The 45,441-nt window shown below is 28.7% G+C and carries 66 protein-coding genes; 19 read left to right on the forward strand and 47 right to left on the reverse strand.

The window, feature by feature from the left end; all coding sequences use genetic code 11:
* Positions 1-126 precede the first annotated feature (126 nt).
* The 6 genes from H3N56_RS01970 to H3N56_RS01990 all read left to right on the forward strand — a co-directional run bounded on the left by H3N56_RS01970 (position 127) and on the right by H3N56_RS01990 (position 2,374).
* Positions 127-423, forward strand: a complete 297-nt coding sequence (locus tag H3N56_RS01970; protein WP_370521044.1) for an LON peptidase substrate-binding domain-containing protein — start codon at positions 127-129, stop codon at positions 421-423.
* Between the two features lie 59 nt (positions 424-482).
* The gene (locus H3N56_RS01975; RefSeq protein WP_185879681.1) at positions 483-668 is read left to right on the forward strand and encodes an LON peptidase substrate-binding domain-containing protein; all 186 of its coding nucleotides are present in this window, start codon (positions 483-485) and stop codon (positions 666-668) included.
* Positions 655-780: a hypothetical protein gene (locus H3N56_RS13300; RefSeq protein ID WP_255492134.1), complete on the forward strand. Its 126-nt coding sequence runs from the start codon at positions 655-657 to the stop codon at positions 778-780. Before H3N56_RS01975 ends, H3N56_RS13300 begins: the two co-directional genes overlap by 14 nt.
* 69 nt (positions 781-849) lie before the next feature.
* A complete protein-coding gene (locus H3N56_RS01980; RefSeq protein ID WP_185879682.1) occupies positions 850-1,614 on the forward strand; it encodes an AAA family ATPase in 765 nt (254 codons plus the stop codon).
* 5 nt (positions 1,615-1,619) lie between these two features.
* Positions 1,620-1,868, forward strand: coding sequence for a hypothetical protein (locus tag H3N56_RS01985; RefSeq protein WP_185879683.1), 249 nt, complete (start codon positions 1,620-1,622; stop codon positions 1,866-1,868).
* Positions 1,869-1,879: 11 nt separating this feature from the next.
* Positions 1,880-2,374 (forward strand): S16 family serine protease, encoded by a 495-nt coding sequence (locus H3N56_RS01990; protein WP_370521045.1) that lies wholly within the window; start codon positions 1,880-1,882, stop codon positions 2,372-2,374.
* 65 nt (positions 2,375-2,439) lie between these two features.
* Here the strand turns inward: H3N56_RS01990 and H3N56_RS13225 are convergent, their stop codons facing one another.
* The 4 genes from H3N56_RS13225 to H3N56_RS02000 form a co-directional block, all read right to left on the reverse strand.
* A complete protein-coding gene (locus H3N56_RS13225) occupies positions 2,440-3,024 on the reverse strand; it encodes a magnesium transporter CorA family protein (RefSeq protein ID WP_370521046.1) in 585 nt (194 codons plus the stop codon).
* Positions 2,925-3,296 carry a CorA family divalent cation transporter gene (locus H3N56_RS13510; protein WP_370521047.1) on the reverse strand — a complete coding sequence of 124 codons (372 nt, stop codon included), beginning with the start codon at positions 3,294-3,296 and terminating at the stop codon, positions 2,925-2,927. The genes H3N56_RS13225 and H3N56_RS13510 overlap by 100 nt, the downstream gene beginning before the upstream one ends.
* A gap of 101 nt (positions 3,297-3,397) precedes the next feature.
* On the reverse strand, positions 3,398-3,580 hold the full coding sequence (locus H3N56_RS13305) for a hypothetical protein (RefSeq protein ID WP_255492135.1): 183 nt from the start codon (positions 3,578-3,580) through the stop codon (positions 3,398-3,400).
* A complete protein-coding gene (locus H3N56_RS02000) occupies positions 3,577-4,488 on the reverse strand; it encodes a DNA polymerase III subunit beta (protein ID WP_255492136.1) in 912 nt (303 codons plus the stop codon). The genes H3N56_RS13305 and H3N56_RS02000 overlap by 4 nt, the downstream gene beginning before the upstream one ends.
* A 125-nt stretch (positions 4,489-4,613) precedes the next feature.
* On the opposite strand from H3N56_RS02000, the gene H3N56_RS02005 reads away from it, so the two are divergent.
* Positions 4,614-5,555, forward strand: a complete 942-nt coding sequence (locus H3N56_RS02005) for a calcium/sodium antiporter (protein ID WP_185879684.1) — start codon at positions 4,614-4,616, stop codon at positions 5,553-5,555.
* A gap of 54 nt (positions 5,556-5,609) precedes the next feature.
* Here H3N56_RS02005 and H3N56_RS02010 read toward each other — a convergent pair whose 3' ends face one another.
* A complete protein-coding gene (locus H3N56_RS02010; protein WP_185879685.1) occupies positions 5,610-6,638 on the reverse strand; it encodes an extracellular solute-binding protein in 1,029 nt (342 codons plus the stop codon).
* A 63-nt stretch (positions 6,639-6,701) separates the two neighbouring features.
* The gene (locus tag H3N56_RS02015; RefSeq protein ID WP_185879686.1) at positions 6,702-7,889 is read right to left on the reverse strand and encodes an AarF/UbiB family protein; all 1,188 of its coding nucleotides are present in this window, start codon (positions 7,887-7,889) and stop codon (positions 6,702-6,704) included.
* A gap of 111 nt (positions 7,890-8,000) precedes the next feature.
* Between H3N56_RS02015 and H3N56_RS02020 the strand changes: the two genes are divergently transcribed.
* From H3N56_RS02020 to H3N56_RS02050, 7 genes are all read left to right on the forward strand, one after another.
* Positions 8,001-8,777: an RNA methyltransferase gene (locus H3N56_RS02020; protein WP_185879641.1), complete on the forward strand. Its 777-nt coding sequence runs from the start codon at positions 8,001-8,003 to the stop codon at positions 8,775-8,777.
* Positions 8,777-9,571 (forward strand): HAD family hydrolase, encoded by a 795-nt coding sequence (locus H3N56_RS02025; protein ID WP_185879642.1) that lies wholly within the window; start codon positions 8,777-8,779, stop codon positions 9,569-9,571. The genes H3N56_RS02020 and H3N56_RS02025 overlap by 1 nt, the downstream gene beginning before the upstream one ends.
* A gap of 58 nt (positions 9,572-9,629) precedes the next feature.
* The gene (locus H3N56_RS02030; protein ID WP_185879643.1) at positions 9,630-10,370 is read left to right on the forward strand and encodes an NADPH-dependent oxidoreductase; all 741 of its coding nucleotides are present in this window, start codon (positions 9,630-9,632) and stop codon (positions 10,368-10,370) included.
* A gap of 55 nt (positions 10,371-10,425) precedes the next feature.
* Complete coding sequence (locus H3N56_RS02035; RefSeq protein ID WP_185879644.1) at positions 10,426-11,592, forward strand: DEAD/DEAH box helicase; 1,167 nt, start codon at positions 10,426-10,428, stop codon at positions 11,590-11,592.
* Between the two features lie 303 nt (positions 11,593-11,895).
* Positions 11,896-12,111, forward strand: a complete 216-nt coding sequence (locus H3N56_RS02040; protein ID WP_185879645.1) for a hypothetical protein — start codon at positions 11,896-11,898, stop codon at positions 12,109-12,111.
* A gap of 57 nt (positions 12,112-12,168) precedes the next feature.
* Complete coding sequence (locus H3N56_RS02045) at positions 12,169-13,233, forward strand: hypothetical protein (protein ID WP_185879646.1); 1,065 nt, start codon at positions 12,169-12,171, stop codon at positions 13,231-13,233.
* Between the two features lie 120 nt (positions 13,234-13,353).
* The gene (locus H3N56_RS02050; protein ID WP_185879647.1) at positions 13,354-13,560 is read left to right on the forward strand and encodes a hypothetical protein; all 207 of its coding nucleotides are present in this window, start codon (positions 13,354-13,356) and stop codon (positions 13,558-13,560) included.
* Positions 13,561-13,648: 88 nt separating this feature from the next.
* Here H3N56_RS02050 and H3N56_RS02055 read toward each other — a convergent pair whose 3' ends face one another.
* From H3N56_RS02055 to H3N56_RS02065, 3 genes are all read right to left on the reverse strand, one after another.
* Positions 13,649-14,083 (reverse strand): phage holin family protein, encoded by a 435-nt coding sequence (locus tag H3N56_RS02055; RefSeq protein WP_185879648.1) that lies wholly within the window; start codon positions 14,081-14,083, stop codon positions 13,649-13,651.
* 297 nt (positions 14,084-14,380) lie between these two features.
* Complete coding sequence (locus tag H3N56_RS02060) at positions 14,381-14,881, reverse strand: hypothetical protein (RefSeq protein WP_185879649.1); 501 nt, start codon at positions 14,879-14,881, stop codon at positions 14,381-14,383.
* Positions 14,882-15,109: 228 nt separating this feature from the next.
* On the reverse strand, positions 15,110-16,063 hold the full coding sequence (locus H3N56_RS02065) for a tyrosine-type recombinase/integrase (protein ID WP_185879650.1): 954 nt from the start codon (positions 16,061-16,063) through the stop codon (positions 15,110-15,112).
* A gap of 658 nt (positions 16,064-16,721) precedes the next feature.
* Between H3N56_RS02065 and H3N56_RS02070 the strand changes: the two genes are divergently transcribed.
* From H3N56_RS02070 to H3N56_RS02080, 3 genes are all read left to right on the forward strand, one after another.
* Entirely contained in the window at positions 16,722-17,090 is a 369-nt protein-coding gene (locus tag H3N56_RS02070) for a hypothetical protein (RefSeq protein ID WP_185879654.1), read from the forward strand.
* Positions 17,047-17,397 (forward strand): hypothetical protein, encoded by a 351-nt coding sequence (locus H3N56_RS02075; protein WP_185879653.1) that lies wholly within the window; start codon positions 17,047-17,049, stop codon positions 17,395-17,397. Before H3N56_RS02070 ends, H3N56_RS02075 begins: the two co-directional genes overlap by 44 nt.
* Positions 17,398-17,584: 187 nt before the next feature.
* The gene (locus H3N56_RS02080) at positions 17,585-17,770 is read left to right on the forward strand and encodes a hypothetical protein (protein WP_185879652.1); all 186 of its coding nucleotides are present in this window, start codon (positions 17,585-17,587) and stop codon (positions 17,768-17,770) included.
* A 315-nt stretch (positions 17,771-18,085) separates the two neighbouring features.
* Here the strand turns inward: H3N56_RS02080 and H3N56_RS02085 are convergent, their stop codons facing one another.
* From H3N56_RS02085 to H3N56_RS02270, 38 genes are all read right to left on the reverse strand, one after another.
* Positions 18,086-18,766 carry a hypothetical protein gene (locus tag H3N56_RS02085; protein ID WP_185879687.1) on the reverse strand — a complete coding sequence of 227 codons (681 nt, stop codon included), beginning with the start codon at positions 18,764-18,766 and terminating at the stop codon, positions 18,086-18,088.
* Positions 18,766-19,011: a hypothetical protein gene (locus tag H3N56_RS02090; protein ID WP_185879656.1), complete on the reverse strand. Its 246-nt coding sequence runs from the start codon at positions 19,009-19,011 to the stop codon at positions 18,766-18,768. The genes H3N56_RS02085 and H3N56_RS02090 overlap by 1 nt, the downstream gene beginning before the upstream one ends.
* Positions 19,012-19,015: 4 nt before the next feature.
* Positions 19,016-19,561, reverse strand: a complete 546-nt coding sequence (locus tag H3N56_RS02095; RefSeq protein ID WP_185879657.1) for a hypothetical protein — start codon at positions 19,559-19,561, stop codon at positions 19,016-19,018.
* Positions 19,562-19,570: 9 nt separating this feature from the next.
* On the reverse strand, positions 19,571-20,338 hold the full coding sequence (locus H3N56_RS02100) for a hypothetical protein (protein ID WP_185879658.1): 768 nt from the start codon (positions 20,336-20,338) through the stop codon (positions 19,571-19,573).
* 189 nt (positions 20,339-20,527) lie between these two features.
* Positions 20,528-20,878 carry a hypothetical protein gene (locus tag H3N56_RS02105; RefSeq protein WP_185879659.1) on the reverse strand — a complete coding sequence of 117 codons (351 nt, stop codon included), beginning with the start codon at positions 20,876-20,878 and terminating at the stop codon, positions 20,528-20,530.
* 4 nt (positions 20,879-20,882) lie between these two features.
* Entirely contained in the window at positions 20,883-21,212 is a 330-nt protein-coding gene (locus tag H3N56_RS02110; RefSeq protein ID WP_185879660.1) for a hypothetical protein, read from the reverse strand.
* Position 21,213: 1 nt separating this feature from the next.
* Positions 21,214-21,756: a putative phage tail protein gene (locus tag H3N56_RS02115; protein WP_185879661.1), complete on the reverse strand. Its 543-nt coding sequence runs from the start codon at positions 21,754-21,756 to the stop codon at positions 21,214-21,216.
* A complete protein-coding gene (locus H3N56_RS02120) occupies positions 21,746-22,837 on the reverse strand; it encodes a baseplate J/gp47 family protein (protein WP_370521041.1) in 1,092 nt (363 codons plus the stop codon). Before H3N56_RS02120 ends, H3N56_RS02115 begins: the two co-directional genes overlap by 11 nt.
* A 1-nt stretch (position 22,838) precedes the next feature.
* Positions 22,839-23,276 carry a DUF2634 domain-containing protein gene (locus H3N56_RS02125; protein WP_185879662.1) on the reverse strand — a complete coding sequence of 146 codons (438 nt, stop codon included), beginning with the start codon at positions 23,274-23,276 and terminating at the stop codon, positions 22,839-22,841.
* Complete coding sequence (locus tag H3N56_RS02130; protein WP_185879663.1) at positions 23,273-23,704, reverse strand: DUF2577 family protein; 432 nt, start codon at positions 23,702-23,704, stop codon at positions 23,273-23,275. The genes H3N56_RS02125 and H3N56_RS02130 overlap by 4 nt, the downstream gene beginning before the upstream one ends.
* On the reverse strand, positions 23,704-24,657 hold the full coding sequence (locus H3N56_RS02135) for a hypothetical protein (protein WP_185879664.1): 954 nt from the start codon (positions 24,655-24,657) through the stop codon (positions 23,704-23,706). Before H3N56_RS02135 ends, H3N56_RS02130 begins: the two co-directional genes overlap by 1 nt.
* A complete protein-coding gene (locus tag H3N56_RS02140; RefSeq protein ID WP_185879665.1) occupies positions 24,650-25,102 on the reverse strand; it encodes a hypothetical protein in 453 nt (150 codons plus the stop codon). The genes H3N56_RS02135 and H3N56_RS02140 overlap by 8 nt, the downstream gene beginning before the upstream one ends.
* A 3-nt stretch (positions 25,103-25,105) precedes the next feature.
* Complete coding sequence (locus tag H3N56_RS02145) at positions 25,106-27,421, reverse strand: hypothetical protein (protein ID WP_185879666.1); 2,316 nt, start codon at positions 27,419-27,421, stop codon at positions 25,106-25,108.
* Between the two features lie 235 nt (positions 27,422-27,656).
* On the reverse strand, positions 27,657-28,172 hold the full coding sequence (locus H3N56_RS02150; protein ID WP_185879667.1) for a hypothetical protein: 516 nt from the start codon (positions 28,170-28,172) through the stop codon (positions 27,657-27,659).
* A gap of 52 nt (positions 28,173-28,224) precedes the next feature.
* Entirely contained in the window at positions 28,225-28,635 is a 411-nt protein-coding gene (locus H3N56_RS02155) for a phage tail tube protein (protein ID WP_185879668.1), read from the reverse strand.
* A gap of 13 nt (positions 28,636-28,648) precedes the next feature.
* A complete protein-coding gene (locus H3N56_RS02160; protein WP_185879688.1) occupies positions 28,649-29,743 on the reverse strand; it encodes a phage tail sheath C-terminal domain-containing protein in 1,095 nt (364 codons plus the stop codon).
* Complete coding sequence (locus H3N56_RS02165; protein ID WP_185879669.1) at positions 29,730-30,179, reverse strand: DUF6838 family protein; 450 nt, start codon at positions 30,177-30,179, stop codon at positions 29,730-29,732. Before H3N56_RS02165 ends, H3N56_RS02160 begins: the two co-directional genes overlap by 14 nt.
* A gap of 7 nt (positions 30,180-30,186) precedes the next feature.
* Complete coding sequence (locus H3N56_RS02170; protein WP_185879670.1) at positions 30,187-30,594, reverse strand: HK97 gp10 family phage protein; 408 nt, start codon at positions 30,592-30,594, stop codon at positions 30,187-30,189.
* A 4-nt stretch (positions 30,595-30,598) separates the two neighbouring features.
* The gene (locus H3N56_RS02175; protein ID WP_185879671.1) at positions 30,599-30,922 is read right to left on the reverse strand and encodes a phage head closure protein; all 324 of its coding nucleotides are present in this window, start codon (positions 30,920-30,922) and stop codon (positions 30,599-30,601) included.
* Positions 30,915-31,193, reverse strand: a complete 279-nt coding sequence (locus H3N56_RS02180) for a head-tail connector protein (protein WP_185879672.1) — start codon at positions 31,191-31,193, stop codon at positions 30,915-30,917. The genes H3N56_RS02175 and H3N56_RS02180 overlap by 8 nt, the downstream gene beginning before the upstream one ends.
* A gap of 9 nt (positions 31,194-31,202) precedes the next feature.
* A complete protein-coding gene (locus H3N56_RS02185; RefSeq protein WP_185879673.1) occupies positions 31,203-32,423 on the reverse strand; it encodes a phage major capsid protein in 1,221 nt (406 codons plus the stop codon).
* Between the two features lie 9 nt (positions 32,424-32,432).
* A complete protein-coding gene (locus H3N56_RS02190) occupies positions 32,433-33,170 on the reverse strand; it encodes a head maturation protease, ClpP-related (protein WP_185879674.1) in 738 nt (245 codons plus the stop codon).
* Positions 33,171-34,421: a phage portal protein gene (locus tag H3N56_RS02195; protein ID WP_185879689.1), complete on the reverse strand. Its 1,251-nt coding sequence runs from the start codon at positions 34,419-34,421 to the stop codon at positions 33,171-33,173. It lies immediately after the preceding gene.
* A complete protein-coding gene (locus tag H3N56_RS02200; RefSeq protein ID WP_185879675.1) occupies positions 34,421-36,130 on the reverse strand; it encodes a terminase large subunit in 1,710 nt (569 codons plus the stop codon). Before H3N56_RS02200 ends, H3N56_RS02195 begins: the two co-directional genes overlap by 1 nt.
* A complete protein-coding gene (locus H3N56_RS02205) occupies positions 36,130-36,591 on the reverse strand; it encodes a P27 family phage terminase small subunit (RefSeq protein ID WP_185879676.1) in 462 nt (153 codons plus the stop codon). The genes H3N56_RS02200 and H3N56_RS02205 overlap by 1 nt, the downstream gene beginning before the upstream one ends.
* Positions 36,592-36,676: 85 nt before the next feature.
* Entirely contained in the window at positions 36,677-37,108 is a 432-nt protein-coding gene (locus H3N56_RS02210; protein WP_185879677.1) for a hypothetical protein, read from the reverse strand.
* The gene (locus tag H3N56_RS02215) at positions 37,101-37,679 is read right to left on the reverse strand and encodes a hypothetical protein (RefSeq protein WP_185879690.1); all 579 of its coding nucleotides are present in this window, start codon (positions 37,677-37,679) and stop codon (positions 37,101-37,103) included. The genes H3N56_RS02210 and H3N56_RS02215 overlap by 8 nt, the downstream gene beginning before the upstream one ends.
* 181 nt (positions 37,680-37,860) lie before the next feature.
* On the reverse strand, positions 37,861-38,943 hold the full coding sequence (locus H3N56_RS02220) for a hypothetical protein (RefSeq protein ID WP_185879679.1): 1,083 nt from the start codon (positions 38,941-38,943) through the stop codon (positions 37,861-37,863).
* A 21-nt stretch (positions 38,944-38,964) separates the two neighbouring features.
* Positions 38,965-39,201 carry a hypothetical protein gene (locus tag H3N56_RS02225; RefSeq protein ID WP_185879691.1) on the reverse strand — a complete coding sequence of 79 codons (237 nt, stop codon included), beginning with the start codon at positions 39,199-39,201 and terminating at the stop codon, positions 38,965-38,967.
* Positions 39,202-39,211: 10 nt separating this feature from the next.
* A complete protein-coding gene (locus tag H3N56_RS02230; RefSeq protein WP_185879692.1) occupies positions 39,212-40,471 on the reverse strand; it encodes a site-specific DNA-methyltransferase in 1,260 nt (419 codons plus the stop codon).
* A gap of 8 nt (positions 40,472-40,479) precedes the next feature.
* On the reverse strand, positions 40,480-41,025 hold the full coding sequence (locus H3N56_RS02235) for an N-acetylmuramoyl-L-alanine amidase (protein ID WP_185879693.1): 546 nt from the start codon (positions 41,023-41,025) through the stop codon (positions 40,480-40,482).
* Positions 41,026-41,163: 138 nt separating this feature from the next.
* On the reverse strand, positions 41,164-41,550 hold the full coding sequence (locus H3N56_RS02240) for a hypothetical protein (RefSeq protein WP_185879694.1): 387 nt from the start codon (positions 41,548-41,550) through the stop codon (positions 41,164-41,166).
* A gap of 62 nt (positions 41,551-41,612) precedes the next feature.
* Complete coding sequence (locus tag H3N56_RS02245) at positions 41,613-41,789, reverse strand: hypothetical protein (RefSeq protein WP_185879695.1); 177 nt, start codon at positions 41,787-41,789, stop codon at positions 41,613-41,615.
* Positions 41,790-41,838: 49 nt separating this feature from the next.
* Positions 41,839-41,985, reverse strand: coding sequence for a hypothetical protein (locus tag H3N56_RS02250; RefSeq protein ID WP_185879696.1), 147 nt, complete (start codon positions 41,983-41,985; stop codon positions 41,839-41,841).
* A gap of 207 nt (positions 41,986-42,192) precedes the next feature.
* On the reverse strand, positions 42,193-42,330 hold the full coding sequence (locus H3N56_RS02255) for a hypothetical protein (protein ID WP_185879697.1): 138 nt from the start codon (positions 42,328-42,330) through the stop codon (positions 42,193-42,195).
* Between the two features lie 3 nt (positions 42,331-42,333).
* Positions 42,334-43,272: a helix-turn-helix domain-containing protein gene (locus H3N56_RS02260; RefSeq protein ID WP_185879698.1), complete on the reverse strand. Its 939-nt coding sequence runs from the start codon at positions 43,270-43,272 to the stop codon at positions 42,334-42,336.
* Positions 43,273-43,410: 138 nt separating this feature from the next.
* Positions 43,411-43,626, reverse strand: a complete 216-nt coding sequence (locus H3N56_RS02265) for a hypothetical protein (RefSeq protein ID WP_185879699.1) — start codon at positions 43,624-43,626, stop codon at positions 43,411-43,413.
* A gap of 142 nt (positions 43,627-43,768) precedes the next feature.
* The gene (locus H3N56_RS02270; protein ID WP_185879700.1) at positions 43,769-44,446 is read right to left on the reverse strand and encodes a S24 family peptidase; all 678 of its coding nucleotides are present in this window, start codon (positions 44,444-44,446) and stop codon (positions 43,769-43,771) included.
* A 203-nt stretch (positions 44,447-44,649) separates the two neighbouring features.
* On the opposite strand from H3N56_RS02270, the gene H3N56_RS02275 reads away from it, so the two are divergent.
* Complete coding sequence (locus H3N56_RS02275) at positions 44,650-44,802, forward strand: hypothetical protein (RefSeq protein ID WP_185879701.1); 153 nt, start codon at positions 44,650-44,652, stop codon at positions 44,800-44,802.
* A gap of 115 nt (positions 44,803-44,917) precedes the next feature.
* Positions 44,918-45,319, forward strand: coding sequence for a hypothetical protein (locus tag H3N56_RS02280; RefSeq protein WP_185879702.1), 402 nt, complete (start codon positions 44,918-44,920; stop codon positions 45,317-45,319).
* Positions 45,320-45,441 lie beyond the last annotated feature (122 nt).

The following is a 45,441-nucleotide window of genomic DNA, read 5'->3' on the forward strand; positions in this document are numbered from 1 at the left end:
AACTGATTTAGTGAATATAAAGGATTTACTTCCAGAAAAATTGCCAATACTTCCACTTGTTACAAGACCAATTTTTCCAAATATAATGATTCCATAACTTTTTCAGGAGATGAATTTTTACATTCAATAAAAGAGGCTGAAGAGAAATATGGTGGATTTATGGGATTAGTTTTTGCTAAGGAAGTTGACGAGGATGATTATTTTAAATCGAATCTTTATACAGTAGGAACCGTTGTTAAAATTCATAAAACAACCCTTCTTTCTCCAAATAGTATGCAAGTTATTGTACAAGGAGTAGGAAGATTTAAGAAAAAAGAAGTTGTTTCATCAGATATTGGAATCTTATGGAGCGTAACGTATAATAAGGAACTAGAAGGGTCACCAACAGATGAAGTTAAAGCATATATGTTAAGCTATAAATGACATCTCTTAAAGAGATTTTTAAAGTTAATCCAATTTTGCAAGAGGAGTTAAAACTTTTAATGTCTCAAGTTTCTTATGATAGACCAGGGATTCTTATAGACTTAATATCTTCTATGCTAAAAACAGAAGGAAAAGAACTCCAAACACTTCTTGAAGAATTTGATTTAGAACATCGGTTCGAGAAGATTATTAACTATGTTAAAAAAAGAGTTAGAAATCTCACAATTACAAATGAAAATATCTAAACAGATAGATGAAAAAATAAACAAACAACAAAAAGAATATTTTTTAAGAGAACAGCTAAAGGTAATTAAACAAGAACTAGGAATGGAAAAGGATGAAAAATCTGCAGATTAGATAAGATTAGAGAAAGATTAAAACATATAAAATTATCTCCTGAAGCAAAAGAATGTAGTTACGGAACAAATGGAAAAACTAAATCTTTTAGATAAAAGCTCACCAGAATATCATATAACTAGATCTTATATAGAGTCTATTGTGGAATTACCATGGGGAGTTTATTCAAAAGATAGATTGGATATAAAAAAATCTAAAACAATTTTAGATAAAGACCATTATGGTTTAGAAGATGTAAAAACTAATATATTAGAGTTTATAAGTACAGTTATGAAAACTGGAAATGTAAGTGGATCAATACTTTGTTTAGTTGGACCTCCGGGAGTTGGAAAAACTTCTATTGGAAAATCTATTGCAGAGGCATTAAATAGAAAATTTTATAGATTCTCAGTTGGTGGTATGGTTGATGAAGCTGAGATAAAAGGGCATAGAAGAACTTATGTTGGTGCTATGCCAGGAAAAATAATTCAAGCATTAAAATTATTAAAGACAACAAATCCTGTAATAATGATAGATGAAATTGATAAAATAGGAAACAGCTTCAGAGGCGACCCTGCATCGGCACTCCTTGAGGTACTAGATCCAGAGCAAAATAAAGAATTTTTAGATCATTATTTAGATATTAGATATGACTTATCAAAAATATTATTTGTAACAACAGCTAACCAATTAGATACAATACCAAGGCCACTACTTGATAGAATGGAAATAATACAATTGCCAGGATATATTTTAGAAGAGAAGCTTCAAATTGCAACAAAATATTTGATTCCTCATCAGTTAAAAGAACATGGTCTTGATAATAAGGAATTAGTATTAGTAAGACTGCATTAGAGGATATGATAGACAAGTATGCAAGAGAGGCCGGAGTTAGAAACCTAGAAAAGGCAATTAAAAAAATAATGAGAAAAGTAACACTTAAAATAGCTGAGGGAAATACTGAAAAAATCAAAATAACAGATAAAAATTTAGAAGAATATTTAGGAGCTCCAGTATTTTGTTACAGAAGAACTGTATCAAAAAGAAATTCCAGGAGTAACCTTAGGTCTGGCTTGGACTTCTATGGGGAGGAGCTACACTATACATAGAAGCTACAAGTATAAGTAATAAAGAGAGTGGATTAAAGCTTACAGGACAACTTGGAGATGTAATGAAGGAATCAGCAGAAATAGCATACTCATATGTAAGATCTCATCTTTCAACAGATAAAAATTGTCCAGAGGAGAGAAAGGACTATTTTGATAAAAATAAAATTCACCTTCATGTTCCAGAAGGTGCAACTCCTAAAGACGGTCCGTCGGCTGGAATTACGATGGCACTAGCACTTTACTCTTTAGCGATAGATAAACCTGTTAGAAAAGAGCTTGCAATGACAGGAGAGTTAACTCTTACAGGGAAAGTTTTACCAATTGGAGGAGTTAGAGAAAAAACAATTGCTGCTAGAAGAGTTGGAATAAAAGAACTAATTTTTCCAAAAGATAATAAGAAAGATTTTGATAAATTACCAGATTATATAAGAGAAGGAATAAAAGCACATTTTGTAAATTACTTTGAAGATGTAATTGATATAGCTATAAAAAAAATAAGTTATTAAAAAAAGCAAGAAGGTCTATATATGATTAGACTTTCTTGCTTTTTGTATTTTAAAACATCTCTTTTCTAAATAAAATCCAAGCAAGTAACATACCAAATAGAATTGCCATCAAAAGTACAATGAAAAATCCATAAGGAGTATTTGCAAATGGAATTCCGGAAACGTTTCATTCCCCATAGTCCAGAAACAATAGTTGGAATAGCAAACACTATTGTTATGGATGTAAGCTTTTTCATAACAACGTTTAGGTTATTAGAAATAACTGAAGAAAAAGCATCTCTTGTTCCACTCAAAATACTTGAGTAGATATTTGCCATTTCAATTGCTTGTTTTGTTTCGATTATAACATCTTCAAGTAGCTCTAAATCATCTGGGTATCTTTTAACAATCTCTGTTCTCATCATTCTTTCTAAAACTGCTTCATTTGATTTTAGAGAAGTTGTAAAGTAAACCAAACTTTTTTCTAATTCGAGCAATAGCATGAGCTCTTCATTTCTCATAGAGTCTTTAAGTTGTTTTTCTATATTATCACTTATTCTTCCAATTTGTTTTAGATAGTATAAAAAATATGTAGAGTTTCTAAATAGTAATTGTAGAATAAATCTAGTTTTTTTATAAGTAAGAAACTTTTGATTTTTCCATTTATAAATTCTTCAATAAGAGGAAACTTAGTAGTGGATACAGTAATGATATTATCATTTAGTAGTATTATACCTAAAGGCATAGTTGTAAATGAACATCTATTTTGTTCGCTGTGCACTGGAACGTCGATAATAACCAGAATTAAGCTCTCGTCGATTTCAAGACGCGCTTTCTCCTCTTCATCAAGAGCAGCTCTAATATGCTCTTCAGGGATGTCAAAAGCGGTAGTTATAACCTTTATCTCCTCTTCAGTTGGGTGAGAGAAGGTGAATCCATGTATTTTTTTCTTTTAATTTTTCAATTTCAAGATTTTCTCCGATGACAAAAGTCTTTTTTTCAAGCAAATCATTATGACTTTTATATATTTTATCATAATGCCTCCTAGTCTCTTAATGCAAGAGGCATTAGGATATATTTATAAGAATTATTTTCATATTCTGAAATTTCAAACATAGCTGACGATGAACTACATTTAATAATTGTATTTTTAGAAATATTATCTATAAATTCATATAGATATTTTATATTAAGAGAGCATTTTAAATCGTCACCATTTTTAATCATGTTAACTTTTGGTTTATTTTGGCTTTACCAGAATGAGCACTCATAACTAAATTCTTTCCAGCAAAGTTTAAAAGAGCTCCATTTTTAGTTTCAACACTTGTTCTAGCAACAGTTAAAACTTTTTTTAATGCGCTTTTAAGTTCAATAGTATTAAATTCCATTTCTTTTGAAAAAGAGGAATTTGATAAAATTCCACTAAAACTAGGGAATGGTAAATTAATTGCTTTACTAGAGAAATAGCTATTACTCCATTTGAAAATAATTAAATTGTCATTGTATCCAATTGTTATATCTTCATTTGAATCTTTTAATAATTTACAAATAATATTAACGCTTTCTAAAGGTAAAGAAAATTCTTTTTCAATACTAGACTCAGCTTCAGAACTTAAAAAAATAAGTCTATAAGAATCTGTAGAAGCTATTTGGATTTCATTATTTTTAAATATAATTCTAAGGCAATTAATTGCCATGTTTTCATTAGAAGTTGCTGCAGCAAATTTTGTTTTATCTAAAAGTTTTACAAATTTTGAGCTATTGATTTTAGAAATTTCTGTGAATTTAATTTCTTCAACTTCAGGATACTGTTCAGAATCTAAAACTAAGAATTCTGCTCCATGAATCATTAAAGTTTCTTTGTTAAGAGAAAATTTTATAAACTCATCATCTAAGAGCTTGATATATTCTAAAGCTAAGAAAGGTTTTAAAATTACAACACCATTCTCTTCTATATCACCTTCGGATGTTTTTATAAAGTTTATTTCTAAATTAGTTCCTGTAAAAATTATTCTATTATCTAAAGCCTCTATTTTTAAACCTGATATTATGGGCTTAATGGGATTTTCTTTTAATATATTATTAAAATCCGAAAGAATTTCAACTAATTTATTTCTATTTATAGAAAAAATCATAGTTACCTCCAAAAAAGTCTTTTAAAAAAATTATACACTATTATGTAAACTCTTACAAGAAAATATATTTTGTGCTATATTATAAAGATATAAAAATAATTAAATAATTAGGAGGATTGTGTATAATGGCTTTTGTAATGATGATAATTGGGGTAATTGCCTTAGTTTATGGAGCGAATTTTTTAGTAGATGGAGCTTCAGTAATAGCTAAAAGATTCAATATTCCAAACTTAGTGATAGGACTTACGATAGTTGCATTTGGAACATCTGCACCTGAGCTTGTTGTAAATGTAATTGCCTCTGTACAAGGGCATTCAGCTATAACGTTAGGAAATGTAATAGGAAGTAATCTTATTAATACTCTAGTAATCTTAGGAATAACAGCATTAATATATCCTTTAACAGTAAGTAAAACAACGACATATGTAGAAATTCCAATGTCTTTATTGGCTGCATTTATTGTTTTTCTTATGGCAAATGATATGTACTTTGATGGAATTACTTCAGTAATAGGAAAAGTAGATGGATCTATACTGCTATTATTCTTTTTAATCTTTTTAGCTTATAATTTTTACTTGATGGTATCTTCAAAAGAAGAGGAAGAGTTAGAAATAAAAAATTATACTCCCTTAGTAGCAAGTTTAGCTTTTGTAGGGGGATTAGTTCTATTAATTTTAGGTGGAAAATTTATAGTTGATTCTGCGGTTGAAATAGCTTCTGGCTTTGGAGTGTCAGAAAGAATAATATCTCTTACTGTCGTAGCACTGGGAACATCTCTTCCGGAACTTGCAACATCGGTTGTAGCAGCTATGAAAAAGAACTCTGATTTAGCAATAGGAAATGTCGTAGGATCAAATATATTTAATATATTCTTTATTTTAGGAATATCTACAAGTATAGCTCCTATAACTATGATGCCTGGATCTAATTTAGAGATAGGTATAAATGTTTTTGCTAGTTTACTATTGTTATTATTTGTTGCTAGAAAGAAAAACCTTCAAAGATGGCAGGGAGCTATTATGATTGGGGTTTATGGAATATATCTTATTAAATTATTAAATTCTTAATAAAAAAAGCTGATTGGAACAATTTACATTCCAACCAGCTTTTTTATTATTTTATTAATCAACCATTATTTCTTGCCAATATTTATTTTGAATATCTAAAGTTTTCTTGATATCTCTTAAAATTTCAGATCCTTTTAAATCCTCCATTTTGTAAATTGGTTCAACTTCAATAAGTTCTCTAGCAGGAACATTTATTGATGGAAGTTCTAAATGCTCAGAAACAAGTTTATAATTTTCGGGTCTATGAATAAATTCTAAGAACTTATAAGCTGCTTCCTTATTAGGAGCATCTTTTAGTATTACAAATGAATCAACATATGCAGTATCACCCTTCTCAGGAATAATAAAGTCTGTATGTGCTCTTTGTTCTTCATCAAGTTCTTGATAAATATTTTCAGCATAACCGTGAACTACCCAAAAATCTCCATTTGCAAATCCTTTACCAAAAGATTCAGAATCAAATTTAGCAATATTTTTCTTCCATTTTTTAACAAGATCAGAAGCTTGAGCAATAGCAGTTTCATCTTCTATAGTTTGAGAATATCCTAAAGTTCCTAAAGCAGATGTTAGAACCTCTCTCATATCGTCTAATAAAGTCATTCTACCAGCTAAGTCTGTTCTCTCATAGATTGTATAGTCTCTTGGATAGTCTTTAACATATTTTGTATTTACAGCAATTCCAGTTGATCCCATAATATAAGGAACAGCGTAAGAATTATCTTTGTCAAAATATTGAATCTTTTCAAGAACCATTGGATCTATATTATCAAACGTAGGAAGTTTACTTTTATCCAATTTTTCTAACATATTTTCATTCATTAAAATCTCAACATAATCTGTAGAAGGAGTAACTATATCGTAACCCTTTCCTCCAGCTTTTAATTTAGCAAACATCTCTTCATTAGAAGAATAAATATCTTCGATAACCTTAATTCCTGTTTCTTTTTCAAAATTATCAAAAATTTCACTTGGAACGTAATCAGCCCATCCATAAAGATAAAGAACTTTGTTATTTTCAGTCTTATTGTCTCCACATGAAACAAGCAAAAATAGTAGTGAAATAAAAATACCAAATTTTTTCATTTAAAAAATCCTCCTAATAAAAAAAATACAATAGATAAATTCTAGTATATTTTTTAAATTAAGTCAAGCATCTGTAGATTTAATGGATTTTATAAAGTTATTTAAGATAGAAAAAAATTCTATTTTATAACCACTATTAAAAACAATTAGTTGTATAAACATGAGTTCTTTAAAAAAATCATAGATATATTTTTCAAAAACAAGAGAGTTATCTAGTGCTATTTTTAATAAATTACACATTAATTTAACAATGGAAACTGTCTTATGATTTTTAAAATTTTCATTTAAAAAAATAGTAGCATCTTCTTTAAAAATAATAAACTTTTCTTCTGAAAGGGTAGTTTCAGATAACTTTGTTAAAAAGATTATAGATTTTTCAGAATCTCCATCTAAAATAGCCTCTAAAAATTCTAATAAAATTTTTCTTTTAATATCTGTAATTTCAATCATTCTATAGCAATTTCTAAAATAAAAATTATCGTCATCTTCAACTACTATATCTTTATCAGAAAGATTACTTGTAAATATTCCAATCTCCAATGCATATATAAGCCTTGTCCTTATTATATTCAAAGCTGCATCCTTTTTTAGAAGGTTTTTTCTGAGTGCTATACTCAAAGGTCTTCCATTTTCTATAAATTCTGAAACCCACACATCAGGTTCAGAAAGATATGGGAAAGATTTTGAAAACTTTAAATGCTCAAGTTCAGGATATTTAGTTAAAAATAGTTCTTTCTTTTCTTTTAATTTTAACAGATTTTCATTCTCGAGTTTTAAATCATATTCTATAGACATAGAATTATTACAAAAGTCTGTAAAACTTTTAAGATTTTTCGAAATATCAATTCCAGGAACATAATTAGAAACAGATTCTAATCTTTCTAAAGAGCTAATATTTTTTAAAATTTCTTCTTTATTTTTTCTAAGGACTTTAATAGATACATAAACTCTAGACTTTAAAACCCCTTTAAAAAAGTTCGAAGTTTCTGAAACTTCAAATGGTTCATCGTCAAAATATTCTAAATTGAAAAGTAAAGGAATTTTTCTATTTAAACTTTTGATTAAATCATTTTTTTCTCCCCTGCTTCTATTGTTATATAGAGAAAGTAATTGATAAATAACATCAACATCCATAATATCAATTCTAGAACTATAGTACTCAAGAGCTTGAACTCCAAAAAAGTCCAATTCTTTAATAAACTTATTATCAGGAATTTCATTTAAATCAAGTGTATGAAGTAATTTTAGCATTTTAAAAGTAAACGTATAAACCACCTCCTTTTTTTAAGTTTACCATGATTTTATAGAAATTACTTTAAAATTAATGTATAATATTCTTTAGATAAAAATTTAGGAGGACACATGGAATTTATAGTTAGTAAAGATAATGAAACCTTTAAAAAAATTAAAAAATTGAAAACAAAAAAATATAGAGATTTAGAAAAAATGTTTATAGCAGAAGGAATAAAATTTTTAGATTTTAATAAAATTCCAGAAATTATAGTAATATCAGAAAAAATTAAAGATGAAGAAAATATACAAAATAGATTAAACAAATTCGATTGTAAAAAAATAGTAATCAACGAAAAATTATTTTCACAGTTAACATCTCAAGAAAACTCGCAAGGGATTATTATCGTATACAAATCCGAAGAACCTTCAATAGATAAAATGTCCGATAATATTATAGTATTAAATAAAGTGTCTGACCCTGGAAACCTTGGAACTATCATAAGAGTTGCAGACTCTGCTGGTTTTAAAGATATATTAATCACCAAAGGAAGTGTCGACCACTATAATGAAAAAGTAGTGAGAAGCAGTATGGGATCAATTTTTAATATAAACATTTATTATATAGAAGAAACTGAATTAGTAAAATTCTTAAAAACAAAACAATATAATATAATATCTACAGCATTAGAATCAGATTCAGTTCCATATACAGATATGTGTTTATTAGAAAAAAATGCAATTATATTTGGAAATGAGGGGAATGGAATAGAAGCTAGTATATTAAAAGAAAGTGACCAGAAAATTATAATTCCAATTTATGGAACTGCTGAATCATTAAATGTTGCAATGGCTTCTGGAATAATTTTATATGAAATAAGAAATAAAATAATAAAAAGAGGTAACTAATGATTAAACTAATTGTTACAGATATGGATGGAACATTACTAAATGATGAAAAAGAAATAAATAATGAGTTCTGGGAAATTTTTGAAAAATTAAAAGATAAAAATATATTATTTGCGATTGCTAGTGGAAGACAATATTATAATTTATTAAAAAACTTTGAATCTATTAGAAATGACTTACTTTTTATAGCTGAAAATGGAACTTATGTAGTTAAAGATAATATTGAATTATTTTGTAATTCTATGAATCAAGAATCTATAGTTGAACTTGTTGAGTTAGGAAGAAAACTTCCTACTTCAAATATCGTTTTATGTGGAAAAAATAGTGCCTATATTGAATGTAATGAAGATTCGTTTATCAATGAAGTAAAAAAATACTATGAAAGATACGAAATCGTAGACGATATATTAAAAGTTAAAGATGAGGTGTTAAAAGTTACATTTTGTGATTTAACTGGAACAGAATTAAATGTTTATCCTCATTTTCAAAAGTATGAAATTATCTATAAAGTTGCTATTTCAGGAGAAATTTGGCTAGATATTACAAATTTAGATGCTGATAAAGGTGAGGCTATTCTCCAGATTCAAAATCTTTTAAACATAACATATGATGAAACTATGGTTTTTGGAGATTATTTAAATGATTTAGAAATGATGTCGACAGCAAAATATAGTTTTGCTATGGAAAATGCACATCCTAAATTAAAAGAAGTTTCAAATTTTATAGCAAAAAACAATAATGAAAATGGTGTAATTGAGACAATAAAAGATAAAATATTTAATAAGAAGGATTAAGTTCGTTTGCAAAGAATAGAAAATGGACAAAGTAAAATAAAAGGAGATGATTTAAATTATGAATGAAGTAATAAATGTTTTAGAAAATCACAGAAGCATTAGAAGTTATTTAGAAAAAGATATTCCTAAAGATATTATTTTAGAAATTTTAACATCTGCCCAAGACGCTCCAAATTCTATTAATGGACAACAAACATCTGTAATTGTAATAAGAGATAAAGATACAAAAAGAAAATTGGCTGAACTTGCAGGCGGACAACCATGGATTGAAAAAGCTCCAGTATTTTTAATTTTCGTAATGGATTTTTATAAAACAGAAGTTGCTGTAAAAAAAGCGGGAAAAGTTCAAATTATAGAAGAGAGTGCTGAAGGTCTTCTTGCAGGAGCTGTAGATGCCGGTATACTTTTGGGAACTACCGTTGCAGCCGCTGAATCACTGGGACTTGGAACAGTTTGTATAGGAGGAATTAGAAATAGTCCTGAAGAGATTATAAAACTTTTAAATCTTCCTAAAAAAACATTTCCATTAGTTGGTCTAGCTCTAGGTTACCCAGCAGATAATTCTAGAAAAAAACCTAGATTACCTTTAGATACATTTATCCATGAAGAAAAATATAATCCTGAGAAAATAGTTGAAGAAATAGATGGTTATGATAAATTAATGGATAAATATCTAATAGAGATAGGAAGGGAACAAGAAAAGAATTGGAGTGATTTTGTTTCCCAATATTACTCTAAAGTATATTTTCCAAAAGTATATCCAATATTGAAGGAGCAAGGATTTAAAATGGATAAATAATCTAAAAAATGATACAATATAGGGATGGAATACAGAAAATAAAAATGGAGATAAAATGAATTTTAAAGAATTTGAATTTAAAGAAGAAATATTAAAGCAGATAGAAGAGATTGGATATATCGAAGCAACACCTATACAAGAGGCATCTATCCCTGTTATTTTAAAAGGGGAAGATTTATTAGGACTAGCTAAAACAGGAACTGGAAAAACAGCAGCTTTTGTTCTTCCAATTTTAGAAAGAATAGCTACAACTAAGGGAAAAGGAAAAGGTGTTAGAGCTTTAATTGTAGCTCCTACAAGAGAATTAGCAGAACAAATTAATACCTCGATTTTACAATTAGGAAAATCAATAGGAATAAGATCGATAGCTATATATGGTGGAAGTTCTATCAAAAATCAGATAGATCTTTTAAATAATGGTGTTGATATAATAGTTGGATGTCCAGGAAGAATACTAGACCATATTAAACAAGAAACGGTTGGATTAACAAGATTAGAGGTTTTAGTTTTAGATGAAGCTGATCATATGTTAAATATGGGATTTATAAAAGATATAGAAAAAATAATTAAAGCAACTCCAAAGAAAAAGCAAACACTTTTATTCTCAGCAACTATGCCTAAAGAGATAAAGGGATTAGCATTTAAAGTATTGAAAAAAGGTTATAAAACAGTAGAAGTAGAATATAAAGACCCAGTTAAATTAATAGAACATGAGCTTTATTATATTGAAAGTACTGAAAAAAAGGCGAAATTAATTGAGATTATAAATACACCTGATGTAGAATCAGTAATTGTTTTTACAAATGGAAAACTTAAAGCAGAGTATTTAAGTAAAGTTCTTGTAAGTAATGGAATAAAAGCGATAAATTTCCAAGGTAATTTATCTCAAACTCAAAGGGATGCTGCATTAGCAGGATTTAGAAAAGGAGAATTCAAAGTTTTAGTGGCAACAGATATAGCTGCAAGAGGACTTGATATTCCGCAAGTAACCCATGTTATAAATTATGATTTGCCACAAACAACGGAAGCATTTGTCCATAGAAGTGGAAGAACAGGAAGAGCAAATAAAAATGGAAATGTTATATCTTTTTCATCTTCAACTGATAAGAGAATACTCTCAGAAATAATAAGAGTAAACAATGTTGTTTTTAATAAAGTTCATGGAAAAGCAATTGGTGGAATAAAAAAAGCTAAAATTCAGAAACCTAAAATTACTAAATAAAATAAAAAAAACAGCAAAAGCCCATAAATTTGGGCTTTTGCTGTTTTAAAATCTATATTATAATTTATCGTGTAATGTTCCACCGATAGAACACTTACATCCTTGTTCGTTTTAATCTCAACACTTTAAAAGTGAGAAGATTATTTTATTAAAAATTCAAAAAGTCTGAAAGGTGAAGGTTCTCCTCTTCACTTTTTTTATTTATATATTAAATACATTTTATTTAAAAAAACGCTTTACATTTTTTAAATGATGGAGTATACTTATTATATAGATGAAACACAAAAACTAGGAGGTAATAAAATGAAAAATGAAAATTTGGTAGGAAGAACTTGGGGAAGTTTTACAGAGGCAGAAAAAAATGAGCTTTTAAAAAATTCTGATACAACAGAAAAAACTGGAGATACAATAGTTGATTTTGAAAATGGATTATCAATAGTTGGATTTTTAAGAGAGGGAACGGATGAAGTAATTCTTGAAATAGCAGACGAAGCAGTGGTATACAACCCAGTAGCCTAAGAAAATGAGCTGGGCATCTCTAAAAACTGCTCATTAGCAAATGCGGAGGGTGAAGGAATGAGAAAGTTGAAGGTTGATTTTTTAGAGAAAAAACTATCAAAACTATCAAATAAAAATATTGTTGAAATATCTACTTTTGAAAATGTTATTAATGTAAATGATAACAATTTCGTCAATATGTTTCCTAGATTTTTAAAATATATAAAAGATATAGATAGTAGAACATATATTATAGAGAATTTACTTTTTCTTGATAATTGTATATATGATAAAAAAAATAATTTATATATAGCTACTTATTCTGAAGTTTTAAAAATATTAGAATTAGATCATGATACTTTAAATAAAGTATCGCAAGAAATAATAATAGTGATTGGTCAAAATATTATTAATGTAGATGATACTATCGAGCAAGTTAGAACTCTTATAAATGAGGTAAGAGATTATGATCTCGATAGAATTGTTAAAAAAAATTTAGAAAATGGATTTGACGTAGTGAAGATAAAAGATATTAATAAACTCTTAGAATTCAATACGAATGAAGAAGTAAATCTCAAGATAATACCTTTTAGAAATTTTTTAGCTTCAGTTTTTGACGAAGGAAAAATTTATAAAGATACAATAGGAGTATTTACTTTCAGTTTCTCTAGACTAGACAAAGAAAATGTAGATGAAGTGCTGTTTGATGTAGTTAAAGAATATTCTAAAAAAGTGGTTGGAAAAGAGTTTCAAGAAATATATAACCACTTTTATGATGATATTTTTCATAATAATGAAGTTTTTTATCTTTGTCAAGTTTCTAATATTGGAATAAATATTCCTGTTGTTTCTTTGATATTCGGAAAGAATATAGAATTCAACAATGAAACGCCAATGATAAAAGCAATAACAAATATTTTGATAAAATTTTATAAAAAAGTAAGTGAAATAAAAGATGGTGGAGAGATTGAGATTTCAACAGTAGAGCCGATTTTCAAAAACGGAAGTTGGAAAGTTGAATCTAGAAGGCCAAGTTTTGTAAGAAGTCACATACGTCATTATAAGAGTGGAATAGCTACAATAGTAAGACCTCACACTAGATTAGGGACTAATACTAAATTAGGAATATGTGTAACAATCTAATTTTTTACTTATTACATCTATTTCTCTAGATGGAATTTCAATTGTTTAAACATACTTAGCTTAAAATGTTCAGTAAATATCAATAGTTGTTGGAGACTAAATAAATATTAGGAGATAAAAATGGCAGGGATCAAAGGTCAAAAATCTGGTGGATTTGGAGGTCGTAAAGCGATAGATTCATCGGAAAAAAGAAGTATAACTATGAGCTTTAGAGTGAATAAAGATGAACAAAAAATTATAAATGATGCAAAAGGAGAATTATCTTTATCAGATTTTATATTAGAAATGATTAAGGAAAAAAGTGATAAAATAAAAAAAGAGGATTAAACTAATCCTCTTTTTGCATATATAAACGTAAGATTAATTTTTAGAAGTGCCTTAAAATCGATTTTACGAGGTCGTTTTTTAGCTTTAATCATTGATCTAATTTTTGTTTCTTTACAGCCAATATGTTTTCTATAAGACCAGGTAGTTTTATTCCTAACTTAGTTAAATTTTCCATTATTGATATAGACTCCATTATGATACAACCAGTAATCATACAAACTCTGAGCGAAATATTTATATCATTTAGAAATGTGGCTTTATCTAGTTGTGCCATAGTTGCAATAGCTAAATAAATAGCTGGTTTTCTAATAATAAAACCTATAAACATGTTTTTAGATAATACATTTTTTTCTTTTATAGCCTTGAGAAGCCCTGTGGCACAATCTATTATTGTCAAACAGAAAAGAACTCTTATATCCCCATCAATTCCACCTACAGCACTTGCAAATCCTGCTCCAAGCCAGAAAAACAAACCTTGTGTATATAATAATAAGTTATCAAGTGTTTCCTTAATATTCCCCACCTCTATTTTAATTTTAGTTTTAGTTTTCAAATAAATAGTTTATAATTTTTTCGGTCATTGAATACCACCAAGGACTGACCTCTAGTTTTGGGAATATCTCATTCGCTCCACAAATTCCAACTAGAATTATTGCAATAATTACTATTATCTGTTTGAAGTTTTCTTGTTTTTTTATTTGAATCTCCTGGTCTTTTTCTCCAGATTTTGATCTCTTAATAAAGAGATCTAGAACTTTATTTAATATTAATCCAAATACAGTCTTTATAAAAATTCCTCCATTTTTTTATTTCTAACTATTCAAAATATTTCTAAAAGAAACTTTCTTCTTATTATATTTTCTGCAATTTTATTTTCTATATCTAATACATCAAACCCATATTTTATCCATCGTTCTTTTTGCTCTCCAAGTATTGTAAATTCATCTATAAGTTTATTAACTTCTAAATTTATGTCCTCCTGAGTTCCCCCTTCTTCCCATAAATTATTTTCTTTATTCCATAATTTTTTAAATAAATAACTTGGAGCTTCCACTCTGATAATTTTATTATTCTCAACATATTCTCCATCCTGAAGCAATTCATTTTTATTATCTAACAAGATTAGTTCTTCTCTAGTTTTTTCTCTTATTATATTTATATCTAACATCGGATTCTGAAACTCTATTTCACTTACTATATGGATTCCCATATTCCAGTCTGGATAAAAGTTTAAGGGATTATTCGTAAACTCATTATTTGAGTTTACGATAGGTTTTGCTACTATGTTTAATGTTTTTACATCATAAATATAAAGTATCACTTAATCACTTCCTGTAATTTTATTTTTTGTTTTTATTTATTTTTAAATTATGTAAATTATAAGATTTAAGCAGTTTTTATATGTTTCAGCAGCTTCTAAAGCCAATAAAATGGTAAAAGCTATAGGTTGTTTGTCCATGTCCTCAATTTTAAAAAGCTAGTAAAATCAACACTTTAGATACTATGAAAAAGTGGAAATTTTGTATAAATCTTATAATTTATTGATTTTTTAAAGTCCTTTCGACCTTCTAATTTGCAATATTTTATCTCTATTTTCTGCTCCGCTTTTTGTTTTTATATAATATTCTTTTGTAACTTTAGTATCAGAATGATTTGCATACTCAGACGCAAAATTTATATCTGAGAGGTTACTTAGTAAGTTTATAGCCGTTTTTCTAAGAGTATGCGGATAAAGTTGTTCATAACCTATCAACTCTCCTATTTTCTTTATCCTAGCTCTTATGGTACTTTGTTGCATTTGTACAATTTCACCATTTCTTTTAGTTATAAATAATAAGTCTGATATTATTCCTTTATTTTCTCTCTCATTTAGCCATTCTCTCAATAATTTTTCAGTATTGTCTAGGAAAATTATATCTACTATTTTATTTCCTTTTTCTTTAACGTTTTTAAAATATCCACCTTTTAAATCTAATTGAGATAATTTTAAATTGGATATAGCGGATATTCTAGCCGCACTTTCCAGGAACAACTCCCACATTAATCTTGATTGAATATCAAATTTTTTAGAGTTATGCTCCATAAGGATTTTGGCTCTCATAATATCTTCTATAGATAAGTAATAACTTTCTCTTCTTTTGTCAAATCTTCCATTTCTTAATCTATCTAATTTATGTTGAAAAGGATGATATTTGATAAGATCTCTTTTTACACACCAGATATAAAAACTAGAAATTGCTGTTAATTTGTTGTTTATAGTTTGATTATTATTTCCCTTGTCTCTGCAATGATTGATATATCTCTCAAGAATATTTACACAACTCTTTATTGTCGCTTCTGACAAAAGTAACTTATTTCCTTCTTTTTCTTTTAAATAACTTAAATAATCTATCATTCTGCTCTTATACATCTTATAAGTAGTATTTATGGTTTCAAAATTTCTAGCTTTATTAGATTCTAAATACATGTCATAAATCTGCATATTCTTTTCGTTGTAATTCATAGTTGTTCCTCCTAAAAAATATAGTAAAACTATATTTTAAAGGTTTACTTGACTTTTAGATATAAATAATTTCTAAAATTAGAGAATTTAGTAGGTTCAAATGGGAATATCCAAAATAAAATAGTTTTCAAACAATATAGATGGATTTCTCCTCCCAATTCAATTGAAGAAGTTAAAATTCCCATAGGGATTGATTATAAACATATTCTTAATTTTTCAATAACTTTTGAAAATGGAAAAATTGCACTGAATCAACAGATTATTAAAAACAATATAATTTTAGGTCTAAATACAGCTCCAGATGGTTATTGGATAAATCCTCAAAATGGAGGAAGTGGAACAATTTATCTAATGCTTTTAGTTTAATACTTTGCGATATAAATTATTTGACCAGTGTATAATGCGGGTCTTGAAATATCGTTAACAAACCAACTGAATTCTGACTCCGAAACATACATTTCTCCTGTGGCCAACGGCACACCATCGCCAGTTAAAGCTCCACAACCCTTTGTCAGAGCAATAGCCCAGGTTGGTAATCCGTATATTCCGCCAGAATTTTGTGTTGGAGTGTAAGAAGAAACACTTAATATACAAATATTCCCAGTTCGTTCTATGATTATCTCGAATCCATATGAAGTCATAGTATGTTTGTTATAACATGATAAATTCTCTAATATTAGAGAATTTAATTGGTGATGGAATTGTTTTAAAAAAAATATCAGGCGTTAGTGGAGAAATAGCCGTTTGTGATAGTGCTAGAAATAATAACACTATATTGGTTAGTGTAGACCTAGGTGATTATGGAAGAGGCCTAAGTATCAGTTCTAACCTTATTGAATTTTTAGAACTTATTATCCCAAATGGATTTAAAATTAATAGCACATTTTTCCCAATAGTTTCAAACAAAGGAAAAGTTATTGTAGCTAGAATTAGGAATGGTAAAATTTTGGTAAACTCACTTAATCAAATTTTGGTTGATTATGATGAATCTTTATATTTTTCTATATCATTTATACTCCATAAATAAATTTATTTTTACTTTAATATTAGAGAATTTAATCGAAGACTTAGGGATCAGAAAAATAGAAATAGGAAATTTTTCAATAGCAACACCCTCAGTTGTTGGAAATACCAAAACTATATCCTTCAAAAATTCATTTGCGAAAGTTCCAATTTTATTTATAAGTCAAACTAATTATAGTGGCACTACGAATGAATGGGCAGCAATTCAAACTTCAAAAATAACCACTACAAACTTCATAGCTAGGCATGCTGGAGGAACTTCTAATTTTACTCCAACATTTTATTATGTTGCTATAGAGTTACTGAGTTAAAGACTATCAACCAATATTAGAGAATTTACTTAAAATAGAAACTTTAAACTATACTTTTTCTGATTTTGCTAATGCTGTATTAGAAGCATCTTTTACAATAACTGCAAAAAAAATAGGAAATACAACCACATTAACTATGTTTGTTAATCCAACGAGTGTTGGAACTTTAGAACCTGTGGTTAAAAAATTGAAATATATATTGCCAAGTGAATTTAGACCCGCTCTAGGAGTTTATGGTGTTGTAAGACCAGATGCTTCAAGTCCTTTTATCATGATATTTAGCATAGACCAAAGTGGTGAAATTAAATTTTCATTTGATTCAAAAATTGGTGTAGGAAATGGATGTGCTGGAACGATTTCATATGTAAACTAAAGTTAGATTCTACCAAGCACTATAACATTTGCAATCAATTGCTTTGCTCCCCCAAAGTTAGTTAATCTGATTGCATTTTTTCCTATTGGCACAGCTACAGTATGCCTCGATACCTCTGAATCAGAGTTCATTAGTGCTATAAAATTAGTGTCTTTATATACAAGGGGAAGGTCACAATCTAGCTGAAATTGGCCATTAGGATTTGAGATGTTGTACTTACAAAGACATATTCCTAAATCACCTATTACAAAAGATATACCTTTTGAATCAGAGTTGAAATTAGATAAATTCTCTAATATTGGCAGGACAATAATTTCAATAATTGTAGCATCTTACGCGAGCATAAATATAAATATTTGAATTAGTCTCAATTTTTAAAATATTATTTTCTTCAAAAACTTTATAATAAATGAAATTACCATCACCAACATCTTTGCCGAGTATTCCTGAGTAATTAACCGTATTATAATTACTTCTAAAAGTTATAGTTTTAGCTTTTAAATCTTCAAACTGTGATGTAGCTTGTGTCATGGCAATATAAACTTCTATCACTCTGTATGATTTCATTTCTGTCATATTTATAGAATGTTGTAACCCTGATTTATATGTATAAACTTCTTTAGACTTGAGCAAATTCTCTAATTTACCTAATAAATCATCATTTGAAATCGCAGTAAAGTAGGTAGCATCTGCGTAATTTATTGATGTGTTTCTTATACACTTAAAAATACTTTTGTTAGCTGTGTCGTAATATGCTTTCCCCGCAACTTTAGTAGTAGTATTATTTAAAATTCCACTATATTCAATTCCTAATGTTTCTGCGAGCTTAGCCCCTTCTAAAATTTGTCCTGTAGATATTCCAAAATTCTTATTAAAAGCAGTATTTTTTACAAAAGAATTTTCTTTTTTACCAAAATCTTCATATATCAACTGCATAGCTTTACTAAATGCAGTTTTTCCTAAAATTGGATCTAAAGTTTTAAGAATTTTTTTCATTAATTCCCCCTTAATTTTTTTATTATCTCTTCAACTTCTATAGTTGTTAGAATATTATCTATTTTTTTAAGTGCATAAAGTTGGTTATTAAGTAATATTCCCTCATTTTCATTTATCGTGTAGAAACTTTCTGTTTCTGCTACAAGAATAATATCTCCAATTTCAACATATTTATTTTCTTGAAGAGATTGAATCGTATTTTCTCTTAAAAAACTTTCTGTATCTCTTTTATTTCTAAAAATCACTATTTTATCCCCCTAATACAGCAATTTCACTTCCTATTTTATATTTCTCTTTAAGAATTATTTCTTTATTTGCATAATTTATACTATAATGTTTGTCAAAACTTAGTAGATAACCATTTATAAATATCTTTAATTTGCTTAAATTAAAGTTAGACGGAAGAGTTATTTTCTCTGTTTCAGACTCTAATATGTAGTCGTATCTAGATTCTAAGTTGCTAATATACTCAGTTATTAAAACTGACGCTTTATATTTATATTTTTCATTAAGCATTATTTGTTTTAAAACTGTATCAACAGTATAATGTTGATTTAAAGATAACAAAATTCCATTTATAGATACTTTTAAAGTTTTATTTAAAATAAAATCTTGAGATAAAGTTATAACACTTTCACCAGGAGTAAGGGTGCATTTAAATTCATTTTCACTAACAGAAGCTAAAGGCATAATTAAAGTTAGCAGTGTTTTTAGCCCAGATTTATTTAATAACGCATTCTCATCTTGATTATTTAAAAGAGCATAGTATGATTTTTTAAAACTAGATATACTCATGCTTTCTCCTTACCTTTTTGACGCTTCAACTAAACTCTCTATGTCTGCATTTGTTATATAAACCATTTTCGCTTCTAGGTTTGTAGTTCTAGTTTCAACACTGCTAATTCTTGAAACTGCATTTCCTAAATTAGCATCTGTAGTTGCTATTTTTGTTAAAGCTAATGCTGAATCTGTTGAAGCCTTATTCCACTGCCCTCTTTCTGCTGCTGATATTATCTTTGTTGAATCTATCTGTAAAATACCATTTGCATCGACTGTAATTATAGATCCTGACTTTACCCCTCCGAGAACAGCTGAAGTTGCTTTTGGTAGAGTATAATTACTTAATCCAGCCAATTTAATAACCATTTCTTTAGTCATTAGTCCATTTGCTGTTGTTGTTGCAACACCTGGAAGCATTAATCCACCTAAATCTTGCCAAATTTTTGTATCTGATTCATAAATATAGAATGTATTTTCTCCTGTAGTAACAATACCAAACCAACCATCTTGAGGATTAGGAAGTGCTTTTAATGCTTCTAATGTAGGGAAACTACCTTTCCATGTGAGACCACTTGCTAGTGTATTTAAAGCTGAATCAAGCTGACTTTGACTTATCTTTGCATTCCATGTTGATTTCTCTGTATCACTTACAAATCTTTTAGCTGCATTTTCTATAACGTCAGTTGCTTGATGTGTATGAGCTAATCCAGCTTTCTTTTTTATATCTTCATATATTAAAGTCACTAACTCTTCTAGTTGTTCATATTTTAAAATAGCATTTGCATTTGCCATAATTTTATCCCCCTCTAATTTTATCAATTAAAATTCGTACTTGTGTCGAAGTTATTATGCAGTTATCTATATGATCTTTTACTTTTTCTGTATATTCCTCTAGTTCTCCTTTACCGTTTGCTATAACTTCATACAGCTCGTCAATAGTTCCTTTTATATCTTTTGCAATTAGTTCAGGAATATATTGATTTAAGAGTTCATAATCTTTTTTTTTACAACATAGAAGTAAATTTCTTCAGTTGCTTGTAAGATTGAATCTCCTTTTTTTTGAGTTAATCTTACAAAAACTTGACCTGGGACTTGAAGAACTTCATTAGGGATTTTAATTTTTACATTTTGTTGTAAATTAACTTTTTTTTGTACATAAAGTTTTTTTTCGTTTTCATTATAAAATGAGAGTTCCAGTTCAGATTCTGGAGTGAAATTTTCTATTTGAATATCTAAAATAGCAATATTCAAATCCCCTTCTAAGAATACTCCTCTTTCAAATTGCAACTCATTAATTCTCCAGGAAACTTTCATAATTTTTTCTAAATTCATACTACTATTCCCCCCTGAGATTATTTATTATCTCTTCAACTTCTGTAGTTGTCATTTTTGTAGTTTTTTCTGTTAAATCTTTTGTTAAAGTATCTTTTAATTTAAAAACAGCTTTAGCTGTAGAAAGCTTGTTTTCATCATCTTCTATTAAATTAGTTTTATTCAAATTAAAACCACTATTTTTAACTTCTATTTTTGGCTCTTTAGCATCTAATTCTCCCTGTATTTTTTTAGCATTTTCATCAATAATATCAAAGTTTTCATTCAATACTTCTATATCAGCTAAATTATCATAACCTGGTTTCTTTAATTTTAAAGTATCTGTTTGTTTCAAGTTATATTCCCTCCATTTTTAAAAGTTGTCCCCATGTAAATTTTTTGTAACTATCCCAAACTTTAGGTTTTACAACTCCCCATGGCCTATATTTGAATGTAAAATTTATTGGCAAATGTGCTGGTTTAGCTTCATTTATTGCTGATTTTAAAACTTCAACATCTCGTGGAATCCCTATAACTGACACAAAAGTTATTTCTATAACTGCATTTGTAAATAATATTGCTACCTCTCCATCTCTCCAGGAGTTAGCTATTGTTCGTAATAATTTTAAATCACATTTCCCAGATGTTTTCCATCTAGCTTCTATTTCTTCTCTTTTTCCATCAAGTGTTATACTCATAGTTTTATAATCCATTTGATTCTCTAAAATAGCAATTCCAAATGCTGTCATTGTATCGAACCAAAATTCAGTTCCTAACAACTCTGCTCTTTTTTCTAGGTTATCTAATTTTTCTCCAGCTACTCCTAAAATAGAATTAAGATATGGATCCTCTCTAAAAACTCTATGTAAATTATTTATAATTCCAATTTTATGCAACACTTAAATTCACGTTCCCTAGAACTGCCACTTCTTTTGTTCCTATGATTACATTTTCTTGTAATCCATTTATTGTGAAAGTTGTCCATTCTTGAATACCTTCAACATTAAGTATCCATGATGATAATATAGCGTATGAGACACTCTCTCTTTTAAATGCTATGTTCTTTAGATAAACTCTTACTTCTTGCTCTATAAGGGGCTTTAATTCTTCAAGATTATAACCATCTTTTAAAATAAGAGAACTTTCTATATTAACTATTTTTGCTGTTGCACTTATAACCGTACAGTAAGCCCCAATTGGTGCTTGTCCAGCTCCAGTACCCCAAGTCTCATTCTCATGACCTTTAGGATCTACATACTCTTGAACCCTATTTATCAATTCCTCATTAGCAATAACCTTATTATCATCGATTACTACCATCTGAACAGTATTGTTTCCATTCCATAAAGGAAAAACTCTAACATCTCCAACTCCAACAACTTCTCTTCCCCATTGCATATAATGATATACATTCCCTGAAGTAGCGGGTTTTTGAATCTCTATTAAATATCTTTCTCTTAAAGAGTCATCTGTTTCTTCATCATATCCGTCTATTAATTGATCCTTATTTGTAACTTTTGAAATTCCTTGAATTGTAATTGGAATAAGTGTTATAGAGTTTGCTCCAACATTTCCATTTGAACCAGCCTTCACTGCTTCTATATTTACAGTTCCTAGTGTGTTTATAGTAACTTGTTCTGTTGCCTTATATCTGTTCCCTGATTCTGTTTCAAAAAAATCTCCTACTTTTATAACTCCAGTTCCTTCAACTGTTAATACTCCTTTTGCTGGATTAGCTGCTTTCCTATATAATCCCTTTCTTTGCTCTACAAATCTTGTTAATTCTTGGCCAATTAAATTATATACGTCTAACTTTTTATAGTACTCTTCTAATTTTTTTTCAAACTTATGAGATTCTATAGCATATGTCCTTGTTAAATCCCTCGTAAAAGTTCCAATATCTTTTACATAATCATCTGAAATACTATTTAACATTTCTTGTTCTATTTCATCTATAGTAGGAACTTTATATGTTGTCACTCTATATACTCACCTCACTTGTTAAAGTCTCTCCACTTTTTAATATAACTGTTACCTCTATATTTAAAGAATTAAATCCATTTGTTGATTTAATATCTATTACTTCTTTAACCTCTTTTTTAGCTTGAATCTTTTCTTTTATTTCCCTTTCTAACTCCATTACTCCAAAAGGTGTACTAAATATACTATGCCCTCTTAAATTATATAAATCAGTCATTCCAAAACCAGTATCATCATAAACTCTATACTTTCCAGTTTGAGTTAATATCAATAATTCAATCCATTGTCTAACTTGTTCAATCTCACTTGCTTCTTTAGTTTTTCCATCAACTATGACTATTTTTTTTGTTTTAAAATCAAAAAGGATCTCTTTTTTCCCTTTATTTTTATTTTCTTCTTTTAGATCTAAACTTTCATTAAAACTAGGAAATATACTCATGGTTTCACCTTCCTATATTTGGAATCTATAAACCACTTTTGCCCTTTTTCTGTAGGAACAACTTTTACATAATCTCCAACTATTAAAGTATCTGTATTTATAATTGTTCCAACCGCTTTATATTTTCCAGTACCTTCTATAGTCCCATGTTTATGCTTATGAGGACCTGGACTAGCTTCTACACTGCTAGATGTTGATTCTATCGTAATCTCTGTTATATCGCCTTCTATATCAAACTCTCTTGTGTAATCGTTATATAATCTGTCATTCATATATAATTTATGAGGTAATAAAATAACTTGCCCATCATAAATTGAAATTTCTATTTCTGGAGGAGCTTTAATTACTCTACCAATGCAAGGTTCAAATTCAACTTCTTTATTTTCTCTTTGTTTCATCATTTTAACCATTTCTGTTTGATAATTCATTAATTCACCTCCAGCTCCAAACTACAAATATGATTACCTTTTGGAAAAGTATGAGTACAACTTTTTATTAAAAACTCATCTTTAATTCCGAACTCTTTAATTTCAATATCTAGTAACCTTCCAGCTCTTAAATCATCATTTCCTAGTGCATCAAGGCTTGAAGTAGTTAAGACTTTATTCAACTCTTTTAACTTCTGAGAAGCTATATTTCTAACTTTTGAAATATCATCTTTATCTGGATCAACCTCGATTACTTCTTGTAGCATTCCATATTTTTTTATACTCTCTTTATCTTCAGCTTTAGCATAGATACTTTCATCTTCTGAATCATTTGAAACAATAAGGACAATATTTTTCATATCTGCAATACTTTCAGTAAGAGCAGGCATCCCAAATATATTATTTGTTACTTGAACTTTTATTTTTTTATGACTTACCAAATTAAAAGTTGTATTCTCAATTTCTAGAATATATTTTTTCCCTGTTTCTTCATTAACGATTTTTAAAATGTCATCTATTATTTCTGCGACAGTATTATTTTTATATATCTTGTCAATTGATGTTGCTATTGCTTCTATTTTTCCTGTTTTAGCCCCTATACTTTTAAGCAAACTTTCTATACAAGAGGAGGCGTTCAAACTGTTAAATTGCTTTATAACCTTATTTTTATTCAAATAAAAATAGAAATCAAAACATTTTATTTCTTTTGAAAATTTTAATGTATCCATATCTACAATTATTCCTGTGAATAGGTTCCTCTCATTTTGAAATTTTATAATATCTCCAACTTTTATTGTTTCAGTTAAAATATAATTTGAATCTCCAAAGTTCCTAGGCATACTAAAATTAAATGAAGCTCCTAAAGTGTCTATACTTGTACTTAAAGAAATATTTCCAGCTATATTTGTTATATCTGTTACTATATCTCCTTGAATTAATTTTAATTTATGCACTATTTCCTCCAATTTTATTAGGATTTATATATTCCTGAATTGAAAGGGTATATTTTATATCTCCATTATGCTTTTTACTGTACCTAAAATCTGTTATTATGCACTCCATATTTTCCTGAATTGATAAGCTTGCAATTACTATCCTTAATGGTTTATTTCTGTGTCTTTTAAAGAAATCTATACATAGTGGGGCTAAGGTAACACTTCCAAGCCAACTATACAATTTAGAAGGAAAAAAGCTATCTATTGTCAATGTTTTCAAGCCATTTTCTCCCACTAAAGTTAAAATTTTTCCACTTGTAGTTTCAAAAGTTCCAGAATCCAAAGGAGATCCAAAATCAACATCAGGAGGAACATAAGGTAATTTAAATATCTCTCTATTATTATCTACTGAAAAATATATTTCCATACCCTTTAACACATAATTTGCTATCCTTGAAATCATTTGTTACCTCACCATATTTGATATATTTGGATTTGTTATTTTTACAAATGCTTCTGCTACTTTGTCCTTAAAGTCATCAAATCCGTATACATCTCCTTTTATAACTATTGTATATTGAGGAGTTGTATTTACTTTGGTAGAACTTTTTTCTTGGCTATATCTTTTATCTTGTCCAAAGTTAGGCTCTGGTTTATTAGAAACCTTTAAATCTGGAACATCCATATTTCCAATACCACCAGGAGTATTTGTTTTTACATTCCCAATAGTTTCTACTTTATTTTTTGAATTTTTAGTTTCATCAATAGTTATATCTATCTCTTTATCATTACTTCCAAAAATATTTTTAATAAATCCTACCATACTTTTTCCAACTTCCCTTATTTTCTCAAAATGTTGGATTACTAATAATAGTCCTGATATTAAAAGTCCGATTGGACCAGTTAAAGCAGCAAGAGCAAATGCAAAAGGTCCAAGAAAATCTAAAATTTCTTTTATCCATTTGAAAAAACTTTTAAACATATTTACAACTGAATCTATGTGTTGCCATAACAAATAACAAGCTGCTACAACTCCAGCTATAGCTATAACAATCCATCCCAAAGGTGTTAATGCTAGCGTTCCATTTAATATCCCCATTACTATAGAAACAGCTGTTAATATTGCTTTTAATACTACTAAAGCTTTAATAGTTAAATAAATACTTCCAACAAGTACTAAAATTGTTTCAATCAATACCCTATGTTCTTTTATAAAATCAAAGAGATCTGAAAAGAATGTAATCATATTTTCAACTGCTTTAGTTACTTTTTCAGCTATCTTGTCTATTGTTCCATCTTCTTGCCATCTATTTAAAACAGCCACAACTCTTTCTACCTGTTCTTTCAGCTTCATATAAAGACTGCCTTGCTTAATCGTTCCATCTTCAGTCATACCTACTATTTTAGCTAATGATGACTTTGTTACTCCAGTTACAGTTGACCATAACCCTTTCATTGTTTTAGCTTGTTTCTCGGCTCCTCCTGAAAATTTCTTTTGCATTTCAGCTTGTAAAATATCCTGTAACTTTGCCTCATCTTTTATTTGTCCTCTTTTATTAAAAACAATGTTTTTTCCATATTTTTTAGCTGCTGCTTCTATTAATTGTTCTTTCTTTATTCCGAACTCTTTCAGCCTTTCAAATTCACCCATTACACCATCTGCCATAGCTTCAGTTGCTTGATCTATTGATTTATTTGTTGCTCCAGCCATATCTGCAACATCTTTTAACCATCTTTTAGATGAAATTCCGTATGCTTCCATTTTAGCTGTAGATTCTACCACCTCTCCAGTTTCAAATGGTGTTGAGTTTGCAAATTTAATTGCGTTAGACATTAATTGTCCAGCTTTCTCAGTTGATTTTGTAGCTGTTTCAAGTTGCATCTTGTAACCTTCCATATTCATAGCTTCACCAAAGCCTTCTTTGACTGCAAATCCACTTACTACAGATGCAATTGCTACTGTTGCTTGTGCTGCTCTTTTTACAATACTATCCATAGTACTCATTGCTGATTTTCCCCATTCTTGAAGCTTTTTCTTACCTTCTTCAGTTCTTTTAGTAGTTTCAGCAATGGATTTAGCATATTCCCTTACTTTTGCTCTAGCAGTATTCAAACGTTCACTATTTTCTGTAATAACCTTTTCGTAGTCCACCATTACTTTTTTTGCTGTTTCAATTGCATCAGTATTTGATTCTTGAGCTTTTTCAAATCCATGAAGTTGACTTTTGGCAGTTTCTAATCGTTTGGTATAACTTGCTACTTGCTCCTCTGTCATTTTTGAACTTTGAGTATATTTTTCAGCTGCTAATTTAGTTTTTTCTATTTCTTTTGCATTATTAGAAAACTCCTTTGATAACTTATTTAGAGTTACTTTATCTCCTGTTTTCTGTGCTTCCTCTAGTGATTTTTTAGTAGCTTCCTGTGCCAATTTAAGCTCTTTCAGTTTTAGTTTTGTATCTTCTAAATTTTTTCTATAACCTTGAGCTTTATTATTTGATCCTGCAACTAAGTTGTCATACTTTTCAGTTTCCGCTTTTAATTTTTCTATTTGTTTAGAATTATGAGAATACTCTTTTGATAGATTTGCTATTGTTGCTTTTGCTGAATCTATATTCTTATTGGCATTTGCTATTGTTGCTTTTGCTGAATCTATATTCTTATTGGCATTTGCTATTGTTCCCTCATATTTTTTAAGCTGTTCTTTGGCTTTTTCTAAGTGGTTATTTGCAAGTTCTGTTGCTTTTGAAGCTGCTTTTAAAGGTCCTGAAAGATTGTCTCTCAAAGTTAATATTGTATTTATTACTCTGTTCCCTATTTCTTCTCACCTCCTAAAGCCTTTAAAAAAGCTTCCATCTTTTGATAATCATAAAGAGCTTTTTCTTCATTCATTTTTTCCATGCTTTGTTTAAAGAATACCTGGTCTTCATAATCAAGATTTAATAAATAATTTAATTTATGCCCTTTTTGTAGATAGTAAGAAACCCAAAATAGCTCTCCATACTTCTTACTACCTCCTATTAGTTTTTTATTGCTTCATTCACCTTCTCTTGAGTTTTAATTCCATCAAATATCCCACTCAATTTTTGAGCTAAATCATTAACTGCATTCATACCTAATATCTGAGTTGGAATTTCATACGGTGAAATTAATTTAAATCTATTTCTAACTTCTTTTGATTGCATAATTGGACAGCATCTATAAACAAGTTTTTCAGAAGCTTTTACTAATAATTTCATATCCACTTTTGAATTTTCTTTTTGCATTTTAAGTATAACTTTACTTTTTTCTTCCATTTCTAAAGTTTCGAAATCCTCTTCATTTTTTTCTTCCTCTTCAAATGTCTTCTCTGTTGTTATATCTATAGCTTTAACTGTGTCATCTAAATAATCTAATAGAACTCCTTCACGAGGTCTTACAAACTCAACTAATCCAAGTTCTGGTATTTCAATATGTGTTACCTTTATTTTTTTACTTTCATTCTCTTCAACTTTATTTAAAAATTCTTGTATTGTTATCGGTTGTTTTTTTTCCATATTCATCTCCTTTTTAAAAAGAAAGCTCCTACTAATAAGGAGCTTTTCTATTTTATTTCTCTTGTAACCATTCAAAAGATTCAGCCTGTCCTGAAAGCTCTATTTCTGCCACTTTATTTTTTTCAAAATCAATTAAAACTTCTTCATCAAATGTAACTCCATCTAATTTAAGTCTTTTAGTTACTTTTCCTGATATATTTGTATTTGCTAAAATTAATGCAATATCCTCACTTTCATTAAAAGCATCTAAATTTTCTGAACCTAAGAATTTAAATGTTCCTGAAAATTCAATTGTCTCTCCTACTTTTACCCTTACCGTTCCATCACCAATAGGAGCTGGAATTTCTTCATATTTATTTTTTCTTACAGCCTTAGATTTAGTTACAGTTACAACTTCCTCACCATTAACCCAAAGTTTTCCTTTATTTCCATTAAAATAGTCATTCTTTTTAGGATTTGCCATCTATTCCTCCTTCTTACATGAATATATCGAAGAAGAAATCTTCCATAATTCCTGTTATCTTTATACTTCCCTTTAAAAATACTTTTGTGGCAACTGTCATTTTCATAGCATATGCATCATCCCAGGAATTAACTGTTTCCTCTCCCCATTTTGGATAATTAGCTAATCTTTGAGATGCTATATCTACCATCGATTTATTATCAAAGTTAGGATCTAATATCTTATCTTTAGCTAAAGCTTTAAAATATCCATTGATTGATGAAATTAGTAACATTTGATTATCTAAAATATTTGGATACTTACCTTTATAACTATTGTTCCAAGCTTTATATATGTCACAATAAATTAAGTCCATTTTTTCAACTGTATTTATATGTGTCATTTCTTCAGTAACTCCTTCAGATATTGTCACAAGTGAATTTACAGCTCTAGCTACTCTTACTTCTCCTTCATCATTAAAAAGAATATGTTCTCCTTTTCCTATAACTACTTCTAGATCTTCTGGTTCAACTACACTTTTAAATTTTAAAGGCTTTGCTATCCCTGACATCATCATTGATAGTCCTGCATAAAAACCAAGTAAATATGAAAGTGCATACTCTCCATTCTTTAACCCTCTTTCATCAAAAAACTCTATCTTTTCATTAGTTTGATTAATAATGTGCATAGAGTCAGCAGCAGTAGCCTTATATACAATAGCTTTATATCTTTTTTTATTGTTTTTATTCTCTCCTTTAACAAAAGTAACTAAATCATTTTGTTTTTGTGCTGTAGATGTTTGAATTGCTATCCATGAATTACGAGGTATAATTCCTTTTATTTTATTTAATAAATCTGTTAATTCTCCATCTGTTCCTAATTTAAATACATAAAGAGCCAATGGTGTTCCTTCTAAAGCATCCTTAATAAATAGAATGTTTTCTGGGCTAAACATTTTCTGTTCATCACTTGTGAAATCACTTATTGTTACATATTTTTGTTTGTTATCTCCAACTGTCTCATCTTCAACTATTAAAACAGCATAGCCTTTTTCTCCTCTTGCTATCGCTGATACTCCTAAGCCTTTAAAAACTATTTCTAACTTAGGTAGTCCATTACTTGTCGCCATTAATTTCCTCCCCAAACTCTAATTCTTCAATATTGTGCTCGTATTCTCTCTCATATTCCTCTGCTATAAATACTTTAAACTCACAATGTAAAACTTTATCAACTTCAAATATCTTTACATCTGTTGCTTCTACAACTAAATCATCTGTTATATTAAAAGATTGTTCTTCTACAAAAGCTTTGTTTAAAATATCTCTCATTTTTAATAGATCCATTTGATTTTTTTTTAGATGTTTTGGAAAATATAGAATATCAAACTCTATTTCTCTTTCCTGGAACTTATCCATCAAATTTGAAGAATCTATATCTAACATATCTATAAAAAAGCAAGGTCTCTTAAAGCCTTCTTCTATATCTGAAGAGTTAATTTCTATATCTGGAGCAATTTTAGCCAGTTTAGATACTATTGAAGCCTGTATATCTATAAAACTTATCACCTTTCACCTACTTAAATTCATTTTTCATAAGAACATCATCTATAAAATTTTGAGTATCATTGTAAAACTCATCTTCAAAATCTTTTTGAGCTGTCATAAACACATGTTTACCTCTTTGAAATCCATGTTCTTTACCTGTTCTATCCTTTTTTATATATCCATATTCAATTAAATGAGCATGAGGAGCAGTAGAATAAGTCCTCACTGCTAATGCTCCTTTAAAATCATAAACTTTACCTCGTTTTATACTTTTTATATAATTTCCAGTAGATTCATTCACCCTACTTTTTGCCACACTCAATGTTTTATTCTTTAATTTGTTTCCGCTTTTTCTTAAAAATTCTTTTGAGTCTTTACCATTATTTATTGAGTTAGCTAATTTCATTAAATCCTTTGATAGTTTATCTAAGCTCATGCTGTCACTCCGTTTTTAGCTTTACCATTAGGTCTATAAAGCTATTCTTTTTAAAATCTGGATAAATGTATTCAATATCGTAAATCAAGCCCTTATAAACGATATGGTAATCTGCTTTAATATCTGTTTTCCTAATTCTTATTTTAAATCTTGTGTTATTGGCTGCTGTATCTCCTTCACCATTAACGATACTTCCAGATTGAAATTTTATCTCAGCCCATACTTTTTTTATTAATATATCCTCATAGCTTGTTCCCAATTTCCCTTTAATATTTTCTTTCTTATAGATGCCAATTCTATTTCTTAATCTACTGCTTAGATTAGACATTTAAATCACTATACTTTAATTTAGTATATAAAGATGAAAGAATGTTATTTGGTTTAAATTCAAGGTCTTGAGAGCCTCTATTTTCATATCTATCAGTTATAATTATCAACTGAGCTAACTCATAAGTTTTAAAAGAACCACCAGAGTCAAAAGTGACTCCAGTGGAATTTGCTATCTCTTCTTTACTAAATTCTATAAGCATTTCAATAAAATTATCTTCATCACTTTCATCTATTCTTAGATACTCTTTAGTTTTTGTTAAATCTATCATTTAACCACCTTATTTTTTCTTAGTATCCTTCTCTTCTACACTTTGTTTAAAAGCTACAGACGCTGTTCCTACTATTGGAATTTGACCAAATACAACTGCTGCTGAATCAAATTTCTTAACATCTAATCTCATAATAGCTCTCATATCTACTCTATTTTTCTTGAAAGCATCTCCGCCAACATCAGTTGATTTTAATTCAATTGTTTCTCTATCAAATAATACAATTGCTTCTGTTAATGACCCAATTATTAGCGGAGCTTTTTTCTCTGTTGTTCCTGTTGTTTTCAATGTTCTATTTGATAAAACAAAAATCTCTTTTCCATTTAACATCTTCTTAGTTGGATTTTTAGGGTCTTTTTCTAACAAGTAATTACCTTGTGAATCTTTAAGTTTATTTAAGTAGTTAAATCCATCTTGATTAGTTATTACTTTAGCTAGTGCTGAAATAGATGGATCTAATGTAACATCCATTATATCTTTTACATCGTCAATAGTTTCAACTTGGACTTTTGTTAATGTATTAAGGATTGCAATTATCAAAGAATTTTCTGTTGCAACAGCTTTTTTAGCTAACCATTTATTTAGATAACTTCTTAAATTAGCTGTTTGATCTTGTAGTAAAGTTCTTGGAATAGGTAAAATTCCACCATAATTTTTTATTGCATATGTCACAGGTATAAATTTAGGTGCACTTGTTTCTTTAATTCCTTCCTCACCTGTTTCTGTAAACTCTTCAAGTGGAGTATGCTCTGCATCTTGCTCTAATACTCTAGACCCAGTCGTTGTTCTTACTTGTTCAACTGTTACTAATCCTCTTAAAGCTGTATATGTTCTTTTTAATTCATTAATTTCTGTTTGTTGGTCTACTGGTATTAAACATCCACCATCAGCTTCAACTCCTGAATTTAAGTTTCTTGCTTCTAAGACCTCTATATCATCTGCATTTGCTCTTCCCCTTAAAGTATTATAGAAGGCTTCCTCATATCTTGCATTTGAGTCTGTATTATCTCCATCTAAATTGCCTCTTCCTAATTGCTGTCCATTTCTATTATTTACTTCAGTTCCTGAATTTTCTAATTCTTTTTGTAAATTAATTTTAGCTTGAAGCTCTGATATTCTATTTGTAACCTCTTTTATTTCGGACTCTGTTATCCCTTCCCTCTCCATAGTATTTTTCGCTTCTGATTTTAGATTGAACATCTCTTGTTGTAACTGTTGTAATTTTGTCATTATGACCTCCTATAAGTTTATTAATAAATTTAATTTTGCTTTTGCTAACTCAATTTCGGAACTTCCAAAATCTTCTTGACTCTCAGGATTTTTATCTTTAACTTTTATGTTATTCATTAAAAGATTTTGGGGTAATTTATAATTCTTATATAGTTCTCCATCTAAATAAGCTGCTATATCAACTGACTCTGTTAAAGTCACATTGAAATAATCTTGAGCTGTAAAACCATCAAACCATGTCTCAGCTTTCATAAGTTCTAAAAATTCATCAAAGGTTTTATTTTCTTTTGCTTTTGTCATATAAGCATTTGCTATCGTGGTATCAAACCTCTCATATAAATTAGCTTGCTCTCTTAAATCATCAGCATTACCTATTGCAAACCCCCATGCTTTATGAATCATCAAATAAGCATTCTCAGGAACTATAATCTCATCTCCCGCCATAGCTATAACTGAGGCTATTGAAGCTGCATACCCTTCTACAAAAACTCTTTTATGACCTTTATGTCTTACTAACATGTTGTATATTGCTATTCCTGCAAATACACTTCCACCTGGTGAATTAATATAAATATCTAAAGCATCATTTTCTCCAATTTCATTTAATAACTCATTCACATCAGAGGGTATAACATCACTATTTGACCATCTACTTGATGCAATTTCCCCAAAAATAATAAGATCCACTGCATTTTCAGTTTTATTTTTTACTTCTAATTTGCCTTTATCTAAATTTAGTATTGGCATCTATTCACCCCCCTTTATATACTGTGTTCCTATATTTTCTAAATTGATTGTAGAACCATTACCTAATAGAGTATCTCCACCTTCTATATATGGAAGATTTAAATCTTCTCGCACCTCATTTGGTGTCATAGCAAAATTAGTCAAGTATTTACTATAAACTTCAGCTTGGGTTTTATTATCCATTTTGAAGAGAATTTTTTCATTAATTTCTAATCTATATCCTTTATCAATATCCCTTTCACTTAACAATTTATATGTTATTTCTTGTTCATACGCTTTAAATAATGGTTGAAGTGTATTTACATAGAAATCTACTTGTTGAGTTTCAGAGTTACTATATGATGATTTTGTATAATCATTTATTATGTTTGGCTTTATTCCAAATGCAGCTGCTAATTGTAATGCTGACACTTTATTATTCTCAAAGAATTGTGCATCTGCTAGCTTCATATCTAGTAATTGAGCTTGCATCCCAAGTGGAATTGGAATAAACTTTCCTGACCCTTGAGTTTTTGAGAAATTTTCAAGTTTTAAAGCTATCTTAGCCTCCGCTCCTTGTTTCAATTCTCCTGTATAATGAACTAAAACTTTAGATCCAAACATATTATTTTTATATAATTTATTTAAAAATCCGATAGAATTTTTACCACTACTTATTTGAGTTTTTAAAATATCTCTTATTGGAATTCCTGAAAGTCCATCAAAACTAATATGTGTTTTAAAATGTATAATCTCATCCATTTCAAAGCTATATTGCTTTCCACTTCTGCTATCTGTCCAAACATACCAAAGAGCATTTAATCTACCAAAAATACCCTTATTATCTATCCAAATCTTTACTTGATTGCTTGGAAGTACCCAAAGATACTTAGGAAATCCATTTCTGTCTGCTTCTATATATATATAGGCATTTCCATGATGTAATTTATTTAGTTCAACTGTTCCCCAAAATGTTGCAGAACTTATATATGGGTTAGGTCTAAGATTTAAAAGGGTTTCCATTTTAGAATTTATAATCTTTTCTTTCCCCTTTTTTTCTGTTAAAACTCTAAGTTCCCAGGGCATTTTTGACATTGTATCTGATAAATGTTTTAAACAAATATAATAAATTGTTTCTGATAAATCACTACTATTATCAATGTTATCTATATTAATTCCATAACCACCTAAAAAATCTCCAAGCTCTTCAAGAGTAAGTCCTTCTTTTTTTTCTGTTTTCATCATATTTTTTATTTTTTCAACTATTTTCATTATTCACCCCCTCCATATAATTTATCTAGGTAGTTATCTTCTGCATATTGAGTAATATCAAATTCAAATTCATGATACATAGCTAGTTTAAATGAACATAATAGTGCATCAACGGGATCTATTCTTTTTCGTGAAGCATCCTTATCTATTTTTATTAATCCATTATTTTGCTTTATTACAGTATTTCCCATAGCATAATTTAGAAGAGGGTTATACACATATATAATATTTCCTGAATATACCTGTTCTCTAAAGCCTTGTGTGCTTTCATTTAGAGACTTATGTGATTGAAATACCTCTGTTACCTCATATCCTTGCACTTCCAAATCCATCATTATCTTAGAAGCATTTGCGGGATCAAAGCAAAGATGCCTTATTTCCCAATTGTTTTCTTCACAAGTTTTTATTACATATTGCATAACTTGTTCTTGGTCTACGATAGGGGTATTTGTTATTGTTAAAAATCCTAACTCTTCCCATGTATCATAAGGAACTTTATCGACTAATTTTCTCTCCATTAATTTATCTCTATTTGGAATAAAGGAGTGACTAAAAATTATATATTTTGCTATTCCATCATCCATTATAGGAAGTATAAATGATACACTTGTTAAATCTATCTTGGCAGACATGTCAAATCCTACATACACAGCTCTATTTCTTATTTCATATGGTAATTCCTTAACTTGACACTTCTTCCATTTTTCCATATCTATATATCCTAAATCTTTAGCTTGAACCCAAATATTTAAGATTTTTGTTTTAAATGAAATCATCTTTTCAGGAACGCTTTTAGCAACTTCATAATCAGATGTTATCTTTTCTATCCCCTCTTTGTATGTTGCTCTAAGAGGATTCGCTTTTTTCCAAGTTCTTATATCTCCTATTTCATCACCTTTATCAGCTTCACAAATATCTACAAAATACTCACTATTTTCTATATCTAAATTTGGATTTAACAATTCTGAGCAATATTTATATTCCTCTCTATAGCAAGGAACATTTAAATCTATTCCTGCTGTTGTTATTATTAACAATAATGACTCTTTAGAGTTACTTCCTAGTGCTAGATCATAGAATTCTGTTGTTGCATGTTGATGGTATTCATCTAAAACCAATGCAGCAGGATTAGTTCCATCTCCTGTTTTTCCATCTTGCTTAGATAATGGCTTTAAAAATGATGTTGTTTTTATGTGAACTATTTTATCTCTTGTTATTTTGAATTTTGGAGATAAAGAACTCCCAGTAAGCATATTTTGACACTCTGAAAATAGTAATTTTGATTGTTCTCTTTTTGTTCCTGCACAAAATGTTTCTGCTATCTCATTATTTCTTGTTGCCACTACAGATATTTCATACAGCATACATCCAGCTTGCATTTGAGTTTTGGCATTTTTCCTTCCAACCTCTATAAATGCTTTCTTAAATCTTCTATACCCATCTTTTCTTTTCCAAGCATATATTTGACAAACTATAAACTTTTGCCAAGTTGTTAGCATTATTGGAGTTCCTGCTAATACACCTTTTGAATGGTTAAGGTATGTAAACCATTTAACAATTCGTTGAGCTTCCTCTTCATCCCAAATGAACTTCTTTTCTTCAACATCTTTTAAAAAACGTTTACAAGCCCATATATGCTTTTGTCCACTTGGTATTACTCCGTCTATACAATCTTTTGAATATTGTACAAGCTCACTTTTAGTACTCATTAAACATCTCCAAACTCTTTATCTAGTTTTTCATCTATTATTGTAATTATTCCAGAGCCAGCTTTTAATCTTGATTCCATAGTTAATCCTAACAAAGAACCATACCTTTTCATTTCATCTGAATACTTCAGTTCTAAGCTTACAAGTGGATTTATTTCCTCTACAATCATTACGTCTGTTTTTAGATTTGTTACAATAGATGCATACCTAGCAAAAGCATTGCAATAAGCTCCCAAATTATTATAATCTAAGTTGCTTATCATAGATTTTTTATTAAACTGCTCTACAAGTCTTACCCATTCTTTTGTTGCTATCTCGTTTACCAGCCAATCTGGAGGGATTTTAAGTTGTTCATTTCCTACAAAAACCGATTCTTGCTCTAACTTTTTTATTTTTATCTCTTCCTGAGTTAAATGTTTTGTTTGTACTTCAAGTGGTTTTCTAATTTTTGACACCTCCATTTTTTATTTTCAAAAAACTTCTCAAAGGGAAATTTGCGAAAAGTATTGGAAGGATGCGGTATTGGGCTGTGACCCTAAAACTTTTTCATATACCCCTACCTTCAGTCTCTACTTCCCACACCTGAATAAACTCTCTTATTTCTTTAATTGTCCCTGTTTGATTTGATTCATACAATTTATGTATCTCTCTATGAGCTTCGTCACTTAGATAAACAAGGTTAGATAATAAAGATCCTTTTAATTTATCTTCTGATAACGGAACTATATGATGAGCTGTTGTTCCTGTCACAACTCTTTTATGTTTGTATAAGCTCCAAAGACATAGATTACTAAATCTGTTCTTACAGGCTTCTCTTAGTCTCTTCCACTCTTTACTATTATAAAAACTTTGATGCTCTCTTTGACACTTATCGTATATCCTATTTGATTCAGTCCTTGTTTTCTTATTACATCCATTTGGACACCCTTTAAGATTATAAGAATACACTTTCCTACATCTCGGACATATTCTATTCATCTACAACAACTCCATAAGCTTTTGCCTTTTTCTCTTTTGTTTTCAATTCTATTTTTTTTAATTTTAAATCTACTAAATCCTCATCTAGTTTTATTACTCTTTCTTTCTCATCTGATAGTATCTGTTCTTTATATGCTTCATATCTTACTAACTTAATCTTGTAGTCAATCTCTTCCTCTGGAGACATTATAGAGTAAAGTTCTTTAGCAAATCGATAACCATCTCTGTGAGTAGCTATTCTAGTTTTTAAAGCATCTTCTCTCCCTTTGTTTGTAGGTCTTTCTTTTTTTCTTTCTAACTCGATTAAGTAAGCTAAGGTTGATTTATGAAGATTTTTATAATGACCCTTTATCTCTTCTTTCTCTTCCAAGTGACTCTCTATATCTTTCTCAACTTCCTTCAAGTAGAGCAGAGATGAGTTTATTCCTTTTACCCACTTTTCTTTACTAGATATGTTCCTTAATGTGCCATAGGATAATCTAAATTCATAGGCTAACTCTTTTAGATCTTCTCCATACTCGAATCTTTTTCTTATCTCTTTTTTTATTGTAGTAGAAACTTTATTTATCATTGCTATGACACACCTCCTATAAAAAGAATTAGTTAAGTAATAAAAATGTCATTTATATTGGCTATTTAGTTAATAAGGAAAAATCACTACAATTACTTCTTTGAATATTCTCTACAACCTGTCTATTTCCAAAGTATTTAAGCTTGTTTTTACGCATCAAAGATTTAACCACTATTTGAAACTAGTGGTTAAAAATAAATTCCATCAAATAATTCAGTTTTTCTAAATTATTGTGATTGGAATAATTCTTTAATATTGTTTTTATTTCTCTTGTTTTATGTGGTTTATCATGTTTATCAACAAGCTCTATCAGAAGAGTATAATCAAATATCCAGCAATTTTCTTCTAGATGTCTATAGACTCCTCTTTTCGCTTTCTTTCCTAACTCTTTTCCAAATTTATTAGATTTTTTAAAAGCTAGAAACTCTTTCTCTAAATTAATCTTTATAATACTTTCTAAGTGTTTTATCCCCTCTTCTAAGAGCTTTCTCTTGGTATTCTCTATGAAGATTCCATCTATAAGCTCAAAGCTCCCTAAAATCGAATTCAAGCTATTATCTTTTCCTTTTTTATTGGTATAATATGAAAAGGTTCTATTTAAAAACTTCCATTCTAATCTTGTTATATCTAACTCCAAATCTAGTTTTTTAGATTCCTCTGTTTTATCATAAGCAGTAACTAGAGTAGCTCCATAATTCCCTAGAAGAGTCTCATCTTGAAACATCAATCTATAGCTTTTATTTCTAGTGCATCTACTTATCTTTTTAAAGTGTGGGACCGATATAAAAAGAAGTTTTAATGCTTCTTGAACATCTAGGAAAGCTTTATTAAAATTAAGATTTATTTCAATATCTTTTATTTTCGCTTGTGCCAACTCTATGTCTATTCCCTTTTCTGAAAGTTCTTTTACTAATATTAAAAGAGCTGCTTCCAACTCTATTTCTCTTGAATTATAAATATTATGTCCACTCAAAATCTTATTAGGATTAAATCTCAAATTTTTAAAATACGTTTCTTTTCCACTTGTGTATAATCGTGTAGTGCTATCCAAGGTATAACTTGGTTCTTCTAAATAGAACTTTTCTTGATAGAACTCTTCTGTTACTTGTTCTGTTATATATAGATTACTATTGTAGCTAATTTCAAAGTTATATAGAGTTAACCAATCTATACCTATTCTAAATATCTTACTGGTATCTAAATTCACATTTATATACCTCCATTCTGCCAACCCCTTTCCCGAACCTTCCTGTAATTTACACATTGGTTCATCCATATTTTGTTACTAACTAAATGTAGTATTTTCATATTTTTCTATTTGCTCTAAAAGTTGTTTCATTAAATTTATGTCTCTTTTTAAATCTTCCAGAGTATTTTTTTCATAAAAATACTCTTTTTTTCTTAAAAATAATAAATGTATTTTTTTTTCATCAAGTATTTCTAAATTTTGAGATACTTTTTTACTAATCTTTTTTATTTGAAGAATACTGTGACTTAATGCCTCTATTTTTATAACTTTCATAAATACCTCCCTATAGATTACTAATAATCTTAGAGTAGGAAATTTCTTTTCCATCTCTTATTAAAATCACATCTTCTTTTCCTGAGTTTACATATCTTTTTACTATCACATCCATATATCTCGGGTCTAACTCTAACGATCTATTTTTTCTCTCTAATTGATCACAAGCCATCATAGTTGAACCTGAACCACCAAATAAGTCTAAAACAATATCTCCTTTTTTAGAACTATTCGTAATTGCCCTTCCTGGAACTTCTACTGGCTTAGTTGTGGGGTGTAACTCTGACTTTTTAGGTCTTACAATATCCCAAACATCACATTGTTTTCTATCTTTGACTGGATGAAGTCTAGGTGACCCTTCTAACCATCCATACCAAATAGGCTCATATCTTGTATGGTAGTCTTTCCTTGAAATGACAAAACAGTCTTTATTCCAAATAATAGTAGATGACCAATGATAATTATTTTGAGATAAGGTTAACATCATATTTCCCCATTCTTGACCTGACATCACAACATAAGTAGGACAACCTTCCTTTGAGAATTCAGCCATTCTCGAAAATACATCAAACATAAACTTCTTAAAATCATCTGTTCCCATAAAATCATTTAGTATTGTTCTTGGTTTATATCCTTGAGGGTTATCCTTTTTTACTGCTCCATAATTTACATTCCAAGGTGGGTCTGTAAATACTAAGTCAGCTTTATCTGTTAACATTACTTTTCTTAAATCTTCAACCTTTGTACTATCTCCACAAAGCAACCTATGATTACCTAGCACATATAAGTCACCAAGTTTACTATATGGTTCTTTTTCTAAGTTTACTTCTGGAGGGTCATCCTCTTTAAACTCATCAATTTTTATATCCAAACCTTCAATCTCAAATTCCTTTAGCTCCTCTATTTCAAAACCAGTTAAAGCTAAATCTTCATTGCTAACTTCTATAGCTTTTAATTCCAATTTTAATTTTTCTAAGTTAAATCCAGTATTCATAGTTAATTTATTGTGAGCTATTATATATTGTTTTTTCTGTATCACAGTCAAATGATCTAATTTTATTGTCTCTACCTCTTCAATTCCTAGTTGTTGAAGTGCAATATATCTACCATGACCTTCTATAATTGTATTATTCTCATCTATTGCTATTGGATCATTAAAACCAAACTCTTTAATGCTTGCTTTTATTTGGTCTATTTGTTCTTGAGGATGCTCTTTAGCATTATTTATATATGGTGTTATTTGTGTTAATTTTAGTTTTTCTATTTTCATATGATCTCTCAAAGCTCATTTTTTTCTAAGTGTTCTAATAACTGAATGATAGAATCTACTGTTTTATCCATTAATGAGATTAATTCATCAAAACTTTTAACACTATCTAAAAAAAATGGCTCTAGCAAAATGGCAACTGGTTTAGTTTTGTTAAGTATTGACCCACCTCTATCGGCTTGTTTCGTAGCTTTTATTCCTCTATTGTTTAATTCTAAATGTTTTACGAGTATATCCTGAGCTACTGAAGCTAATCTCTTGCCCTTGCTCGAAGTATGAGCATAAAGCACTTCTGTTCCTTGTGAGATCCCGTTAGATGCATTAAAATGGCAACTAATTAGTATATCTGCATTAAGACTATTGATTTCACTTACAAGGTCTTTATAGTCATTTCTGGCCTTAGCTACTAAATCTATATTTATGAGTCTCTCTTTTTTAAATATCTCTGCTACAATCCATGTAGTAAGATCAAACTCATTAATTGTTTTTCCTTCAAGATTGACATGGCATCCCTTATCTTTAAAGTTATGACCAGCTAGTAAAATCACTCTTTTCATTTTCCCTCCTAAATTTTTACAAAAAATAAAGGAGCCAAGAGCAACCTCGCGGTAAACCCTTGACTCCTTAATTGAGTCCTATCAGCTATTTATTTTATATTTTTAATATACTCTCAAAATTTTTTTATGTCAATAAAATTATTTGAAATCATATCCAAAAGAATCAGTTTTATTTAAAAAAATATTTTTAATTTCATCAAAATTTGCATAATTTCCATAAACTGAGATATAAATATCTCCACAAAATCCTTTGAACGATATAGTATACTCACCCGAAGCACTATAGCTAGCCATATACATTACTCCTCCGTTTTTAGAGATGAATACTTTAAAGTCATCTTTACTTTGTAGATACTTTTTTTCTCTTTGCATTTTAATATTTTTTTCATTTTCATTTGCAAAGTTAGCAATATATGTTTCTCCAATTACTTTTCCTGAACTATTTAAAATATCTGAAGAATCAATAACCTCTATCCCAAAAATAATTGAAGTTATCATTAAAAATAATATTATCATTTTTTTCATAACATATCCCCCTGTAATCTATACGATTGATATGTTTATAATATATCTTTCTTTTAAAATTGTCAAATTTCATATTTAGATTCGATCCCACATTGACAAACAATTTTGTATATGGAACCATTCATCGAAATTTTATTTGCTTTCTTATTTGAAATAAAATATCCAGCTTCATTTTTTTCAACTAAAAAAGCCCCGCATTTTTTACATTTATATCTTACTCCCACTCTTATTCTCAGCATTTATAGTATCTCCTTATAATTTAAACTGTGTTCTGATAATCTTGCTAAATTAGATGTTCTCAACAAATACTTTTGCAATATATATCCCATCTATCAAATCGTTTTCAATATCTATTACATCATAATTTTTTGATACTGAAATTAATTTATTTTCATATTTAGATAAACTTTCTTCGCTTATTATTAGTATCTCCAATGATCCTCCCATTTTTAATAAAATCTGAACAAACTGGATGTTCATAACAATTTTTTATATACCTATTTTTATAATTCTTAAATCTTTTGCATCTCGAAAAGTATTTACAGCTTCCACATGAAAATGGTAATTTTTTTATTGCTAAGTCTAAAAAATGTTTAGCTAGAAACAAAATGAAAATTGAAATTATAATAATTATCAAATCAATCATTCTTCCAACAACCTTATTTTTAATTTTGCTGAAATAAGTTGACTTTCTATCAAACGATTTCTAGATTCGACAGATTTTAATTTGAAATTTTGGAAAATAATAATTGATACACTTATTAAAAATATTGTAAACATTAACTAAATCCTCCCCGAGTTTAATTCTTTTATTAAATCATATTTAATTTTATTATCTGCCAGCAATAGTGCAAAAGGTTCAAAAGAGTTATGTATTCTTGCAATAGCTAGAGCTTTAGCTTTTATTAAGTTCTGCTCATCTTGTGATAGTTTTGAAAATATTATATCCAGTATTTCTCTTTCTTCAACTTGATGTTGTTTTGTGTCCTCAACAATGGTATTTGTTGTTACTGGTTTCTCTTTTGTTATAGTCTCAACGGCTTTAATTTCTTTTTGTTCTTTAAAAGTTTTTACTTTATATTTCGATTGTCTATCGCCATTCATAATTTTTTTACTAAATGCTCCAGATAAATTTTTTATGTCTGGATTAACTTTTAAATTGTCATAAGTTTCTATCAAATAATCGTTTACTTGTTCTTTACTAAGAGTCTTTAATAATTTTGAAACACTTTTTTGATTCGTTAATGTAAAATTTATATTTAATTCTTTAAACAAGTTCTCAAAAAAATCATGTTCATGAATCATGATATTGTTATTGAGTCTTGTTATAGTCTTGTTAGTGTCACATTCTATGTTACTAGTTTGTGCATCAAATGTTACTGCTTTATTGCAATTTTTGTCAGTGGTGTCATTTTTTGTGGTCTCATTTTTTGACACTACTTTTATATTCTTTAAAAAGTATCGATTACTCTTTCCTTGTTCTCTTTTCACCTCAATCATATTTTTTAACTCTAGACTATTAATATATTTTCTGATAGTTCTTTTGTCTTTAACTCCAGTTTTTAAACAAAGCGTTTCTTCGCTTGGAAAGGATTCGCTAGTATGATTATTAGCATGTCTAGCTAAAACTACATATAGCAATCTTTCCATAGGTTCTAAATCAATTCTATCAACAATTTCATTTTCTAGCCAAAACCAGTCCGTAGATCTTTTGTCCCTCATTTTATCCTCCTAATGGAGAAAATAGACTGCCAAGTACTATCTCTCCTTCTTTATTTAATTGTTACCCTCAACTATTAGATAGTGATAGTACTTGGCTATTAGTTAAGGGTACCAATTAAATGCCTACCGAGGTAAGCTTTAAGATTTTTTCTTTATAACTAGCTCATATCCTAAATCTGAAAGTATTTCAGTAGCAGCATTTAACCCAATGCTTTGATTTTGATTTATCATTCCTGATATCATCTTGTTAAAATATGTGTATGATCTATTTGTTTTTATTGCAAATTTTCTACGACTTTTGAACTGTCTTCTTATTTCTGTATCTATAAAGAAACCTAGTTCTGATATTTTCAAAATATCACCTCACATTTATAACGTTATTTGTATATAATATAACGTTATTTGTATACAAAGTCAACAAAAAAAATGAAGAGAATTCAATCTCTTCATAATATACCTCCATAAAATTAGCTCCGTTCCCATATTTTAAATCTATCTAAAACTTTATTTTAGATAGATTTCTGCTTAGCAATCTAGTTACTACTCCCAAACATTTTATATTACCATCATCATCAAATGGAGGATAAATATCATTTAATGCAAAGAATTTAGGCTTGTAATCAACAATCATAACTTTTCTAACATATCTGATTCCATCTTTTTCAATTACAATAATTTTTTTGTTAAGTTCTTGCCAAGTGTCATCAGACTCCTCAATTAAGAGAGTATCTTCATCGTAAAACAAAGGTTCCAGTTCACTTCCTGTAATCTCTATACAGTAAGCATTCTTTTTTAATTGTATTCCCATAGGTATGATCATCTCCTTAGTTTTCATTTCCTGGAGCAATGACCCATCCCCTGTAGAGTTTAATACATACACTTTGAACTTCTGAACTTTTAAAGCGGGCGAAGAAACTGTAAGGCTATCATTTTTATAGACAAGCTTTTCAAGTATTGTATTTGGAAGCTTTTCTTCTAGATAAGATAGTGTCAACTCATCTGCATCTAAGTCATAAACTGAAATTAATTTATTATATAATTTTTCAGATATTGGAGAGATTCCTTTTTCGACTTTATCTATATACGAATGAGAAACGTCCAGCTTATCTGCTAGAGTATATAAACTGTCCTTGCGTATCTTTCTTACCTTTTTTAATGTTTCACCAAATCCCATTTCATCACCCTTTCTTTTTAGTATTTACTTACATGATAACTTATTTTTTAAAAAAATAACAACTTTTTTGTTGACAATATAACGTAAAAAGTATATATTAATCTTATAACGTTATAACGTTATATAGTTTTTACGTAATTATATACTGTTTTATATATTCTGTATTTAATAAATAAAATAATTTTAATTTTCCAGGGGGATTTATGAGGACAAAAAGACAAGGACTTGAAATTCAGGTTGAAGAAATTTTTAAACAGTTTTACAAAGATAAAATAGTTAAAGAAAAAGTGAATAGCTTTATTATATCAGAGGATGAAATTAGAGGAATGTTAACAACAGATCCGCAAGAAAAATGATGGGAATTTCTTCAGCAGTGAACTTCAACATCAAATATTTTGGAAGTTTCTAAAAAAAAGAAGATAAACAAGTTTTAGTTTTTGTTAAATTAGAAAATTTTATGGGGGTTGAATAATGAGACCTTCAAGTATTGTAGATGATGCTCTAGGGTTGACGATGGGGACTACTGGAGTCCTCTTTGAAATCCATGAAACGGTTGGTATAGATTATGAAATAGACGCCTTGGATGATAAGAGAAGAGAAATATACATAACAAACATGAAAGAATCTATTGAAAGATTAGAAAAATTTGCAATTCAATTTAAAGATAAAACTTTTACAAATTGGGTTAAAAGATACATTAGTTTTTTAAAAATCGACTTAGAAAAACAATTATACTATGAAGAATTATCAGATAAGCTAAGAGATAAACTTTTTAAAAATGTTAAAGAGAGAAAAGAACAACTTCAAAATGAAAATAGAAGATTTGAGAATTTATTATTCGAAAAAAATTATAATAAATTAGGTTTAAGATGAATAAAAATACAAAAAATAAAAAAAGGCTCTATTGCTAGAACCGATACGCAAATCAATTTTAGCATAAGCCTCGATAAAATGTCAAGGGGTGAATAAAATGGCAATAAAGTTTATAGGAAATG

Source organism: Cetobacterium sp. 2A (genome assembly GCF_014250685.1).
Taxonomy (GTDB): domain Bacteria; phylum Fusobacteriota; class Fusobacteriia; order Fusobacteriales; family Fusobacteriaceae; genus Cetobacterium.

Bases quoted from the DNA above. Each gene is read 5' to 3' on its own strand.
- H3N56_RS01975 (WP_185879681.1), top strand. From the start codon at position 483: ATGTCTCAAGTTTCTTATGATAGACCAGGGATTCTTATAGACTTAATA.
- H3N56_RS13300 (WP_255492134.1), top strand. From the start codon at position 655: ATGAAAATATCTAAACAGATAGATGAAAAAATAAACAAACAACAAAAA.
- H3N56_RS01980 (WP_185879682.1), top strand. From the start codon at position 850: ATGGAAAAACTAAATCTTTTAGATAAAAGCTCACCAGAATATCATATA.
- H3N56_RS01985 (WP_185879683.1), top strand. From the start codon at position 1,620: ATGATAGACAAGTATGCAAGAGAGGCCGGAGTTAGAAACCTAGAAAAG.
- H3N56_RS13305 (WP_255492135.1), bottom strand. From the start codon at position 3,580: ATGATTAAAAATGGTGACGATTTAAAATGCTCTCTTAATATAAAATAT.
- H3N56_RS02000 (WP_255492136.1), bottom strand. From the start codon at position 4,488: ATGATTTTTTCTATAAATAGAAATAAATTAGTTGAAATTCTTTCGGAT.
- H3N56_RS02005 (WP_185879684.1), top strand. From the start codon at position 4,614: ATGGCTTTTGTAATGATGATAATTGGGGTAATTGCCTTAGTTTATGGA.
- H3N56_RS02010 (WP_185879685.1), bottom strand. From the start codon at position 6,638: ATGAAAAAATTTGGTATTTTTATTTCACTACTATTTTTGCTTGTTTCA.
- H3N56_RS02015 (WP_185879686.1), bottom strand. From the start codon at position 7,889: ATGCTAAAATTACTTCATACACTTGATTTAAATGAAATTCCTGATAAT.
- H3N56_RS02020 (WP_185879641.1), top strand. From the start codon at position 8,001: ATGGAATTTATAGTTAGTAAAGATAATGAAACCTTTAAAAAAATTAAA.
- H3N56_RS02025 (WP_185879642.1), top strand. From the start codon at position 8,777: ATGATTAAACTAATTGTTACAGATATGGATGGAACATTACTAAATGAT.
- H3N56_RS02030 (WP_185879643.1), top strand. From the start codon at position 9,630: ATGAATGAAGTAATAAATGTTTTAGAAAATCACAGAAGCATTAGAAGT.
- H3N56_RS02035 (WP_185879644.1), top strand. From the start codon at position 10,426: ATGAATTTTAAAGAATTTGAATTTAAAGAAGAAATATTAAAGCAGATA.
- H3N56_RS02040 (WP_185879645.1), top strand. From the start codon at position 11,896: ATGAAAAATGAAAATTTGGTAGGAAGAACTTGGGGAAGTTTTACAGAG.
- H3N56_RS02045 (WP_185879646.1), top strand. From the start codon at position 12,169: ATGAGAAAGTTGAAGGTTGATTTTTTAGAGAAAAAACTATCAAAACTA.
- H3N56_RS02050 (WP_185879647.1), top strand. From the start codon at position 13,354: ATGGCAGGGATCAAAGGTCAAAAATCTGGTGGATTTGGAGGTCGTAAA.
- H3N56_RS02065 (WP_185879650.1), bottom strand. From the start codon at position 16,063: ATGAATTACAACGAAAAGAATATGCAGATTTATGACATGTATTTAGAA.
- H3N56_RS02070 (WP_185879654.1), top strand. From the start codon at position 16,722: ATGATAAATTCTCTAATATTAGAGAATTTAATTGGTGATGGAATTGTT.
- H3N56_RS02075 (WP_185879653.1), top strand. From the start codon at position 17,047: ATGAATCTTTATATTTTTCTATATCATTTATACTCCATAAATAAATTT.
- H3N56_RS02085 (WP_185879687.1), bottom strand. From the start codon at position 18,766: ATGAAAAAAATTCTTAAAACTTTAGATCCAATTTTAGGAAAAACTGCA.
- H3N56_RS02095 (WP_185879657.1), bottom strand. From the start codon at position 19,561: ATGAGTATATCTAGTTTTAAAAAATCATACTATGCTCTTTTAAATAAT.
- H3N56_RS02100 (WP_185879658.1), bottom strand. From the start codon at position 20,338: ATGGCAAATGCAAATGCTATTTTAAAATATGAACAACTAGAAGAGTTA.
- H3N56_RS02105 (WP_185879659.1), bottom strand. From the start codon at position 20,878: ATGAATTTAGAAAAAATTATGAAAGTTTCCTGGAGAATTAATGAGTTG.
- H3N56_RS02125 (WP_185879662.1), bottom strand. From the start codon at position 23,276: ATGAGTATATTTCCTAGTTTTAATGAAAGTTTAGATCTAAAAGAAGAA.
- H3N56_RS02130 (WP_185879663.1), bottom strand. From the start codon at position 23,704: ATGAATTATCAAACAGAAATGGTTAAAATGATGAAACAAAGAGAAAAT.
- H3N56_RS02140 (WP_185879665.1), bottom strand. From the start codon at position 25,102: ATGATTTCAAGGATAGCAAATTATGTGTTAAAGGGTATGGAAATATAT.
- H3N56_RS02150 (WP_185879667.1), bottom strand. From the start codon at position 28,172: ATGGAAAAAAAACAACCGATAACAATACAAGAATTTTTAAATAAAGTT.
- H3N56_RS02155 (WP_185879668.1), bottom strand. From the start codon at position 28,635: ATGGCAAATCCTAAAAAGAATGACTATTTTAATGGAAATAAAGGAAAA.
- H3N56_RS02160 (WP_185879688.1), bottom strand. From the start codon at position 29,743: ATGGCGACAAGTAATGGACTACCTAAGTTAGAAATAGTTTTTAAAGGC.
- H3N56_RS02170 (WP_185879670.1), bottom strand. From the start codon at position 30,594: ATGAGCTTAGATAAACTATCAAAGGATTTAATGAAATTAGCTAACTCA.
- H3N56_RS02175 (WP_185879671.1), bottom strand. From the start codon at position 30,922: ATGTCTAATCTAAGCAGTAGATTAAGAAATAGAATTGGCATCTATAAG.
- H3N56_RS02180 (WP_185879672.1), bottom strand. From the start codon at position 31,193: ATGATAGATTTAACAAAAACTAAAGAGTATCTAAGAATAGATGAAAGT.
- H3N56_RS02185 (WP_185879673.1), bottom strand. From the start codon at position 32,423: ATGACAAAATTACAACAGTTACAACAAGAGATGTTCAATCTAAAATCA.
- H3N56_RS02190 (WP_185879674.1), bottom strand. From the start codon at position 33,170: ATGCCAATACTAAATTTAGATAAAGGCAAATTAGAAGTAAAAAATAAA.
- H3N56_RS02195 (WP_185879689.1), bottom strand. From the start codon at position 34,421: ATGAAAATAGTTGAAAAAATAAAAAATATGATGAAAACAGAAAAAAAA.
- H3N56_RS02200 (WP_185879675.1), bottom strand. From the start codon at position 36,130: ATGAGTACTAAAAGTGAGCTTGTACAATATTCAAAAGATTGTATAGAC.
- H3N56_RS02205 (WP_185879676.1), bottom strand. From the start codon at position 36,591: ATGGAGGTGTCAAAAATTAGAAAACCACTTGAAGTACAAACAAAACAT.
- H3N56_RS02210 (WP_185879677.1), bottom strand. From the start codon at position 37,108: ATGAATAGAATATGTCCGAGATGTAGGAAAGTGTATTCTTATAATCTT.
- H3N56_RS02215 (WP_185879690.1), bottom strand. From the start codon at position 37,679: ATGATAAATAAAGTTTCTACTACAATAAAAAAAGAGATAAGAAAAAGA.
- H3N56_RS02220 (WP_185879679.1), bottom strand. From the start codon at position 38,943: ATGTGTAAATTACAGGAAGGTTCGGGAAAGGGGTTGGCAGAATGGAGG.
- H3N56_RS02225 (WP_185879691.1), bottom strand. From the start codon at position 39,201: ATGAAAGTTATAAAAATAGAGGCATTAAGTCACAGTATTCTTCAAATA.
- H3N56_RS02230 (WP_185879692.1), bottom strand. From the start codon at position 40,471: ATGAAAATAGAAAAACTAAAATTAACACAAATAACACCATATATAAAT.
- H3N56_RS02235 (WP_185879693.1), bottom strand. From the start codon at position 41,025: ATGAAAAGAGTGATTTTACTAGCTGGTCATAACTTTAAAGATAAGGGA.
- H3N56_RS02240 (WP_185879694.1), bottom strand. From the start codon at position 41,550: ATGAAAAAAATGATAATATTATTTTTAATGATAACTTCAATTATTTTT.
- H3N56_RS02245 (WP_185879695.1), bottom strand. From the start codon at position 41,789: ATGCTGAGAATAAGAGTGGGAGTAAGATATAAATGTAAAAAATGCGGG.
- H3N56_RS02255 (WP_185879697.1), bottom strand. From the start codon at position 42,330: ATGTTTACAATATTTTTAATAAGTGTATCAATTATTATTTTCCAAAAT.
- H3N56_RS02260 (WP_185879698.1), bottom strand. From the start codon at position 43,272: ATGAGGGACAAAAGATCTACGGACTGGTTTTGGCTAGAAAATGAAATT.
- H3N56_RS02270 (WP_185879700.1), bottom strand. From the start codon at position 44,446: ATGGGATTTGGTGAAACATTAAAAAAGGTAAGAAAGATACGCAAGGAC.
- H3N56_RS02275 (WP_185879701.1), top strand. From the start codon at position 44,650: ATGAGGACAAAAAGACAAGGACTTGAAATTCAGGTTGAAGAAATTTTT.
- H3N56_RS02280 (WP_185879702.1), top strand. From the start codon at position 44,918: ATGAGACCTTCAAGTATTGTAGATGATGCTCTAGGGTTGACGATGGGG.